Genomic DNA, 55,923 nt, shown 5'->3' with positions numbered 1-55,923 from the left:
TTCGAGACCATGATCAGGACCCGCCGTTTGCTGCCGTGCCGCCGCAGGTCCCAGCGCATGCCGAATTTGTCGGCGACCGGAACGAAGGCTTCCCGAAGCGTGTCCAGGGTTGTTTGGTCCCCTGTCGAGGCGAAGTGGAGCCGCATGAAGAAATGGCCGTCCAGCTGTGAGTCGAACTGTTTGCTTTCCAGGATGTCGCAGCCCTGGTCCAGCAGGAAGCCGGAAACGGCGTGGACGATCCCGCGCGTTTCCGGGCAGTCCAGGGTCAGGATGTGCTCCACGGTTTCGGTGCTCTGGTTCTCGGCCATGGTCAGCACTCCACGACATTCACGGCGAGGCCTCCGCGGGAGGTTTCCTTGTACTTGGTTTTCATATCTGCTCCTGTTTCGCGCATGGTCTTAATGGCCTTGTCCAGCGAGACTTTATGGCTGCCGTCCCCGTGCAGGCACAGGCGGGCGGCGTTGATGGCTTTGACGCTGGCAATGGCGTTGCGTTCGATGCAGGGGATCTGCACCAGCCCGCCGACGGGGTCGCAGGTCAGGCCGAGGTTGTGTTCGATCCCGACTTCGGCGGCGTTTTCCACCTGTTCCGGGGTGCCGCCCAGCACTTCGCAGAGCCCCGCCGCCGCCATGGAGCACGCCGATCCGACTTCACCCTGGCAGCCGACCTCTGCCCCGGAGATGGAGGCATTGATCTTGAACAGGATCCCGACGGCGGCCGCGGCCAGCAGGAAGCGGACCACGCCGTCGTCGTTGGCGCCGGGGACGAACTTGACGTAATAGTGCAGCACGGCCGGCACAATGCCGGCGGCACCGTTGGTGGGCGCCGTGACGATCCGGCCCCCCGCGGCGTTTTCCTCGTTGACGGCCAGCGCGAAGAGGTTCACCCATTCCATGGCGAGCAGCGGGTCGGCAGGGACCTGGACCGGCGATGGGTTCCGGGCGTCCGCCTCGGCGCTGACGGCGGATGCTGCCAGCGTCCGAAACAACGACGGGGCGCGCCGTTTGACGTTCAGCCCGCCGGGCAGGATTCCCTCGGCAGCGCAGCCGTTTTCCACGCACTGGCGCATGACCGCCCACAGGGCCAAGAGCTTCTCCCGGAGGTCGGCTTCGGTGCGCCAGACGAGTTCGTTGGCCAGCATGACGTCGGAGACGGACATATTCTCTCGATGGCATATTTTGAGGAGTTCGTCAGCTGTTGTGAACGGGTAGGGCAGCACCGTGTCGTCGGCCACCACGTGGTCGGCGCCTTGTGCATTGCCATCGACGACGAAGCCGCCCCCAACCGAATAGAAGCTCCGTTCGCTGAGGACGTCGCCGGCGTGGTCGAGGGCCCGGAAGGTCATGCCGTTCGGATGGGCGGGCAGCGACTTGCGGCGGTGCAGAACCACGTCCTCATCCCAGTTGAAATCCACCCGGTGATGGCCGGCGAGCTGCAGTTCCGCATCCAGGGCAGCGGCTGCCACCTGGTCATCCGCCGTAGCGGTGTCCACTGTCTCGGGGTCCTGGCCCTGGAGGCCCAGGACGACGGCCTTGTCCGAACCGTGGCCCCGGCCGGTGGCGCCGAGGGAACCGAACAGCTCGGCCTGCACCCTCGCCGTGGAACTCAGCTGCCCGTCGCTCTTGAGCCCGTCGGCGAACCGCTTGGCCGCCCGCATCGGGCCGACCGTGTGGGAGGAGGACGGCCCGATGCCAACAGAAAACAGGTCGAGGACGCTGAGCGCCATCAGGGGACCTCGGTGGAGGCATATTCGCGCATGGCGTCGAGGAGCCAGCGGCCGAGGAACTCCGCGAAGGATGCCCGCGGGAAGATCCGGTAGGTCTCGTCCCCGGTCTTCCACAGAACGACGGGGATGCCGCCGATTTCCGTGGACAGGGCCGTTCCGGGCTGGAAGACGCGGGGGTGCAGGTCCAGGGCGCAGCCCTTCTCCAGCACAGCACTGGCCCGGGGTCCGGAGAGCTCGAGCGTGGTGCGGTTGGCGGAGAGATCCACCACCTGGCCCTGGCCGTCGCCCAGTGCTGCGATGAGCGCCCGGGGGAGCTCACCGCCCAGGCTTTCGTGGGATTCGGCGGGGGCCACGAGCAGGAATTCTGCCGGGCCCAGCCACAGCACTGCGGTGTCGCCGCTGCCGCGGACTTCCCCGGAAGCGGAGGGCAGGCCACCTGTGAGGGCGCCCAGCCGCTTCCCTGCGTCGCCGGCAGGATCGACCCGGAGCCCTGCCATGGTCAGAAACGGCACCTCGCGCAGCTCCACGGTGCCCGCAACGGATCCCGCTTCAAAAGCCGTTCTCAGGAGTGACGCCGGACTCTTCCTGAGGGTCTGGATCTTCTTGGAATTTTCGAGTGCTGCGGTGTCAGCCATCTTTGCGGGCCCCTTCAGAGTCAAATAGTACGGTTTCTGCGACGATTACGTCCACGAGTTGGTCGCCGGCGGCGGCCACCAGGGTCTCGCCAATGCGGTTGCGGCCGTTCTTGATCAGGGCCAGGGCAAACGACCTGCCCAGCGCCGCACTGTGGTAGCTCGAGGTCACGAATCCCTGCATGGGCACGGGGCCGTAGGCGGGGTTGACGGTGATGCCCTGTTCCACCAGTTGGGTGCCTTCGGGGAGCCGGATGGTGCCGTCCACGGGGAGGACGCTGACCAGGTGTTTCCGGTCGGTGCGGCCGGCGTCCTTGCGGGTGTAGGAGCGTTTGCCGATGAAGTCCTTGACCTTGGACACGACCCATTCCATGCCGGCGTCCTGCGGTGTCACGGTCCCGTCAGTGTCCTGGCCGACGATCGGATACCCCTTCTCCGCACGCAGCACGTGCATGGTCTCGGTACCGTACGGGGTGATGTTGAACTCCGCGCCGGCCGCCGCCACGGCTTCCCAGGTGCTCAGCCCGTACCAGGACGGGATGTTGATTTCGTAGGCCAGTTCGCCGGAGAACGAGATCCGGCAGACCCGGGCCTGGACACCGGATGCCAGGGTGGTTTCCTTGAACGTCATGAACGGGAAGGCCTCGGCGTCCAGGCCGCCGTCGGCTGCCAGTTCCGGAGCCACTTTGGCGAGAACGGCGCGGGATTTCGGACCGACGACGGCGATGGTGGACCACTGCTCCGTGACGGAGGTGCAGTGCACATCCAGTTCCGGCCATTCGGTCTGCAGCCATTCCTCCAGCCAGTCCAGCACCTTGGCCGCGCCGCCGGTGGTGGTGGTCATGAAGAACCGGTCCTCGTCCAGGCGCAGGGTGACGCCGTCGTCGAAGATCATTCCGTCCGGGGTGCACATGACGCCGTAGCGGGCCGAACCCGGAGCGAGTTTCTTGAACGCGTTGGTGTAGATGCGGTTCAGGAACTCGCCGGCGTCCTTGCCGCGGATCTCGATCTTGCCCAGGGTGGTGGCGTCCATGAAGCCCACGGATTCCCGGACGGCGGCGCATTCACGGAGCACCGCAGTGTCCATGTCCTCGCCGTCCTGCGGGTAGTACCAGGGGCGCTTCCACTGGCCGACGTCTTCGAAGAGGGCTCCCTGGACGACATGCCAGGGGTGGATGGAAGTGAGGCGTGCGGGGTCGAAGAGTTCGCCGCGCTGGCGTCCGGCCAGGGCGGCAAACGCCACGGGCGTGAAGGGGGCGCGGTAGGTGGTGGTGCCAATGTCGCCGATCCCGCGGGACGCTTCGCCGGCTGTCCGGAGCGCGGCGGCGATGACGCCGATCGCATTCACCCCGGAGGTCTTGCCCTGGTCGTTGGCGGTGCTGATCGAGGTGTAGCGCTTGATGTGCTCCACGGACCGCATGCCGGCACCGGTGGAGCGGAGGACATCGGCCACGGACTGGTCGCGCTGGAAATCCACGAAGTGGTGGTGCCAGTCATCCGGGCCGCCGTCCTGCCCGGGTACCAGCCAGAGCTGGCGGGTGGGGGCGGCGGCGCGCGGCGGCGTCGGCGCAGACGGTTCAGCATCGGACTCAAAGCCCGCGGCGATGACCGCCGCGGCCCCGGCGGAGATGCCTTCGGCCACGCAGTCGTCGAGGTCGAAGCTGCCGCGTCCGGAGCCGGCCACCTGCTGGTTGGGGACCACGCTGTTGGGGACGAAGGCGGCGAGGTCTTCGTCCCAGCGGAGCCTGCCCTGGCGCTGGGAGTGCAGGTGCACCACCGGTGACCAGCCGCCGGAGACGGCCAGCAGGTCGCAGGCGAGGTGTTCGATGCCCGAGGTGAGTTCGCCGGCGTCGTTGATGCTCCGGACGGTAACGCCGAGGAGCCGGCCGTCGCCGGACACAGCAGCGGTGGTGTTGGCGACGGCGCTGCCGATCAGCACCCGCGTTCCCGCGGCCGCAGCTGCCGCGGCGGTTTCGCTCAGCTGTGGGCGGGCGTCCACGACGGCCTCGACCTTGATGCCGGCGGCGCGGAGGTCGGCGGCCAGGGCGTAGGCGCTGTCGTTGGTGGTGCTGATGACCACCCGGGAACCGGCGGCGACGGCGTAGCGGTTGAGGTAGCTGCGCACCGCGGAGGCCAGCATGATGCCGGGGCGGTCGTTGTTTTCGAAAACGAGCGGGCGTTCGTGGGCGCCCGGGGCCAGGATGACCTGGGCGGCGCGGATGTGCCAGATCCGCTGGCGGGACACGCCGGGCGCGGCCGGGGTGAGGAGGTGGTCCGTCCGGTTCTGGGCCGCGATGATGTAGTTGGAGTCGTAGGAGCCGAAGGCCGTGGTGCGGTTCAGTACCGTGCACTCGGCCGCGGAGATCAGTTCGGCTTCAACATTGGCCACCCATTCCAGGGCGGGCTGCCCTTCGATGCTCTCGACGAGGGCCGGATCCGTGGAGCCGGACAACAGCGAGCCGCCCAGTTCGGGCTGGTCGTCGATAAGGATGACCCGGGCGCCGGAGCGGACGGCCTCGCGGGCCGCGGCCAGGCCTGCCGGGCCGCCACCGACCACCAGGACGTCGGTGTGGACATACTTCTTGTCGTATTCGGCGTGGTCCTCGGCCGGGTCCAGCTTGCCCAGTCCGCTGAGCAGTTCAGCGCTGAGGCCGTCCACGAGGGACACCGTGGTGGCCGGGAGCATGGATTCGGCCACGTGGCCCGGGAACCGGGCCGCGATCTTGACCAGGGCGTTGGATTCCTCGACGCCAGCGGACATGATGCCGCGGGGCCGTCCCTCATACAGGGAGTCGCCTGCGCGGAGCCGGCCGTTGGCCAGCAGGGCGGAGGCGAGGGTGTCGCCGGGGTGGCCAGTGTACTCACGGCCGTCCAGGGTGAAGCGCCACGTGACGCTGCGGTCGATGCGTCCGCCGGTGCTAAGACGCGCGGGCTGCGGCTGAGCGGTCATTTGACTGCTCCTTCCGGGGAGACGGGGCTGGTGACGGTGGGGGCTGTGGGGCCCGTGGCTGCGTTTTCCTTGTCAGGGCGAAGCTGGCCCATCGGATATACGGCCTGGATGTCGTAGGTGACGGTGTCGCGGAGCATGTTGAACCATTGCCGGCAGCCGGTGCTGTGCAGCCAGCGTTCGGCGAAGGCGCCCTTGGTGTTGTCGCGGTAGAACAGGTACTCGGCCCATTCGCGGTCCGTGAGCTCTGCCGGGTTTTCGGGGTAGGCCACGTGGGCCTGTCCGCCGTAGTGGAATTCGGTCTCGTCGCGGGGACCGCAGTTGGGGCAGGGAATCAGGAGCATGTCCTTACCTCTCTTCTAATGGGCCACGGCGGCGGCGCCGTGTTCGTCGATCAGGGCGCCGGTTTCGAAGCGCTCGAGTGCAAAGGGCTTGTTGAGTTTGTGCGGTTCTCCGGTGGCGATCGTGTGGGCGAACGTCAGCCCGGCCGCCGGTGTGCCCTTGAATCCGCCGGTGCCCCAGCCGCAGTTGACGAACATGTTTTCCACCGGGGTGGTGCCTACGATCGGGGAGGCGTCCAGGGTGGTGTCCACGATCCCGCCCCACGTCCGGAGCACGTGGGCCCTGGCGAAGATCGGGAAGAGTTCGACGGCGGCTGCCATCTGGTGCTCGATCACGTGGAAGGATCCGCGCTGGCCGTAGCCGTTGTAGGAGTCCACGCCGGCGCCCATGACCAGTTCGCCCTTGTGCGCCTGGGAGACGTAGACGTGGACGTGGTTGGACATGACGACGGTGGGGTGGACGGGCTCGTGGAGCTCGGACACCAGTGCCTGGAGGGGGTGGGACTGGATGGGGAGCCGGAATCCGGCCATTTCGGCAAGCACCGAGCTGTGCCCGGCGGCGCAGAGTCCGACCTTTTCGGTGTTGATGGTGCCGCGGGTGGTCTTGACCCCGGTGACGCGGTTGCCGTCCTTGATGAAGCCGGTGACCTCGCAGTTCTGGATGATGTCCACGCCGAGCTCGTCGCATTTGCGGGCGAACGCCCAGGCGACGTGGTCGTGCTTGGCGATGCCGGCGCGCGGCTGGTAGGTGGCGCCCATGACCGGGTAGCGGATGTTGTCGTTGATGTTCAGGATGGGGCAGAGTTCCTTGACCTGCTGCGGGTCCAGCCACTCGGCGTCGACGCCGTTGAGTTTGTTGGCCCCGACGCGGCGGACGCTTTCGCGGACGTCACCCAGGGTGTGGGCCAGGTTCATGACCCCGCGCTGGCTGAACAGGAAGTCGTATTCGAGTTCCTCCGGCAGGATCTCCCAGAGTTTCAGGGCGTGCTCGTAGATCGCCGCACTCTCGTCCCAGAGGTAGTTGGAGCGGATGATGGTAGTGTTCCGGGCCATGTTCCCGCCGGCCAGCCAGCCTTTTTCCAGGATGGCGATGTTGGTCATCCCGTGGTTCTTGGCCAGGTAATACGCCGTCGCCAGTCCATGTCCGCCGCCGCCCACAATCACGGCGTCGTAGGAGGATTTGGGGTCCGGGTTGCGCCAGAGGAAGTCCGGGTGCTCCGGCAGGTGTTCGGTGGTCATTGTGCTGCTCCAATCAGTTCTGCCTCAAGCCCGGTCGCCGTCGTGCCGGTGCCGAGATGCGGGTAAAGGGGGAACCGGTCCGCGAGGGCGCTGACGCGTCCACGCAGTTCAGCGGCGGTTTGGTCGCTGAGTTCGTCCCCGGGCGCCTGCGAGATGAGGGCGGAGGCGATGATGTCCGCCACCTCGGTGAACTCCGCGGCACCGAAGCCGCGGGTGGCCAGGGCGGGGGTGCCGATCCGCAGCCCGGAGGACACCATGGGCGGGCGGGGATCGAACGGGACGGCGTTGCGGTTGACGGTGATGCCGATCCGGTGGAGCCGGTCTTCGGCCTGCTGCCCGTCCAGTTCCGAGTCCCGCAGGTCCACCAGGACCAGGTGCACATCGGTGCCGCCGTTGACCACGGAGATCCCGGCCGCCGCGACGTCGTCCTTAAGGAGCCGGGACGCGAGGATCCCGGCGCCTTCGAGCGTGCGCTCCTGGCGTTCCTTGAACTCCGGTGACGCCGCGATCTTGAAGGCCACGGCCTTGGCCGCGATCACGTGTTCCAGCGGGCCGCCCTGCTGGCCGGGGAACACGGCGCTGTTGATCTTGCGTGCGTACTCCTCCTTGGCCAGGATCACGCCTCCGCGCGGTCCGCCGAGGGTCTTGTGCGTGGTGGTGGTGACGACGTCGGCGTAGGGGACCGGGTTCGGGTGAAGCCCGGCGGCCACGAGGCCGGCGAAGTGTGCCATGTCCACCATGAGGTAGGCGCCCACGAGGTCGGCGATGCGCCGGAACTCGGCGAAGTCCAGCTGCCGGGAGTAGGCGGACCAGCCGGCCACGATCATCTTGGGCCGGTGTTCAAGGGCCAGGGCCTCCACTTCGGCCATGTCCACCAGGTGGTTGTGCTCGCTCACGTGGTACGGGACCACGTTGTAGAGCTTGCCGGAGAAATTGATTTTCATCCCGTGGGTGAGGTGGCCGCCGTGGGCCAGGGCCAGTCCCATGATGGTGTCGCCCGGTTCCAGGAGGGCGAACATGGCGGCGGCGTTGGCCTGCGCGCCGGAGTGCGGCTGGACGTTGGCGTACTCGGCGCCGAACAGGGCCTTGACCCGGTCGATCGCGAGCTGTTCGATCACGTCAACGTGCTCGCAGCCGCCGTAGTAGCGCTTGCCCGGGTAGCCCTCGGCGTACTTGTTGGTCAGCACCGAACCCTGTGCCTCCATGACCCCGGCGGGGGCGAAGTTCTCGGACGCAATCATTTCCAGGGTGGACTGCTGGCGCTTCAGTTCGCGCGCCACGGCCTCTTCGACCTCGGGATCGACTACGGAAAGTCGCTCGTTCAACTGCTCAACCACGGTTGCTCCTTTGAAATACCACTATTGCTATGACTGATATATCAGTGTGAGAACAATGGTATGATTGAGATCACACCAGAGTCAATAGCCGGAAGCCAAGTGGAACCAGGCTTCCGGTTGAAATCCAGGAACGTTGAAATCCAGAAACGGAGCCGAGCTGTGAATGCACTCACCGTCCTGCCGCCCGCAGAGGACGAAGCCATCTCCCAGGCGGAGGCCGCGTACAGGCAGTTGCGCGACAAGCTGATCATGCTCGAAATCCGGCCGGGCGAACCCATCAATGACGGGCAGCTCGCCGCCGAGCTCGGGTTCGGCCGTACTCCCGTGCGCGAGGCGATCAAGCGGCTGGAAGTGGACCACCTGGTGGTTTCATACCCGCGAAGGGGGACCTTTGCCACCACCGTGGACTTCACGGAACTGGCCGACGTCTCGGAAATCCGGGAACTGCTGGAACCTCTGGCGGCGCGGCGGGCGGCAACGCGGGCCAACGCCGCCACGCGCCGCGAACTGCTGGATGTCGCCAAGACCATTGCAGAGCTGGCCCCGAGCCCAGCAGAGTCCCGGGAACTGATGCGCTACGACCTGACGGTGCACCGCCTGATCTACCGGGCCGCGGCCAACCCTCATCTGGAAGACACGCTGATCCGCTACGACAACCTGGCCACGCGCATCTGGTGCCTGGTCCTGGACAAGGTCCCCTCGGTCAGCGGCCACATCACCGAGCACGTGGAGCTGCTCAAGGCGGTGGCCGACGGCGACGCGGACAGGGCCGGCGAGCTCGCCCTGCACCACGTCACCAGCTTCGAGGAGACCATCCGCAAGGTCCTCTAGCCGCGGCGACCCTCCCGCCGGGGTCGCGGGAAGCGTGCGGGCTCGCCTTAAGCTTCCGGCGAGCCCGCACGTGACCGGCGACTTCGACCACGACGGGCGCCCGAGTCACCGCCGCAGTGGATTAGAGTTCCGGAACTTCAGCCGTTTTTCTTCCAGCGCTTCGGCCACTTCACGTTCATCAGAAGCAGCCCCAGCAGGAGCGAGTCGACGGTCATGATTCCGGCCATGAGATAGGCCCACCCGGCCATCATGGCTCGTCCGCCGTCCGGCGGCCGGAAGTGCGCGTGCGTACCAGAATGCCCAAGACGATCTCCTGACCTGGCCCCCCAGTCGCTCGATAGTTCACCAAGTCTCGCACCGCGGCGCCCCGGAGGGAACCGCGCCGCCGCCCGGCCCAAGCTTTTCACAAGGCAGCAGGTCAGAGGCGCATCTGTCGCAACCCCGTCTCGTTGAACGCAACCTTGAGTTCCAAGGTGGGCCGCTCCCAGGGCTGGCGCGCCCGGGCATCTTCATTGACTTAATCCACAAGCCTGAAACAAAAAGGCATTGACTGTGTCATGCGTCACGCCTATTATGGTGCAACAGCGTTGCACTGATTGCAACTCCAAAACACTTTGGTGGACACATGAGTAACGAAACTTCCTCCCCCGCCACTCTTGCGGGGCAGACCAGCCCGGAGTCGAATAGCGGGCATGGCAGTACGTCCTCGGGACAGACCACGTTGAGCGGCCATGCGGCCCCTGGCGGCCACGATCCCGCAGTCAGTAAGGAAACCCGACGGCGGGTCGTCGCCGCCAGCTTCATCGGAAACTTCGTCGAATGGTTCGACTACGCCGTCTACGGCTACCTGGCCGCAACAATCGCCGCGGTCTTCTTCCCCGAGTCCAATCCCCAGACGGCGCTTCTACTGACTTTCGCCCTCTTCGCCATCTCGTTCCTGGTGCGGCCGCTTGGCGGCTTCGTCTGGGGCCACATCGGTGACCGGGTGGGGCGCCGGACTGCCCTTTCCCTGTCTATCCTGATCATGTCCGGAGCGACCTTCTGCATCGCACTGATCCCGGGGTACAACTCCATCGGCATCTGGGCCCCGATCCTGCTCCTGGTGGTGCGCGTCGTCCAGGGCTTCTCCGCCTCCGGCGAATACGCCGGCGCGTCCGCCTTCCTGGTCGAGTACGCCCCGGCCAACAAACGCGGCCTGTACGCGGCGGTGGTTCCGGCCAGCACGGCCGCGGGCCTGCTGCTCGGCTCCCTGCTCGCGGGCCTGCTGACCGTCCTGCTCAGCGCCGAGGCGATGCAGAGTTGGGGATGGCGCCTGCCGTTCCTGCTCGCAGCACCGATGGGCCTGATCGGACGCTACATCCGCACCAAGCTCGAAGACACGCCGGTGTTCCGCGAACTGGCAGAGGAGGACCAGGCCATCAAGGCCCCGGTATCCAGCCTCTTCCGGAAGCACTGGCGGTTGCTGCTGAAGGCCGTCGGAGCCGTGCTGCTCAACGCCGTCGGGTTCTACGTGATCCTGAGCTACATGCCCACATATCTGTCCTCGGAGCTCGGTCTCGGCGCGGCCGAATCCTTCCTGGCCACCACCATCGCCCTGGTGACGTACATCGGGTTCATCTTCCTGACCGGTATGCTCTCGGACCGCTACGGCCGCAAAAAGGTGCTGATCGCCGCATCCTTGAGCTTCATCCTGCTGACCGTGCCGGCCTTCGCCCTGCTGGGCACCGGGAACTTCCTGGTGATCGTCCTGGTCCAGATCCTGCTGGGCGGCATGCTGACGCTCAACGACGGTACGCTCCCGAGCTTCCTGGCGGAGATGTTCCCCACCCGCGTCCGCTACAGCGGCTTCGCCGTCAGCTTCAATCTCTCCAACGCGCTCTTCGGCGGCACGGCGCCGTTCGTGGCGACCCTCCTGATCGCCGCGACGGCCAATGCCCTGGCTCCTGCCTGGTACCTCGCCGGCGCCGCGGTCATCTCCTTGATCGCCGTCGTCCTCTCTCGTGAAACCAGCAAGGAACCGCTGCGCCACGAGTAGCCCGCGCCGGCGCCCCCAAATTTTCCCCTCCAAAGAACAGCAATGCAGAAAGGCACCACCACCATGACCATCGCAACGTCCAACAACGCTTCGTCCATCGCCGAACTGGAGCGACTGAAAGTCCTGCACAACGGGCAGAAGGAAAAGCTGACTTTTTCCAACGCCGAATTTGAGCGCCGGCTCGGCGGACTGCGCCGCATCATGGCCGAAAAAGACCTGGACGCCGTCGTCCTGACCAGCTACCACTCCATCAAGTACTACTCGGACTTCCTCTTTACCTACTTCGGCCGGTCCTACGCCATGGTGGTCACGAAGGACGAGACCGTGACCGTCACGGCCAACATCGACGCCGGCATGCCGTGGCGGCGCAGCTATGGCGACAACGTGGTGTACACGGACTGGCGCCGGGACAACTACATCTTCGCCATCCAGGAGGCGCTGCGCACCCGCGGCATCAACCCCCGCCGGCTCGGCGTCGAAGACGATTCGCTCCCGCTGGACAACCGCAACAAGATCCAGGCGGCCTTTGCAGGGGCCACCCTGGTGGACGTCGCCCAGGCCGCGATGCGCCAGCGGATGATCAAGTCGGCCGAAGAGATCGAGGTGATCAAGCACGGGGCCCGCATCGGTGACCTGGGCGGCGAAGCCATCCGCAACGCCATCACCGCCGGCATCACCGAATATGAGGTCGCCCTGATCGGCACCGAAGCCATGGTCCACGAAATCGCGCGGACGTTCCCGGACTCGGAAATCCGTGACACCTGGGTCTGGTTCCAGTCCGGCATCAACACCGACGGCGCCCACAACTGGGCCACCACGCGCAAGATCCAGGAACACGACATCCTGTCCCTGAACTGCTTCCCCATGACCTCCGGCTACTACACGGCACTGGAGCGCACCCTGTTCTACGGCGAACCCGACGCCCGCTCCCTCGAACTGTGGAACATCAACGTCGAGGTCCACAAGCGCGGCCTCGAGCTCATCAAGCCGGGGGCTGTCTGCAAGGACATCGCCGCCGAGCTGAACGAGATCTACGTCAGCCACGGACTTCTCGCCAACCGGACGTTCGGCTACGGACACTCCTTCGGCGTCCTGAGCCACTACTACGGCCGCGAAGCCGGACTGGAACTCCGCGAGGACATCGACACCGTGCTCGAGCCCGGCATGGTGGTCTCCATGGAACCCATGATCACCGTCCTGGACGGCCAGCCCGGCGCAGGCGGCTACCGTGAGCACGACATCCTGGTGGTCGGCGAGGACGGAGCCGAGAACATCACCAAGTTCCCGTTCGGCCCCGAATACAACATCATCGGAGCCTGAGGCGCCCAGACCCCCTGAAGGCAGGACCCAGAAGCGGCGCCACGTCCACCGTGGCGCCGCTTTTGGGCCCTCATGCGGAATGATGGTAGACACCATGACCCCAGCAGAATCTCCCGGGACCACCGGAAACGGCGACACCAAGGGCACCTCCGTCATCGTCAACGCCATCGCCGTGCTGCGAACCTTCACGGCGGACGAACCGTTGCTCGGGGTCACCGAGATCGCGAACCGGGTGGGCCTGCACAAGAGCACGGTTTCCCGGATCCTGGCCACGTTCGAACAGGAACACCTGGTGGAACGCGATCCGGAAACCCGCCGCTTCCGGCTGGGGCTGGGACTGATCGCCGTCGCCGGGCCGTTGCTGGCCGAACTGGAAGAACGGCGGGTGGCGTATCCCGTCCTGCGTGAACTTACCGAACAGACCGGCGAAACCAGCGCCCTCATGGTGTGGAACGGCGCAGAGTCAATGTGCGTGGAGCAGATCGCCAGCCACCACCAGATCAAGCACACCACCCCGCTGGGAGCCCGGTACACCGACGCCATGAGCGCCTCCGTGCAGGTCTTCCTGGCCGCAGCGCCCGTCGAACGCGTCCGTGTGCTCCTGCGCAGCGGGGCGATCAGCTACCCGGGGCTCGATGATGCGGGCCTGGATGGCTACCAGATCAAGCTCAAGGACGTGACGGCCCGGGGCTGGGCCATCAACTACGGCGAATCCTCCATCGATGAAGTGGGCGTGGCCGCTCCCGTCCACGACCACCGCGGCGATATCGTGGCGGCCGTCCTGATCTCGGCGCCGCGGTTCCGCGTCTCACGCGAAGGGCTGCAGGGCCTGGGCGAAGCGTGCGCCGCTGCGGCCGATAAAATCACCAGCCGGCTGGGCGGGCGCGCGTCCAGCAACGGCTAGCGCGGCCCGCGCCCGGACTAAGGCGCCGAGCGCACGTCAGCTGAGCCGGGCCAGCCGCGCGGCCAAATGCAACGCTGCGAGCCGGCCCGTCCGCCGGGGGTCGCCGCCGCACAGCTCGAAGATCCGCTGCAGCCGTTGATGCATCGATTGCCGCTCCACGTGCAGTTCCCTCGCCGCCTGGGCCGTGTTGCAGCCGGAATCCAGCCACATGGCCAGGGTGCCAAGCAGCCGGGAATTGCGTTGCGCATCATAATCCAAGAGAGCCCCCAGCTGCTGGCGCACGAAGTTCCGCCGTTGGCCAGGGTCCAGGCTTCCCACGGCAAGGCGTTCGACGGCGAATGCCTCGCAATCGATCACGGGACTGTGCGGACCTTGGGTTCCCGTATGTGGTTGCCCCAGCGCGCCCGCCAATTCCAGGGTCAGCCTGGCCTCCGACAAGGACCATGGGGCTTCCGAAATCCCGACGGCCACCGGGCCGACGGCAACCAGCGTGTCTGATGGGGCCGGTAGCGCCCGCAGGCCAGCCAGAAGTGCGTCCCTGCTGTCCAGCGGACTATCGCCCGGGAGGACCACCACCGCCAGCAGCTCGGCATTATCGACATAGGTTGCGCTGGGCTGCGCCCGCCGGGCCAAGAGCTGCTCCACAGAAGCGCGGAGGTGTTGGAGCATGCCGGAGCGGACCATGATGGCCACGATTGTGGCACCCGGCGGAATCCCGGCCGCGGAAGCTAATTGCTGGAGCCGCCACGCCTGACTGCCGGAATCAATCGCGCGAAGCAGGGCCGCTCCGGCGACTTCCTTGAGCCCGGGGGACATCCGCTGCAGCAACGCCAGGGCAAGGATGTCCACAGAACGATTTCCGGCCGTCCGGGCCAGGTTCTGGTCCTCGTCCGCCGGGACCCGCAGCAACAGTTGAGCCGCAAGGATGCCGCGGATAGGCACGTCGATGTGAATCAGGCGTGCCTGCTCCTGCGGCCCAACGGTGGAGGCATCGACGTCGGCGGCCTCGGCCCGCCCCGGGTTTGCGCTGGCCAGGGTCGCGCCGGCTATGGATGTCAGTGTCACCTCGGCATTGATGATGCCGGCCAGCACGGCGAGGATCCGGTCCAGGCCACCGCCGTGCGCCAGTTCGACGGCCATCGCGTGACTGGCCTCATCGGCCCGCCGCAACTGCGATACCGAGTCGCTGACCAGCATCGAATTGATGGCCTGCGTGATTCCGACGAACGGCACCACCCCGCGAAGTTCAATCAGGGGCAGTCCGGCCGCCTCGGCGGCCGCCACCATAGACGATGGCAGGGACGGAAGGGCGGCCCCGGTTTCGATAGCTACGGCGGCAACGCCCCGCTCCGCCAGTTGGCGGATGTAGTTGACCTGCCGCTCCTCCGAGGCGAGGGCCAGGGCTTCTCCGCCCGTTAGCAGAAGTTCCCCGCCGGCCAGCAGGGGCGCGATATCAATGATTTCACTGGAGTGGATCCACCGGAGCTGCGCCCGGGCGGCGGCCCTGGCCGCGGCGCGGACAATGGGGTCGGCGGCCGCCATGGTCGGGTGGTTCAGGACGTCTTGAAGAAGGATGGACATTACACTCCGTCGCGTTGCTCTGGGTATATTTAGACACATTGTATATAGTCGTATGTGGCCTGCGACACATAATCTTGAGGAATCCCACACATCCTCGGAGGCTCCACATGCGTCAAAAATCCCCAGCGGCCCCTGCCGGCACCGCGCCGGAAGCGAGCGTAGACCACGAAGCGTGGCTCCAGCCCATCCCCGAATCACAACGGACCCGCAAGGTCTCGGGCCAGTTCTGGATCTGGGCCGGCGCCAATCTCGCCCCGATCAACTGGGTGCTCGGAGCGCTCGGCATCCAGCTTGGCCTGGGATTCGCGGACACCGTCACGGTTCTTGTCCTCGGAAACCTCATCGGGATGCTGCTCTTCGGTTGCTTCGTCCTGCTGGGCCAGAAGACCGGGGCGACCGGCATGGTGCTGGCCCGCGCCGCCTTCGGCCGGCGCGGCAACTACCTGCCCGCCGGCATCCAGGCTCTCCTGGTGATCGGCTGGTGTGCGGTCAACACCTGGATCATCCTGGATCTGGTCATGGCCTTGTTCGGGACGCTCGGCTGGGTTGACCCGGAGGCCAAGAACTACGCCTGGAAGATTGGCATCGCCACCTTCATCATGGCTGTACAGGTAGCCATCGCCTGGTTCGGCTATAAAGCCATTGCTGCCTTCGAGAAGTGGACCGTTCCGCCCACCATCATCATCTTGACCGTGATGTCGGCAGTGGCCTGGTTCGGCATGAAGATCAACTGGACCTACGCCGGCCCGGCCGGCCATATCCTGGAAGGCTCGGAACGCATCGCCGCGATGAGCGCAGTCATGACGGCCATCGGCATCGGCTGGGGCATCACCTGGTTCACCTACGCCGCGGATTACTCCCGCTTTGTCAGCACCTCGGTGCCCAAGCGCAAGGTCTACCTCGCCTCGGTGCTGGGCCAGTTCATCCCGGTCGTCTGGCTGGGCATCCTGGGGGCCAGCCTGGCGACCAACACGGGTGAAATTGATCCCGGCAAACTCATCGTCCAGAACTTCGGCGCGCTGGCCCTCCCGGTGCTGCTCATGGTCCTGCACGGCCCGATCGCGACCAACATCTTGAACATTTACACCTTTTCCGTCGCCACGCAGGCCCTGGACATCTCCATCAGCCGGCGCAAGTTGAACCTGTTCGTCGGCGTCTTCTCCCTCGCGGCCGTGATCTTCTTCATCTTCCAGGAGGATTTCGCCTCCGTGCTGGATGCCTGGCTGATTGGGCTGGTCGCCTGGGTGGCTGCCTGGGGCGGAGTCATGCTGGTCCATTACTTCTGGATCGAGAAGCGCTGGCCCGGCGACCCGTCCCGGCTCTTTGACGCCGTCGGCACCAAACGCCTGCCGGGCGTGAATCCGGCCGGTGTCGCTTCCCTGCTCATCGGCATCTTCGCCACCTGGCTGTTCATGTACGGACTGGTGCCGGCCATGCAGGGGCCCATCGCCGTCGCCCTGGGCGGATGGGACCTGTCCTGGCTCGCCGGGGGACTGGCCAGTGCCGCGGCTTACGCCGTCCTCGGTCCGCGGTTCCACAGGAAGTTCCTGGATGTCCCCACCCCCAGCGAACAGACCGCAGATTCACCTGACGCTACCGGCCTTGCGGTCACATCAACCACGCCCGCCGCCCTCTAGCAGGAGATCAACCCCGTGAACTTCCCCGCTTTCGCCGACACCGCCCATCCCATTACCTGGCCCGAAGGTCATCGTGCCGCGGCGTCCTTCACCTTCGACGTCGACGCCGAATCCTGCACCATCGCCCATGACCCGCAGAGCACCAGGCGCATGTCCCTCATGACGCACCAGTCCTACGGGCCCAAGGTCGCCGTCCCGCGGATTCTGCAGATCCTCGAGCGCCAGCAGATCCAGGCGACGTTCTTCGTCCCGGGTTTCACCGCCGAATGCTACCCGGACGTGGTCCGCCGGATAGCCGACGGCGGCCACGAGATTGCACACCACGGGTACCTGCACGAACCCATGCAAGGCATCGACGCCGCCACGGAGGCGCGGTACCTGGACCGGGGCCTGGATGCCCTGGCCAAGGCCGCCGGCGTCCGGCCGACCGGCTACAGGGCACCGTGGTGGGAGCTCAACTGGCATTCCCCGGCCCTCCTTGCCGACCGCGGGTTCCTGTATGACTCAAGCCTGCTCGACGGCGACGCGCCGTACCGCTTCAGCGTTGCCGAGGCAGACCCCCGCGATCTCGTGGAAATCCCCGTCGACTGGGCCCTGGACGACTGGGAGCAGTATGCCTTCTACCCGGGCGTCACCGGAAGCGGCGTCATCGAAAGCCCGGCCAAGGTCCTCGAAATGTGGACGCTGGAGGCCGAGGCCCACCACGCTGCCGGGAGCTGCTTCGTCCTGACCAACCACCCCTTCATTTCCGGCCGGCCGTCCAAGGCCGTGGCCCTGGAGCAGCTGATGGACCGGGTCAAGTCGATGGACGGCATGTGGGTCACCACCATGGAGAAGATCGCGCAGCACACGCGCGACTCCGTCGAGGAGATCCACACCCACGCGCGCATTGCCGTGCCCGGATTCCCGGACACCGGCGCACAGTTCACACCGGCCGGCGTGCGGCAGCCCCAAGGAGCCACGGCGCGGCGCGGGGCCGGAATCTAGGGCACAAATTCGGCCCTGGCAAGCACAGGTCCCCGGCACGGCCCCTCGTCAGAAGGTGGCTGGGCCGGGGACCTTCCTGCGGGGCGGCCCGGAGCCGGCGGCGAAGCTGGTGTTTAGCCGGTCTTGGCCATCGCGTAGGCCACGGTGCCGTAGGCCAGGGCGCCGGACATTTCGGTGAGCAGTTCCGGATTGGTGTTGGCGATCGTGTCGCAGGCCTCGTGGTAGCAGGGATCCAGGTCCTTGCCCGCCACCCCGCCATAGGCCTGCGCCTGGGCCTGGGTCTTCCTCTTCTCATCCCCGGTGAACAGCCCGCCGCCGGGAATGCCGGCCGAGAGGAAGGCGTCGTAGTCCGAGCCCCCGTCAAAGGGCGTGGTCTCGGCCGGCAGCGCGTTCTCCTGGAAGTACCGGAAGAAGACGTTCTCGATCGCCTTGGACCCGGCCGGGCCGGCGTGGCCAAAGTCCGTGCCGTCCCCGTCATGGACCGAGCGGACCCCGTTGGGCGAGGCCACCATGTCCACGTTCAGGTTCGCCGCGGTCTGGCCGATCTCGGCCGCACTCAGTTCGTCGACGTAGTGCTGGGACCCGTACAGCCCGTCCTCCTCGCCGCCCCAGAACGCGAACCGGACCCGGTTGGCCGGGGTGATCCCGGCCTCCTTCATCCACCGCGCGGTCTCCAGGACGGCCGCGACCCCGCTGCCGTTGTCATCAATGCCCGGTCCCTCCTGCACGGAGTCCAGGTGCGCGCCCACCACCACGGTGTGCCCGGCGCTGCCCCCGGTGTCGGCGAGGATGTTGAAGGACTCCACCGTCTTGCCGCGGCGGCCGTCCTCTTTGAACGTGAAGCTCTGCCGCACCGGTTCATACCCGGCCGCGCGCAGCTGTTCCTCGACGTAGCGGGCCGACTCCTCATACCCCGAGGTGCCCGAGGCCCGGTTCCCGCCGTTGGCATCGGCCACCCGCTGCAGCGCCTGCAGGTGCCCCACCATGTCCCGGGACTTGAACGCCGCCAGCACCGTGCGCGCATCCACCGTGCTCGCCGGGGTTAGCTGCGGGACCGCAGCACTCGGGCTGGCGGACTCGGAGGGTGCGGCGGATTGGCTCGTCCCGCCGCCGGATTTGCTCGGTGTGCCACCTGAGGGTGTGCCAGATGGTGTGCCACCGGACGGAACGCCGGCCGACGGGATGCCAGCCGCGACACCGGAGGTACAGGCCGACGTCGAGAGCAGGACCAGGGCGAGGAGCGAGGGAAGTACGTGCTTGCGGAGAGTGATCATGCCGGGAGCCCATCACTAGTCGGTACAAGTTCGCTTGCTCCGGCTCGATTGGTCAGGACGCTCGCCACTGACGCTCCAGTAAGTCGCGGCCACCATCGCCCGGCAAATACTCCTATCAGGTCGAACCATTGTCGGCCCCGCGGCTGTAACTTCAATAGCGCCTCGCTGTGAATCTGCTGTGCAATTGGGTTGCATCAACCAAGGACCACCAGACCGGTCCGGCGCTTAACCGGGAGGGGGCGCCGCAGACAGGCTCTGCGGCGCCCCCTCCCGTGGCGGCCCTAACTGGCGGGGGTGGCCGTTAAGCGAGCAGTCCCTCCACATCCGCCGCTTTCGGGTACGCCGTTTGCGTCCCCTTCCTGGTCGCTGCCAAGGCCGCGGCAACGGACGCGAAGGCGGCAGCGGCCGGAAGTGAATCGCCGGCGGCAAGGCGCGCAGCCACGGCCCCGGTGAATGCATCGCCTGCACCGGTGGTGTCCTTGGCGTCGACCCTGGTGGGTTCAATGCGGGTGATGCGGCCCTCGACGCCGGCTCCGGAGTCCAGGACGACGGAGCCGTTCGCCCCCAAAGTGACCACAACGCGGTGCAGTCCGCGATCGGCGAACTTGTCCCGGACCGGCGCCCACGCCGCGGTGTCAGCCCCGGCGTCGGGCACGGCGGCGCCGCCCAGGAACAGCGACGCCTCATGCGCGTTCACCAGCAGGATGTCGCAGAGTGCGGCCAAGCTCGCCGGGATCTCGGCGTAGGGCGACAGGTTGAGCAGAACTGTCGCCCCGGCGTCGTGGCCCAAGCGGGCCGCGGCCTCAACGGTGTCCAGACCGACCTCGAGGCACAGGCACATCACGGACGCGCCCTCGAACAATTCGGCGGAAGCGGCAACATCCCCGGGCGCCAGTGTGCCGTTGGCTCCGGCCGAGATGATGATGTTGTTCTCACCGTGGGCGTCGACGGAAATGACGGCGACGCCGGTCGCAGCATCAGGCGTGCGGCGGACGCGGGAAATGTCCACCCCGGCCCCGGCGGTGGAGGCCAGAAGCATGGTCCCGTTGGTGTCGTCGCCCACCGCACCGATCAGCGCGACCCGGCTTCCGAGTTTGGCCGCCGCGACCGCCTGGTTGGCGCTCTTGCCGCCGGGATTGACCGCAAAGCCATTCCCGTGCACCGTTTCGCCGGGGAGGGGGAGCCTGTCGCAGTAGATGGTCAGGTCCGCATTCAGTGAACCGACGACGACGATCCGGCCAGAGTCCGGGCGGGTCATTTCGCCTCAGCTTCCAAGGGCTTGGGAATCAGGAGTGAGGCGGCGAAAGCCGCCACGGTGATGATCAGGCCCACCGTGATCGCGGTCAAGTAGGATGCCTGGGCATCGCCCAGTGCAGAAGAGGCCACCAGCGCTGCCGGCAGGACCAGGAAGCTCAGGCCGGCGCCCAGGTTGAACGCGCCGGCGTTCATGCCGGGGAGAAAGCCGGGGTTGCCAGCTGGGGAGAGGACAACGCCAAGGCCGTTCAGCATGATGTTGACCGTACCCGCGTACATGATGCCCAGCAACGCTGTTCCGGCAATCATCATGGGCAGGCTGCTGAGGCCGAAGAAGGCGATGATCGCCAGGGCCACGACGCTGCCGGCCATGCCGATCCGCAAAACTTTGGTGTAGCCGAAAACCGGGGCCAAACGGCCGCTGATGGGTCCGACAACCCAGCCCAGGAGGGCGTAGGGAGTCAGGATGATGAGTGACATTTCGGTCGGTCCCACGCCGAAGCCGGGAGCCGTGGCCTGCACGTAGGCGGGAACGATCCCGTTGATGACCGCGAAGACGCCGGTCATGGTCAGGATTGTGGTCAGCAACGGCGCCCAAGTGGAGCGCTGGCGCAGGTGGGCGGTCTCCACCATGGGCTGCCGGGAGCGCTTTTCCACCGTCCAGAACCCGAAGAAGGCGATCACTGCAACGGCGATGAGGGCAGTCGCCAGTGCGAGGGTGCCGGGGGAGAATCCGCTGACCAGTTTGGAGGCCTCGTTGAGGGCTGTGAGCAGGGCGCCGACCGCGATCACGATGAAGAAGACGCCGGGCCAGTCCATCTTGGTGCCCACCGCCGGCTTGCTCTCACCGGCCAGAACGGCGACCAGGCCCGCCGCCACGACGGCCAGCACCACCATGAGCCAGAAGATGCTGCGGAATCCGTAATGCTCGGCGAAGTAACCGCCGACAAAGGAGTCGACGCCGGCAACCCCGCCGTTGACGGCGGTGATGAGGCCCATGAGGGCACCGTACTTCCGCGGGTCACTGACGGCGGAGCGCAGCATGATCAGGCACAGCGGGACCGTGGGGCCGCTGACGCCCTGGATGATGCGTCCGACGAAGAGCCAGGTGATATCGGGAGCCATGGCCGCGATCACCGAGCCGACAGCCATCATCAACATCATGCCCAGCAGGATCTTCTTGCGCCCCACAATGTCGCTCAGGCGCGGCAGGAAGAGGGAAAACAGTGCTGCCGCGGTGAAGAACCAGGTCTGGGACAGGCCGATCACGGCCTGATCGGTGTGGAGTTCGTTGCCCATCGTGACCAGGGCGGGGCTGAGCATCGATGCGTTGAGCTGGAAGGCAATGCAGGCCGTCAACAGGGCCGCCGTGAGTGCAGCGACGCTTCGTCCCGTTGTCTTGGATTCGTAAGTCAGAGTGCTCATGAGTTGGCTCCGTTTCCTGCGCCGATGCTGACGGCGGCGGACGGGTCCACGTCGCCGATGCGCACCAGGGCGTCTGTGACGAGGTTCCAGAACTTCGCGTGATCGAGGTCCACAGCAACAGACGTGTGGCAGTCCTCCGGTGCCGGGGCGCGGAAATCGGCGACGGTCATGCCGAGCGTCAGTTGGCCCTGCAGTTCGATGTTCACGGGGACTTTGCGGGTGGTCATCACCGTGGGATCGATGACGTAGGCCACCGCGCAGGGGTCGTGGACGGGCGGGTAATCGAAGCCCTGGGCGTCCTTGTACGTCTTGGTGAAGAACTCCATCAGCTCCAGCACGAACTGGGCGGGCTTGGTACCCACGGCGGCGATTTTTTCCACGACTTCGGGGGTCGCGAGGGCCTGGTGCGTGAGGTCCAAGCCCACCATGACCACCGGCCACGGCTCGTTGAACACAATATGTGCGGCCTCGGGGTCGATGATGATGTTGAATTCGGAAACGGCGCTCCAGTTGCCTACGTGGTACCCGCCGCCCATGAGCACAACTTCTTTCACGCGCTCCACGATGCGCGGCTCCTTGCGGGCCGCCATGGCAATGTTGGTCAGTCCTGCCGTGGGCACCAGCGTCACAGTGCCAGGCTCGTGCGCCATAACAGTGTCGATGATGAGGTCGACGGCGTGGCGCGGGTCCAGTTCGATGCTGGATTCGGGCTGGGCGGGGCCGTCCATGCCGCTCTCACCGTGGATGTCGGGGGCGGTTTCGATGCTGCGGACCAAGGGCCGATCGCAGCCGGCGGCGAAGGGGACGCCGGTGATGCCGGCAATCGTGCCCACCGACAGGGCGTTGCGGGTGACCCTTTCGAGGGTCTGGTTGCCGACGACCGTTGTGACCGCGAGCAGCTCAATGTACGGATTGCCGTGAGCCAGCAGCATGGCCACGGCGTCGTCATGGCCTGGGTCGCAGTCCAGGATGATCTTCCTGGGTTCCGGTTTCAGGGTGATGGGATCCACGTAAATATCTCCACGTCGTTGGGGGTCCGCCGGGGCGGTGCGATAAAGCGTTCAGAGTGAGTTTGGCACTGTCAAGCGTCAAGCGTCAAGCGCTTAACGTAAGTGACGTCAAGCGCTTGATGTCTTGCGGCAGGTGCGATGCGTCACTCCCGGCTACGATCGAGGTATGGAATCCGGCGAACAAGTACACGAGCTTCGGGGGCGCACCCCGCGCGTCACTGCGGCGATGGTGGCTGCGCGGGCCGGGGTCTCCACCGCAACGGTCTCCCTTGTGGCCAACGGAAAGACCCAGGGGCGGGTCTCGGAGGACAACATTTCGCGGGTCCGGGAAGCCATTGCGGAACTCGGCTATGTGGTGGACAGTATTGGCAGTTCGCTAGCCAAGGGCATCAGTTCGATCGTCATTCTCGTGGCGCCGGACATCTCCAACCCTTTCTTCGCCAACGTCATTGCAGGTGTCCGCGGCGCGCTCGGCGCCGAATACCAGCTGCTGCTCTCCGTCACGGACGCCGGGGAGTTCCCGCGCGTCGACGACGTCCGCAGGCTCCTGGCTTTGCGGCCGGCCGGGCTGCTCGTAGATGCGCCCAGCGCGGAGTTCCTGGAGGATCTTTCCGTCGCTGGGCCTCTCGTTCTGCTGGACGCCCCCGGCTTGGAGTCCTTCGCCCCCTCGGTGAATCTCGACGTCGGACACGGCGCCCGCCTGCTGGCCCGGCACCTGGCGGACGCCGGACACAAACAAGCGGCGTACATGGACAGTGTGACCGGCACGGCGACCTTCGATATCCGGCGGGCGGCATTCCTAGAGGAGTCCGCGGCGCTGGGCATCACCGTGGCCACGGACCATGTCATCGGCACCACCATTGACGTCGGCGCCGCCGCCGGCGCGTTCGCCGCGGCGTGGCCGGATTGGCAGCGGGACGGTGTCACCGCCGTCGTCTGCGCCACCGATACCCATGCCTACGGCGTGCTGCAGGAAGCCAGGGTGGCCGGCGTCCGCATTCCGCAGGAACTGGCCGTGGCAGGCTTCGATGACCTGCCCTATTCGGCCACGTCCAACCCGGGCCTGACCAGCGTCCACCTTCCGGGCGACGCCCTCGGGGCCAGGGCCGGCGAACAGCTCCGCAGGGTCATGGAGGGCAAGGGCTTGGAACAGCACCAGCTGATCCTCCAGGGTTCACTGATGGTCCGCGGTTCCACGGAACCGGCCAGCACCTAGAAAACCGGACCGAGCCCACCCACGAACATCTCACCCGAGGAGTTGTCAGCATGACCAACGCAGACGCCCTGACCATCCACAATGCCCGGATCTTTGACGGACATTCGCCCGAGCTGGCGAGCGGATCCATCCTGTTCCGGGACGGGATCATCCAGGAAACCGGCGACGTCATCCCCGAAGGTGAGGTGATCGACGCCGGCGGCCGCGTCGTGGTGCCAGGGCTCATCGATGCCCACTTTCACGCGTACGCCGTGGGCTTGGGCGGCCTTGAGGTTGAGCGCTCGCTCCTGAGCTACACCGCACTGGTGGGGGCGCGCCGCTTGGGCGCCGCCGTGCGGCGGGGATTCACGACCGTCCGCGATGTGGCCGGCGGGGACAGCGGGCTGGCCCGCGCCATCCGCAGCGGCCTGGTCACGGCTCCGAGATACTACTACACGGGTCCGGCCCTCAGCCAAACCGGTGGCCATGGCGATCCCCGGTCCGCGGATCTGGATGTCTGCTTCGATCACGGTCACATGTGCGCCGTGGTGGACGGGGTAGACAACCTGCGCCGGGCAGTTCGTGATCGGTTCCGCACGGGAAGCCACGCCATCAAGATCATGACTTCCGGAGGCGTGGTCTCCCTGACAGATCCCATCCGGCTGCCGCAGTATTCAGCGGAAGAAGTCCGGGCGGTGGTGGACGAGGCCACCCGGCGCAAGAGTTACGTGGCGGCCCATGCGTATTCACCCGAGGCAATCAGGCATTCCGTGGAAAACGGGGTACGTTCCATAGAACACGGGAACCTCTTGGACCGGGACACGGCGCAGATGATGGCCGAGCACGGGAGCTTCCTCGTGCCGACGCTTGCCGCCTACGACGCCATGAGCCGAAGGGGAGCTGCAATGGGCCTGAACCCCGTTTCCCAGGCCAAGAACGCCGAGGTGCTTGAGGCCGGCAAAATTGCTGTGGAACTGGCCCTGCAGGCCGGAGTCAAGGTGGGCTTCGGATCCGACCTGATGGGGGACCTTGAGGATGATCAGCTTGTCGGCATTCGGCTGCAGATCGAGGCGGCAGGCGTCTTGGAGACGCTGAGATCCCTTACCTCAGTAAACGCAGAGCTCCTTCAGGACCCAAGCATCGGGAGCATCGGCGCTGGAATGGCGGGCGATGCCGTGATTCTGGACGGCGACCCCTTTGTGGACCCGGCAGTTCTCTGGGACCACAACAGGTCGAGGACTGTTATCCACGACGGGCGCATCATTCGGTGACCCGGGAGATGCCCGGGCGGGCTCAGGAGGGCCGGCGTTAGGGGAGCTCGCGGGGCAGAAATCTCGTTGTTTCTTAAAGCAATACAACTGTTGACTAGTGAGCAACTTCACAGTTACAGTTGCGAAACCGAAAAGCCGCCGGAAGGCGGACTCGAGATCTCCAGCTGGAATGGATGGCGCGCGCGAACCGCAGCTGTCACTTCTCCTTCTCTCTTCACTTCTTCTCGCTTCACTGCGTCACACGCAATCACACGCACCGCACCCCGCCACGCCCGCAATCCTGCACGCCCTCTTTTGGCGTGCCCGCGTCCATGAGAGGCACTTCCCCCATGACAGCATTCCGTTCCACTCCCTTTGACCGCAGGCAGCTCCTCAAGGCGGCAGCGCTGACGCCATTTGCGGGTCTGGCGCTCTCCGGCTGCGCGGCGAAGCCCGCCGAAAGTGCCGCTGCCAACAAGACGGTGACCGTCACGTCCTATGGTGGCTCGTACAACGACCAGCTGACCCAGACAATCCTGGACCCGTTCTCCAAGCAGTCGGGGATCCAGACGACGCTGCTGGCCAACACCTCCCTGGCCGCGCTCAAGGCCCAGGTCCAGTCCGGCGACGTGCAGTGGGACCTCGTGGAAATCACGGCGCCGGAGTATGAGGTGGCCGTGGCCGAGGGGCTGCTGGAGAAGTTCGACTACGACATCATCAGCGACAGGGGCCTGCCCGGATACGCGAAGGCTGAATACGGCATCAAGTACCTGAGCTTCCTGTTTGTCATGGCCTGGGACCAGAAGGTCATTTCCGACGCGCAGGCCCCGAAAGACTGGGCCCAATTCTTCGACCAGGGCAAGTACAACACCAAGCGCTCGGTGTACAACCAGCTCTCCGACAGCTCCGTCCTGGAAGCCGCGCTGCTGGCCGACGGTGTCCCCTTCGACAAGATCTACCCGCTCGACGTCGACCGGGCCCTTAGGGTCCTGGGCCAGCACCCGGGCAAGGACCGGCTTCTGTACCACGCCGCCAACCAGGAGCCCATCCAGCAGCTCACCTCCGGCGAGGTCTCGCTCTCCACCAGCTTCAACAACCGCATTAACGCAGCCCGCAACGACGGCGCGAAACTGAACTTCTCCGCCGAAAACGCCGTCCTCGCCGGCGACTACTTCGTGGTTCCGAAGGGCGCCAAGAACAAGGAAGCGGCCTTCAAACTGATGAACTTCATGTCCAACGACGCCGAGGCCGGCGCGGCGTTCGACAAGGTCACCAACCTGACCCTGGCCAACACCCCGGCGCTGTCCAAGCTGCCGAAGGAAATCGCCGACACGCTTCCCACCAGCCCCCGGCTCGCGGACAAGATCCTGGTCCGAGACGACAAGTGGTGGTCGCAGAACCTGAAGAAGACCGAGCAGCAGTTCAAGCTCTGGCAGGCCAGCTGACATGAGCAACGCAACCCTCGAACGGCCCCGGCCGCGGGGCCGCGGCGCGCCTGCCTCCGCCGAGGCAGCACCCCGACGGCGGCGCAGCGGCTGGTGGCTGCTGCTGGCTCCGATCCTTGCCTTCGACGTCGTGCTGTTCCTGACGCCGCTGGGCAAACTGGTCGGCGCAAGCTTCGCCGACAACGCCTACCAGCGGGTCCTCGAGGACCCGCTAGTGATGCGCGCCCTGGTCAACACCCTGACCATCAGCCTGGCCAGCACCATTGTCACCGTGGTGCTGGGCTACATCATCGCCATGGTCCTGTGGCGGGCCGGCAACGTCACCCGGGTGATCCTGTTCGCCGTCGTACTCCTGCCGTTCTGGACCGGCATCCTGGTGAAGAACTTCGCCTGGGCGGTCCTGCTCCAGGACAACGGCATTGTGAACGCATTCCTGCAGGGAATCGGGCTGACCGGTGCGCCGATCCCGTTGCTGCACAACCGGTTCGCCGTGATCGTCGGCATGGTGCACTGCCTCCTGCCGTACGCGGTGTTCCCGATCTTCTCCTCGCTGACATCGATCGATGACCGGCTCGGACTCGCGGCCCGCTCCCTTGGCGCGCGGGAAGGATCCGTCTTCCGCAGGATCACGCTGCCGCTGAGCATGCCCGGCATTTCCGCGGCCGGGCTGCTGGTCTTCATCATCAGCACAGGCTTCTTCATCACCCCGGTGGTGATGGGCGGGCCCGGCGACATGATGATCGCCAACCAGATCGACTACTACGCCCGACAGCTCACGGACTTCTCCGGGGCCGCTGCGCTGGCCGTCATCCTGACGGTCATGGTCAGCATCCTCGTGGCCGTCTACCAGCGCGTCCTCAAGGCAGGAGGCCAACATGAAGACAACTAATCCACAGCACCGGCTGCTGGCGCTTCTTTCCATCCCGGCCTTCCTGTTCCTCGTCATTCCGACGGCGATTGTGGTGCCGGTCGCGCTGAACGACAGCCGCTACATCACCTTCCCGCCGGAGGGAATCTCCTTCGCCGCCGTGGCCGGATTCTTCGCCGACCGGGCCTGGACCTCCGCCCTGACGGCCAGCCTGCAGTCGGCGGCGATCGCCGTCGTGATCGGCGTGCTGCTGGGCGCCACCGCGGCGATCGGCCTGCACGGGCGCAAGTTTCCCGGCCAGCCCGCCGTGGTGAGTCTGATCCTCGCGCCGATGATCGTGCCGACCGTGGTGCTGGCGCTGGCGTTCTACCAGTTCTTCATCTCGATCGGCATGGTGGGCAGCATCGTCCCCATCGGCCTTGCGCACGCCGTGATCGCGACCCCCTATGCGTACCTGACCACCCGCGCCAGCCTCGCCGGGCTCAACCCGGCCCTGGTCCGGTCGGCGCAGAGCCTCGGGGCCGGACCGCTCTCCGTCCTGCGGCACGTGTATCTGCCCATCATCCTGCCCGGCCTGATCTCCGGGGCGCTCTTCGCGTTCTCGGTCTCCATCGATGAGACGGTGATGTCCCTGTTCATGCAGTCCCCGGGGGCCACCACGTTGCCGGTGAAGATGTTCACGGATATCCAGTTCAACCTGACCCCGAAGATCGCGGTGTCCTCCGCCCTGCTGGTCAGCGTCGCCACCATCGGGCTGCTGCTCCAGGTCTTGTTTGTCCTCAAGCGCCGCTCTTCAACCCGGATGCTGCCGCTGGCCGTGTCCGCACAAACGTAAGGAAAGTCGATGACCGCATCAGTGATTTCCGCGGGGCCCATTCCCGGCACGGGCAGGGCCGCCCAGGGCGCCATTGAGCTCCGCCAGGTCAGCAAGCACTACGGCGACGTCGTTGCCGTGGACGAACTGGACCTGACAGTCCAGCCGGGGGAGTTCGTGACCCTCCTGGGCCCAAGCGGCTCCGGCAAGACGACCACCATGATGATGGTGGCGGGGTTTGAAGAACACACCGCCGGAGCCATCCTCATTGACGGCAAACCCGTGGACATGCTGCCGCCCCGGGACCGCAATCTCGGTATCGTGTTTCAGAACTACGCCCTGTTCCCGCACATGAGCGCGCTGGAAAACGTGGAGTTTGCGCTGCGCATGAGGAAGGTGCCGCGCGCGGAACGCCGCCAGCGCGCCGAGGAAGCTCTCGACCGTGTGGGACTGGGCAAGATGGGCGGGCGCAAGCCGCGCCAGCTCTCCGGCGGACAGCAGCAGCGGGTGGCGCTGGCCCGGGCACTGGTCTTCAACCCGGCGGCCCTGCTGCTGGATGAGCCGATGGCAGCCCTGGACAAGCGCCTTCGCGAGCAGATGCAGGAGGAGATCAAGACCCTGCAGAAGGGCCTGGGCATCTCCGTGCTGTTCGTGACACACGACCAGGACGAGGCCATGGCCATGTCGGACCGGATCGTGGTGATGCGGGACGGGCAGATCGTGCAGTCCGGCCCGCCGGAGGAGGTGTACAACCACCCCATGACCGACTGGGTGGCCAGCTTCCTGGGCGACACCAACCTCATCCCGTGCACCATCGTGGAGCGCAACGGCGAGGAAGCCGTGGTGGACCTCGGCGGGCTGGGGATGGCAAAGGTCCGGGACCGCGGGGCAAGCGGTGAGAACTACGCCGTCTCCATCCGCCCGGAGCACCTCAAATTCAGGACACGGGCCGCGGCGGGCAACGGATGCGCCGCGACCCTGGTGTCCTCCACGAATCTTGGCGCCACGGTCCGCCACCGCCTCACGGCCGGCGGCCACGACCTCCAGCTCCGTGAGCTGAGCTCCGACAGTGTCGCCGGGATCCGGCCGGATGAGGAGCTGTGGGTGGGCTGGGACGCGGACAAGGCCCAGCTGCTGGTCCTGGAGTCCTGACCGCGGGATGCTGTGACGGCCGGGCAGCTTCCGGCATCCCCTCCGCGGGACATGCCCTCCTCGGGCGCCCGGGGATGGACATATGCCCACTATGTCCATCCCTGAGCCGCGCCGGGGGACGTGTCCATTCCTGAGGGGGGGACATGTCCACTGCTGAGCGCCGGCAGGGGGCATGCCCTCGGCCGGACACGTTAACTCTGGCCGGCAGTACTCAGCCGAACTCTTTGATGAAGTCCAGGGCGGTTTGGGCGACTTCAGGCCAGCCGTGATCGATCGTGAGAGAGTGGCCGCGGTCCGGCAGCTCCTTGATTGCCGTGTGCGCCGAATTTCTTTTTTGACGCTTGTAGGACGCATTGGCGATGGCCCACGGCACTGTGTGGTCTTTCTCCCCGGAGATGATCAGCAACGGCCCCCGATCCGGATTCTTCGTGTCGACCTTGGCCTCGGTGAACGGGTTGAGGTTTGCGGTTGCAGCCTGGAACAGAGGCACGCCAGAGGCCGCGACATGAAAGGTGTCAAACAATTGACGGGCTTCGTCCTCGTCCAGGGCATTGGCCCAGCCGAAACGGAATTCGTCAAAAGTCAAAGACACTGCACGCTTTGCGTTGGCAGGATTCGCGATCACAGGCGCTGCTGACTTTAAGGCGGAGGCCGGCAGCGGCAGGACTCCCCGGAACGGTGCGGGATCGATCGCCACCGTGACTGCGGCGGCTCCGGTTCCGGCGATCCTCTGGGCGATGAGTCCGCCGAAGGAATGCCCCACGACAGCGGGCTTGATGGTGAGCTGGCCAATCGCGTCGAGGTAGTGGTCCGTGACTTGCCTGACCATCTTCTTGGCAAAGACCTCCGGGTCGCGTCTGGCCTCATCGACGCTTTCGGGATCATCGGGCCACGTGGGGGCGAGCGTGGTGTAGCCGTTCTCCTCATACAGGGCCCGCCACCGGTCCCAACTGCTGGACAGGAGCCACAGTCCGTGGACGAAGACGACGGGTTTGAGGCCGGAAGCGTTCGCCCGGTCCACCTGCTGTTGCTCGAGGTTCGTCATATCAGCCATGGCGCTCATCCGTTCGCGTGTGCATCGCGGGTCGTCGGTGGGGGACGCGGGGACGTCCTCCCGCAGGCACGAGTATGCCTGCGGGGCATGGCGAAGGCAATGCCTTTGCTGAATACCGGCACGGGCTGCGGGCCACGTGGCACCCGGGGTACGCCTTGCCGGTCAGCGACGCGGAGTGCAGCCATGGTTTGCGGTCCGCCACGCGCACCGGGCCCCAAACCCGTGGCTTGTCAGGACCGGCCCTACAATGGTCTCGATGATGCCAGGACATATAGCAGCTGCTGACGGAAAGAACGTGCTGAGCATCAGTGCGGGCATCATCACATCCGTCTGGCAGCCGGGCACGTTTGTTGATGTCGACGATGCCAGGGACGCGATGCTGGCCGTAGCGCAGATCAGCGGCGGAATACCGATGCCGATGCTCTCCGAAATGACGGACGTGGAGATCAGCGCGGCCGCCAGGTACGAGTTCGCGCAGACAACAGGGGTTCTGGCGATTGCCGTGCTTGGATCGAGCACAGTGGATCGTGTGATCGCGGCGGCCATGAGCCGGCACACCCGCTACCCCCACGAATTCTTCACGTCCCGGGACGAGGCCATGGCCTGGCTGAACAACTTCACCTCCAGCGGCCAGTCCGGTGGATACACGGACGGCATATCCGCCCTGGCGTGACAGTGCCGGCCTGCCCCGGTTAGGCCTTGTCCACCGTAAAAGCCGCCCCGGCCTCCTTGACTTGCTGGTTGGTCGCGGCCCAGCTGGCCAGCAGCCGCAGCGCATCTTCCGACGCGGAGCCGGGCTCGGCGTTGTAGACCAGCAGGGACAGCCCGGCGTCGGCGGAGACGTCCATTGCCTCGTACATCAGGTGGAGATCCCCGACCACCGGGTGGTGCAAGTGCTTGAGCCCGGTGTAGTGCTGGCGCACGTTATGCGCCGCCCACAAGGTGCGGAATTCCTCGCTCCGCGTCGATAGTTCCCCGACCAGGTCGGTCAGCCCGCGGTCGTAGGGGTCCCGGCCGGCCTCGGTGCGCAGGATCGCGACGGTGTCGCTCGCCGCACGGCCCCAGTCCGGGTAGAAGCTGCGCGATCGTGCGTCCAGGAAGATGAACCGGGCATGGTTGGCCGGGCGGGCCGGACCCGCGTACATGTCCGAATACAGGGCATGGCCCAGCGGGTTGGCCGCAAGGATGTCCATGCGTCCGTTCCGCACAAAGGCGGGCGCGTTGGCGATGGCGTTCAGCGTCAGCTGAACGCTGCGCCGGACGGACTCCGCGGGACGGGGACGACGGCGGGTCCGGCTGCCCGGGGCCGCTGCCCGGGCCAGATCGAAGAGGTGGGCCCGTTCGGCGTCGTCGAGTTGCAGGGCCCTGGCCACAGCGTCCAGCACCCCCTCCGAAACGCCGGACAGGTTTCCCCGCTCCAGCCTCGTGTAGTACTCGACGCTGACGCCGGCCAGCATGGCGACTTCCCCGCGGCGGAGTCCGGGGACCCGGCGTTTCGCGCCGTAGATCGGCAATCCCGACTCTTCGGGGGTGATCTTGGCCCGGCGCGAGGCAAGGAACTCGCGGGTCGCCTCTCGATTATCCATGCCATCAACGTTAGGCCTTTGGGCTCTCTGAGGGAGGCCCTGCCAGTACCCCTATCAGCAGGGACTCCCTCACGGCTGCGTTACCGGGTTTGATGGATGGTGTTCCGTTGAACAACCCCCAACGATCAACAAGCAGGAGATTCATTGCCTACCGTCAACGCTTACGCATCACCGTCCGCGACCGAGCCGCTCGCCCTCACCACCATCGAGCGCCGCGACGTTGGACCGCACGATGTCCTGATCGAGATCAAGTACGCCGGGATCTGCCATTCCGATATCCACACTGTCCGCGGCGACTGGGGCCCGCAGACCTATCCGCTGGTTCCCGGCCATGAAATTGCCGGCATTGTCACCGAGGTGGGCACGGCCGTGACCAAGCACGCCGTCGGTGACCGGGTCGGCGTCGGCTGCATGGTCAACTCCTGCGGCGAGTGCGTCAACTGCCAGGCCGGCGAGGAGCAATACTGCCTCGCCGGGAACACCGGCACCTATGGCGCCGTCGACCGTGACGGCACCATCACCCAGGGCGGCTACTCCACCCACGTCGTTGTGACCGAAGATTTCGTGGTCACCATTCCCGAGGGCATCGAGCTCGACGTCGCCGCGCCGCTGCTGTGCGCCGGCATCACCACCTACTCGCCGCTGAACCACTGGGGCGCGGGTCCCGGCAAGAAGGTCGCGATCGTCGGACTCGGCGGACTCGGCCACATGGCGGTCAAGATCGCCCACGCCATGGGCGCCGAGGTCACGGTCCTGTCGCAGTCGCTGAAGAAGCAGGAAGACGGGCTGAAGCTGGGCGCGGACCATTACTACGCCACGAGCGACGAGAACACTTTCACGGACCTTGCCGGCACTTTTGACCTGATCATCAACACGGTCAGTGCCGCGATCGACATCAGCTCCTACCTGCAGCTGCTGACCCTCGACGGCGCACTGGTCAACGTCGGCGCCCCCGCGGAACCGCTCCCGGTGAACGCGTTCGCCCTGATCATGGGCCGCCGTTCCTTCGCCGGCTCGATGATCGGCGGCATCCGGGAAACCCAGGAAATGCTCAACTTCTGCGCCGAGCACGGCCTGGGCGCCGAAATCGAGGTCATCCCGGCCGCGAAGATCAACGACGCCTACGAGCGCGTCCTGGCCTCCGACGTCCGCTACCGCTTCGTGATCGACACCGCGACCCTGAACTAGGACGCAGCAGCGCACGAAGAACCCCGGGAGTGGGCGGACGCGGCCTCCGGTCGCGCCCGCCACCCGACAAAAACACCCTGTGAGGAAATGACAGTGGAAATCCAAGCCAGGAAGCCAAGCGTCAAGGGACCGGCGCAGATGTTCACCGGCGACGTCTGGTTTGACGTCGTCGCGGCCCCGCAGCCCGAACCGTCCCGCATGCGCGTCAACGCGGTGCACTTTGCCCCGTGCGCCCGCACGGCCTGGCACTCGCACGCCGTCGGACAGACCCTGCACGTCACCGAAGGTGTCGGCCTGGTCCAGGCCCGCGGCGGCGAAGTGACCGAAATCCGCCCCGGCGACACGATCTACACGCCGCCGGGCGAATGGCACTGGCACGGGGCCGCGCCGGACCATTTCATGACCCACCTCGCGATGTGGGAAGCGCCAGCAGAGGGCGCGGAGTCCGAGTGGGGTGACCTCGTGACCGACGAGGAATACAACGGTGCCAAGTAGCACGACCGCCAGGCAGTTAGCGCGGCTGCGCTAAAACATCCGGCACGCCGGGCACCGTGTGGGCTATTGCCCGGGGGCCCGGTACGACGGCGTCTTCTTGGCTGCCGCGTCGAGATCCTCTGCTGACATGAGCGGTTTCATGTGCAGGTTCACGGCGCCGGTGGAATTGATCATCAGTGACAGGGCGACGGCGTCGGCCTGGTCGGGGATATCGAAGACTCCGACAACGTCGGTCTCCCCGAAAGCGTAGTAGAAGCTTTCCAGCGAGCCGTCCACCGATTTGAGGGCTTCGACAACGGCATCACGCCGTTTGGTGCCGCCCTCACGCATGAGTCCCTTGATTCCGTCGCCGACGTAGTTCGCTTCGAACAGATATTTGCTCATCGTTTTTCCTATCCTGTGTTCGCCCGGGACATCGGCATCCGAACGTGTGCCCGCTCCCAACGATGGAAGGTCCGAGGCTGGCCCCAGAGTGGGGGTCTGCCCACATGCTAGGCCTTCCACTTCACCCTTACAACGGTTCATTTGCGGCCACAACCGGGCTCCGGGCGGTCCGGCACTACCGCCGGCCGGAGGACAGGAACATAATCGGCGTATCAACCCGTACGGACAATGGAGGCGATCGACGTGTCTGTTTATACGCTCGGAATCTGGCTGGTGCATCCCGGCCGCGAGAACGATTTTGTGCAGGCCTGGCGGGATCTGGCCAGGAAGACGAAGGAAGACTTTCCCAACGCCAAAGCCGTGCTGATGCACGATCGCGACGTCAAGAACAGATTCATCAGCACCGGCCCGTGGGAGTCCCTGGAACAGATTGAACAGTGGCGGGATTCTGCCCTGTTCAAGCAGGGCCTCGAGGCAATGAAGGACATGCTGGAGCATTTCGAGGCGCGCACCCTGGACGAGGCCGCGAGCATCGGGTGGGATGCGACCGATATGTGAATTTACCGGGAACCGGGTCGCCGCCGGCAGCGCGGCGCGCGTTCCCGCCGGCTAAGCGGCCTGCAGCGCCTCGAGTACGGCGGCCAACAGGACATCGTTCCGGCCCCAGACGGGGTCGAAGATTTCCACGTACCAGGCATCCGCCAGGACCAGGGCCAAGGTCTCATTGGTCTCGGCTGCCCAGTCCCTGAGCTGGTCCTCCCCAACGGGCCCCTCGCTGCTGCCGAGCAAGGTCGCGACGTCGTCGTCCTGTACGGTCACCGGGATGGAGACGCTGCTCGCCTCGCCGGGGTCGTGGACGACCGTCACCAGGCCGGTCCGTGCGGACAGGGCCAGGAGTGCCGTCGCCGCCTCCGGGCCGCAGAAGGCCGTCACGTAGGCGCGCTGCGCGAGGCCCCCGGCCTGAACGCCCGGCTGCGATTCCTTGGTGAAGAGCCCGTTGCGGTTCAGCCGGGCGAGCTCTCCGGCGATGGCCGCGGTCTCCTCGTCGAACCCGGGCGCGAAGACTCCCGGCTGGTATTGGCTGTTGCCCTCCAGCCAACGGGCGGTCAGTTCGCCGGCCGCCGGGATCGTGGAGGCCTGCCGCCAGACTTCGCGGTCCGCGAGAAGCCGGCCGAAGCTGTCCCGTTCCGTCGTGAACCTGGCCTCTGACATTTAGGCCTCCTGTGCTGTGGGGTGCGGGGTGGACTGCGCCGTGAGATGTGGGGTGGGGTGCGTCTGCGGGGCGTGGTGCTGCAGGAGGACGGACAACCGTTCGCAGCTGATCCGCAACGCCTCCAGTTCACGCCGGCTGTAGTCCTCGATGATCGCACGGATCCGCTCGGTGAGGTGCTCGTCGTCGACCTCGAACTCATGGTTCAGCGTGACCACGGAGAGCCCGTCCGCCGGCAGGATCGCCCAGTCGCCGCCGAGCTCCCGGAACGGGGGCTCGAGGTCCAGCTGGTGGAACTGGGCGCGGTGGCTGGCGGTGTCAAAGACGCGCCAGCAGTGGCTTGAACTGAGTGAGCCGTTGGACACCACGGACGTGCGCAGCTCGTGGCCGGCGTCGTCGCCGCTGACGCGCTCCGAGTACACCGTCAGGCCCTCGAGGTAGGGCCAGTGTGAGGCGTCGCGCAGCATGCTGAAGACAAGGTCCGCCGGGGCGTTGATGCCGAGCCGGTGCGTGGTCCGGTGCGTTTGCTGGTGCGTGCTCACTGACAAGTTCACCCCTCCTGTGTCGTGCTGTCACCTTGCAGGTCTTCTATGCAGGCTAGGCCAGTTGCGGCCTGCCGTGAACAATTCCGTCCCGTCGCGTCACGCAGGGCAATCTTCGGTAACACAGGGCGTCCGCAGGCAGCGTCCGCGGACGCCGGATGAACGGGTATTAACGCCTGTATCCCTTGGTTTCACCCGGTTTCACGGCGCTTTGACCGGCTCTCCCGGGCCCCGGATAGTTGCTGGCACCAGCACCATTTCAGTCCACTCTCAAGGGGAGAACATGTCCAGTCTTTCGCTTAAATCAGGCGCCGCGGTCGCGTTGGCGGCCACCACTGTCCTGGGTCTGGCGGCCTGCTCCGATCCCGGCGCCGCCGCTGCCGGCGGCCCGTCGGCAGCGGCGTCGTCGTCCACCGGGGTGAAGCAGTTCAACCTCTCGCCGCAGCAGGACCGCGTCAAGGCCACGGTGGATGCCGCGGCCGCCGCGCTCGTCCCGGAAGCCATTAAGAAGGACGGGAAGCTGACCGTGGCGGTGAGCCCGTTTGCGGCGCCGCTGGCCGTTTACGCCACCGACAACAAGACCCCGGTGGGCAACGAGGTGGATATCGCCGTCGCTCTGGCCGAGTCCCTGGGCCTGGAGGCAGACATTGTCCCGACGGCCTGGGCCGACTGGCCGCTCGGCGTCGATTCCGGCAAGTACGAGGCTGTGCTCTCCAATGTCACCGTCACGGAGGAGCGCAAGCTCAAGTTCGACTTCGCCAGCTACCGTGAGGACAAGCTCGGCTTCTACGCCAAGGCGGACAGCAGCGTCACCAAGGTCGAATCGGCCCCGGACGTCGCCGGCAAGCGCGTGATCGTCGGTTCCGGCACCAACCAGGAGGCAATCCTGCTGCGCTGGGATGAGGAGAACAAGAAAAACGGCCTCAAGCCCGTGGAGTTCCAGTATTACGACGACGACTCCGCCTCCCAGCTCGCCATCCAGTCCGGACGGGCGGACCTCACGTTCGGCCCCAACGCCACGGCGGCCTACAAGGCGGCCTCCGACGCCAAGACAAAGCTCGTCGGCCTGGTCGACGGCGGCTGGCCGCTGAAGGCCAGCATCGCCGTCACCACCAAGAAGGACAACGGGTTTGCCGCAGCGGCCCAGGCCGGACTGAACCATCTGATCCAGGACGGAAGCTACGCCAAGATCCTGGACCGCTGGGGGTTGTCCGCGGAAGCCGTCGCGAAGTCGGAGCTGAATCCGGCGGGCTTGCCGAAGAAGTAGCCCGCCCTAAATCCAACGCGGGGTCACATCGCGCCCATCCCGGAGAGGATTATGGGCGCGATGTGACCCCGCGTTGGTTGTCTGAACGGTGCCGAAAGCCAACGAATCCCCGCCGGGAACGTCTCCGGCGGGGATTCGTTGTGCCTGCGTGGTGACCCAGCGGAGATCGTCTAGGCCTGTGCCGTGACCGAACCTGAATCGATGCCGGCCTCGACGCTGGCACCTGTGCGCACCGGCACGGCCAGGCCGATGTTCTCCCGCAGCGTGCTGCCCGCGTACTCCGTGGGGTACACGCCGCGCTCCTGCAGTTCCGGCACGAGGTGGTTGACGATGTCGTCGAGGCCGGACGGGATCAGCCACGGCGAGATGTTGAAGCCGTCGACGGCACCGGTCCGGGCATACTCGCTGAGCCGGTCCGCGACCTCGGTGTACGAGCCGGTGAAGGTGGAGTCGCCCCGGCTGGTCTTGGCCGAGACGAATTGGCGGATGGACAGGCCCTTCTCCGTGGCCTCGGCCCGCCACTGGTCGGCCAACTGGCGTGCCTTGGCGCCGTGGAATCCGCTGCCGCGCGTTTCGGAGGTTTCTTCGACCACGGGGTCGATGTCCGGCAGCGGGCCGTCGGGATCGTAGCCCTGCAGCTCCCGGCCCCAGAACTGTTCGAGGTACGCGATGGCCTGCTGCGGGCCGATCTGCAGACTGCGGACCCAGGCCTTCTTTTCGAGGGCCTCCCGCGGCGTGGCGGCGAGGATGAACTCGCTGGCAGGCATGATCTTCACGTCTTGGGCGCCGCGGCCGGCCCGGAGGGTGCGCTCCACGATGTCGCGGCGGAACTCCAGGGCGTCATCCAGCTGCGGGTGCGCGGAAAAGATGACGTCCGCCTGCCGGGCGGCGAAGTCCCTGCCCGCGGGCGAATCCCCGGCCTGAAACAGCACCGGCCGGTACTGGGCGCTGCGCGGCAGCCGCGGGGTGACGTCGACGGTGTAGTGCCGGCCGGTGTGGCGCACCCGCCGGACCGCGCCCTCCGCCGACCACCGCTCGGCGGAGGCTGAGCCCGCGACGGCGCCGTCGTCCCACGCGTCCCAGATCCGCTTGGCGGTTTCCACGAAGGCCTCGGCGTGGGTGTACCGGTCGGCGTGGTCCAGGTAGCCGCCGCGGCGGAAGTTGGCGCCGGTCCAGGCGTTGTCCGTGGTGACGATGTTCCAGGCGGCGCGGCCGCCGGACAGCAGGTCCAGCGTGGAGAGCCGGTGCGCCAGGTCTGCGGGGTCGTTGTACGTGGTGTTCTGGGTTGCGACCAGCCCGATGTTGGTGGTCACCGCGGCCAAGGCGGCGAGGGCGGTCTGCGCGTCGGGACGGCCGGCGACGTCGAGCGCGTGCGGGCGGCCAAGATGCTCGCGCAGCCGCAGGCCTTCGCCGAGGAAGAACGCCGCGAACAGGCCGCGCTCGGCGGTTTGGGCGATGCGCCGGAACGATTCGAAGTCGGTCTGGGAGCCGGACTCGGCCGCCTTCCAGACGGTTCCGGAGTTGACGCCCTGGAAGAACACGCCCAGCTGGAGCTGACCAGAGGGGATGAACCCGGACGCGGTGAATTCAGCGGCGGGGTGGGTGCTGTGGCTCATGGTGGGCTCCTTAGTTTTCCGCGCCGGGGGCGCTGGATGCAGCGGCGTAGCGGCTGGCTGGCCGCGCCAGCCCCAGCTGATCGCGGAATGTGGCGTCCGGGCTGGTGGGGGCGAGGACCCCGCGCCGGCGCAGTTCGGGCAGCACCAGCCGCGTCAGTTCCTCAAGATCCGTGTCCAGCACGGCGGGGTGCAGGCGGACCCCTTCGGCCCAGGCCAGCACCTCGGTGAGCAGATCGGTAAGCCCGGCCGCCGAGCCGATGAACTGTGCGCGCGGGCTCTGCCACGGGGTGTGGCCGTTCAGCCCGGCCAGCCGCTGGGCGGCGGCCTGGCCGCGGGAGTCCAGCACGACGTCGAGCTCGGCGATCAGCGCAGGACCGTTGCCGCCGGCGGCGAGTCCTGCGCGCGTCGCCGCGAGCTCGGCGGCCAGGAGTCCGGGCGTCGGGGCCGAGACCAGGAGCGCGTCGGCTGCCCCGGCCGCGACGGCCTCCGGGGCGAGGAGCCCGGCCGGGGCCAGGACGGGCAGCTGGCCCTGGGGCGGCCGCGGAATGATCGACGGACCCTTGACGGAATAGTTGCCGTTTTCGACGTCGATGTAGTGCAGCTTGTCGACGTCGAGGTAGCGCCCGGTGGGGACGTCGCGGATCACGGAGTTGTCCTCCCAAGAGTCCCAGAGCCTGCGGCTGACCTCGATCGCATCGGCGGCCTCGCGGGAGAGCCGGTCCCCGCGCAGGGTGTCGCGTCCGACGGCGGCGGCATCGGCCGCGCTTGATGAAGCGGCTACCAGCCAGCCGGCCCGTCCGCCGGAGACGTAGTCGAGGCTGGCGAGCTGGGTAGAGATGTGGAACGGCTCGGTGTAGGCGGTGTCCACTTCCGGGATCAGGGCGAGGGAGCGGGTCACGGGGCCGGCGAACGCGGCGCGCTGCAGGGCGTTGAGCCGCGCCGCGGCGTCCGGGTGCCCGGGGTCCGGCAGGCCGGGGTCGGAAAACGTCGCCGCGTGGAATCCGGCGGACTCGGCGGCGAGCACGGCGCCGCGGAGGTGTTCCGGGCCCAGCACGGACGCGGGTGCTGTGCGGGAAACCCGCCACGCGGCCGGGTGGCTGCCGGCGCCGTCGAGCTCCAGCAGGAGCAGGCCGAGTCCGCGGGGCCCGTCCTGGGCGGGATGGGTGCTCATGATGCGTCCTGTCGTTCGTAGGGGATCTGTTCGCCGGCCTCGATGCCCACCGGCAGGCGCTTCTCGGCCGGCGGCAGCGGGCACGTGGCGAGGTCTGTGTAGGCGCACGGCAGGTTCACCGCCCGGTTGAAGTCGAGCCAGACCGTGCCGTGGGCGCCCGGAGCCGCCACGGTGAGCGAGCGGTTGGCCGCGTAGGTGCTTTTGCCCGAGGTCGCGTCCGTGAAAAGGACAGACAGCGTGCCCGGAGTGTGGCCGTTGAATGCGGTGAGGCTCAGGTCCTTGCCGCGGAGCCGGAAGTGGATTTCCCCCGGGGCCTCGTAGTCGTGGTGGATTCCTTCGACCGCCGCGCCCACGGTGGTGGGCCGTGGTTCGGCGAACGGGACGAATATTCCTGAAATGGCATATTCAGGGGTGGGGGCGTAGGCGGGCGTCCCGCGGTAGCCGGTGAGCAGGGGGTTCAGGGGATGCCGCGGCCGCACGACATAGCGGCCGCCGCGTTTGGCGAGCTCGATCACGGTATGGCCGGCGCCGGCATCCTCCACCCGCAGATTCAGGCCGTCGCGCTCGGGGATGGGGCCGAGGAACACTGTGGCTCCGGTCCCGTCGGCGTTCAGTTCCCGCCCGTCGCGAAGGACGCGTTCGCCGGCCCCCAAAGCCAGGCGGACTGCGCCGTCCTCGACGCTCCAGGTGCCCGGCGCGCCGTCCAGCCGGGCGGGCGCGGCATCGAGCCAATGCAGGTGCGTAACGGCGAGGAAGCCGTGGGGGTCGGCGCGGTGGCGTTCGTGCGCGGCATGCCAGTCCGCCCAGGCGGCTTGGAATTCATTGTCGGGACGGCGGTCGGGACGAATGTCAGGACTGCCGTCGGTGTCAGTGGGCGTGGACATGAGAGCTCCTGTGGTGGGTGTGGTCGGCCGTGACGCGGGCGGCGGCGTCGGTCTCAGTAGTGCCGGCGAATGCAGGCCGGCCGGCGTGCGGGTCGCCGTCGGCCCAGAGCGTGGTGGGCGCGGCGGCGCGGACGGCCGGAATGATTTCGAGGGCGAAGCGCTCGAGGATTTCCAGCTGCTGGGCGAAGGGCAGTGTGGTGGGCAGCGAGATGGACTGCAGGTCGTGGCCGTAGAGCGCGTGGTAGCTGAGGATCTTGTCGATCACCTGCTCCGCGCTGCCCACCAGGGCCGGACCGTCGGCGACGGCGTGGTCGATGTCCCGGTAGGGGGAGTTGTTGCCGGGAACGTTCCGGCCGGTCGTGAGGGCCTCGTAGACCGGGCCGAATTGCCGCTTGGCCTCCTGCGTGGTGTCCGCGATGAACACCCCGCCCGCGCCCGATCCGGAGCCCAGGTACTGGTGCCGGGGATCGTGGCCGTGGCGTGCGTATTCCTCGCGGTAGTGGTCAATGAGCACCTTGTAGTTTTCCCGCGGCTGGATCGCGTTGGCCGTGAACAGCGGATCGCCCCACTGCGCCGCCAGCGCCGCCGAGGCCAGACTGGTGGCGGAGCCGTGCCAGACCCGCGGCGCCCCTGCGAAGGGCCGCGGCGTCGTGGTGGTGGGCTCCGTCAGCGCGGCGCGGAACCTCCCGGACCACGTGACGTTTTCCTCGGTCCACAGCTGGCGGAGCAGGGCATATTTCTCCGCGAGGAGCTCCCACTGGTCCGCCAGGTCCAGGCCGAACAGCGGGTACTGCAGCACCTCATTGCCCTTGCCGATCACCAGTTCCAGCCGGCCGCGGCTGAGCTGGTCGATCGTGGCGTAGTCCTCGGCGACCCGCACCGGGTCCAGCACGGACAGCACCGTCACGCCGCTTTGCAGCCGGATCCTGGTGGTGACGGCGGCGATGGCGGCGAGCACGGTGGTGGGGGAGGAGGAGATGAACTCACCCGCGTGGCGTTCCCCGACGGAGAAGCTGTCGTAGCCGAGGCCCTCCGCCCGGCGCGCGGTCTCCACCACCTGGTTGAGCCGGTCCGCGGTGGAGACGATCTCCCCGGTGACCGGGTTCTTCAGGTGCGGGATGATGTCGAGGACCTGGAACCTCACTGTGTTTTCCCTGTCTGGGCTGTCCCGAAGTTGGCCTCAGTGACGGTCGTGGACTCGGGAAGGGCTTCCTCGGAGAGTCCCCAGCGGTCCAGGACCTTGGCGTAGGAGCCGTCCTTGATGGCGGAGTTCAGGGCGTCCGTGATGGCCGGGGCCAGGCCGTTGCCCTTGAGCGTGGTGGCCGCGACCAGGGTCTCGGACGGCCAGCCGGCGTTGACCTTGCCCACCACCTTGAGGTCGTCGCGGGTGTTTTCCCGGTACGTGACGGACGGGTAGGGCGCGAGGTTCAGGTCGGTGCGGCCGGAGGACAGCGCCAGGATGGTGTCGGCGTCGGAGGAGTAGTACTGCAGCACCGCGGGCGCCTTGCCCTTGGCCTCGAGCTCCTTGTTCCAGGCGATCAGGATCTTCTCCTGGTTGGTGCCCGAGCCCACCGAGATCTTCAGCCCGGAGATGTCGTCCGAGCCCTTGATGTTGTAACCGGAGCTCTTCTTCGCCTCGAAGCCCATGTACGCGGCGCGGTAGCTGGAGAAGTCGAAGAGCTTCACGCGGGCGGCATTGATGCCCACATTGGAGAACACGGCCTCGAAGTCGCCGGACTGGGTCTTCAACGGCCAGTTCTCCCAGGAGGTCACCTGGACGTCCAGGTCCAGGCCCAGCTTGTCCGCGACCAGCTGGGCCAGGTCCACCTCCACGCCGATCGGGGTCTTGTCGTCCGTGGCGTGGAAGGACAGCGGAATCGCGCCCGCCGTCGTCGCGACGGTCAGCTTGCCGTCCTTGCCGATCAGCGCGGGGACCTTCGCGGCCAGGGATGCGTCCTTCTCGGCCCGGATCCGCTGCTGGTCCGGCGAGGTGTTGTAGACGACGCCGTTGCGCGCCGCCGTCGTCGCCGGCTGCCCGCCGGATGCGGCAGACGCGCCGGGATCCGCGCAGCCACTCAGGGCCACGGTGCCGGACAGGGTGCCGATGAGGACGACGGCGGGAAGCGCCGCACGCGTCCGCCGGGGACCAGTACTCGCGCGGGTGGTGCGGAGGGCGGAGCTCATTGCCATGGGGTTCCTTAGATGTTGAAAGCGGGTTCGATGACTTTGGAGAAGAAGCTCCGGGTGCGAACTTCGCGCGGGTTGGTGAAAATTTCCTGGGGTGTGCCTTGCTCGACGATCTGGCCCTGGTCCATGAACACCACCGTGTCGGCGACGTCGCGGGCGAAGCCCATCTCATGCGTGACGATGATCAGCGTGGTGCCGGACTTGGCCAGCCCGCGGATGACGTCCAGGACCTCGTTGACCAGTTCCGGGTCCAGAGCCGACGTGGGCTCGTCGAAGAGCAGGATCTTCGGGTCCAGGGCAAGCGCCCGGGCGATCGCGACGCGCTGCTGCTGGCCGCCGGACAGCTGGCGCGGGTAGGCGCCGGCACGGTCCTTCAGGCCCACGCGGTCCAGCAGTTCCAGCCCGCGGTCGCGGGCCTCGGCCTTGGAGAGCCGGGGTTTTCCGGCCCGCGGCGCGACGATCGGTGCCTCGGTGACGTTTTCCAGCGCGGTCAGGTGCGGGAAGAGGTTGAAGTTCTGGAACACCATGCCGATCTCGGTGCGCTGCTTCAGGATGTCCTTTTCGCGCAACTCGTGGAGCCGGCGCCCGCGGACCTCGTAGCCCACCAGCGTGCCGTCGATCGCGATGAACCCGGCGTCGACCTTTTCGAGGTGGTTGATGGTGCGCAGGAGGGTGGATTTGCCGGATCCGGACGGTCCGACGATCACGGCGACACCCCCGGGCTCGACCGTCAGCGTGATGCCCTTGAGGACTTCCGCGGCGCCGAAGGACTTGCGGACCTTCGTGATCTCGACGAGGCCGCGGGTGGTTACGGCGTCCGTGGCAGCGGCCGCGGACGGGGTCTGGGTGGTCGTACGGAGTGCGGTGCTCATCGGGTGCCCCTTTCCTGGTTCGATTCCCGGGCGGCGGGCGTATGGATGGCGAGGAATTTGCGGGCCTTCTGCAGCGGGGTCAGGGGCAGCGTGCGGACCGCGCCCTTGGAGTAGTGCCGCTCGATGTAGTACTGGAAGACGCTCAGGACCGAGGTGATGACGATGTACCAGAGCGTGGCCACGAGCAGCAGCGGCAGGACCTGCTGGGTGCGGTTGTAAATGACCTGGACGGTGTAGAACAGCTCGGAATAGGCCAGGACGTAGACGATCGAGGTGCCCTTGACGAGGCCGATCACCTCGTTGAAGGCGGTGGGCAGGATGGCCCGCATGGCCTGGGGCAGGACGATCCTGGTGGAACGCCGCCAGGCCGGGATGCCCAGGGCGGTTGCGGCCTCGAGCTGGCCCTGGTCCACGGACAGGATGCCGCCGCGGATGATCTCGGCGGAGTAGGCGGCCTGGTTCAGGGTCAGGCCGAGGACTGCCGCGGCGAACTGGCTGATCAGGGTGGTGGTCTGCGCCTCAAAGAAGCGCACGTCCGTGAAGGGGAGCCCCAGGCTGATTTTCTCGTAGAGGTAGCCCAGGTTGTACCAGAGCAGCATCTGCACCAGCAGCGGCGTGGAGCGGAAAATCCAGGAGAACGTCCAGGAGACGGAGACCAGCAGGGGCGACGCGGACAGCCGCATCAGCGCCAGGATGAACCCCAGGATGAAGCCGAGCGCCCCGGAGATCGCCGTCAGTTTCAGGGTCTCCAGCAGGCCGTTCACGATCGACTGCGCGGTGAACCACTGCGCCACCACGCCCCACTCCCAGCGCGGGTTGGTGGCCAGCGACCAGGCAATGCCGGCCACGCCCACGGCGACGACGGCGGTGCCCACCCAGCGCCACGGGTGGCGGGCCGGGACCAGCCGGTAGTCGGCGTAGTCGGTTGCGGCCTTGCGGCCCACTGAACCGGGGCCGACTGTTCCGGCCGGTGCGGTCTCGCCGGCGGGTACGGGTCCTGCGGGCCGGACCTCCGCGGTCTCGGGTGCGGATTCGATGCCGGCGGACGCCGGCTCCGGGGCGGACTGTGCCACCGGGGTTGCTGTTGAACTCATGCGCCACCTCGCTTCTTCCAGTTGCTGTGGGGGTAGTTGGCTGCCAATCTAGGGCCGTGCGAAAACGCGCGGCAAGGCGGCAGGTTGCATACGTTCACGCAGGTTCGCACGGCGTCACACGACGAATTCTTGCCTCGATTTACGCCGCGTTACGCGGGGTGAACGGCCGTGACCGGCGCCTCGACCGGCTCCATTTCGGGTGCCTAGCATGAGGGCTCCGCACCCGAGCCAGGAGACCGTCATGCCAGTGAATGCCCCATCCGTGGTCCTCATCGGCGGCGGCCCGCGCGCGGCCGGGCTGCTGGAACGCCTCGCCGCCAACCGGCCGGAGCTGCTCGACGGCGCCCTGCAGATCCACGTCGTGGAGCCGCACACCCCGGGTGCCGGCAGGATCTGGCGTTACGAGCAGCATCCCGGGCTGATGCTCAACTCCGCGGCGGCGGACGTCACGATGTTCACGGATGCCTCCGTCCAATGCGAGGGACCCGCGGTCGACGGCCCCGGCCTGGCAAAGTGGGCCGCCGGGGTCCTGGACGGGTCCATCGCGGATGTTCCGGAGCTGCCGGCGGAACTCCGGCGCCAGCTGGCCGCCCTCACCGGTGCCAGCTTCCCCACCCGGCAGCTGCAGAGTGTCTACCTGGAATGGTTCTTCCGCCGCTCCGTCGCCGCCCTCGGACCGGACACCACCGTCACCGTGCACCGGGACACGGCGTCCGCCGTCGAGCCGGTGCAGCATGAAGCCGACCAGGGTCCGGAACGCTACCGCGTCCGGCTGGCCGGCGGCGCGGTACTGCACGCCGACGTCGTGATCGCCTCGCTGGGGCACACGGATTCGCTGCCCAATGAGGAGTCTGCGGCGTGGGCCGGTTTTGCCGCCCGGCACGGCGCGTTCCACGCGGCGCCCAGCTACACCACCGACGTCGACTACTCACCCCTCGCCGCCGGCCAGGACGTGATTGTCTCCGGCATGGGCCTGGCCTTCGTGGACCTGCTGGTCCTGCTCATGGAGGGCCGCGGCGGCAGGTTCGAGGAGCTGCCAGGCGGCGGCCTGCGCTACGTGCCCTCCGGTGCCGAGCCGCGGCTGTGGGCCGGCTCCCGCCGCGGCGTGCCCTACCACTCCAAGATCACGTCCGCCCTGCGCGGCGACGCAGCGGGCGAGCCGGCGTTCTTCACGGCCGACGCCGTCACGGCGCTGCTGGGTGCGCCCGGCGAGCTGGACTTCCGCGCCCAGCTGTGGCCCCTGATCGCCAAGGACGCCGGTTACGCGTACTACCGCGAGCTGTTCACCGGCTACCCGGAACGGGTCCGGATCGGCTGGCGGGAATTCGCCGAACGGTTCGCCGCTGCGGACTGGTACAGCCAGGAGCGCCGGCGGCTCGTCGCCGGGTCCGTCCCGGACGCAGGGCTCCATCTGGACCTCGAACGGCTGGACCATCCCTTCGCCGGCCGCGTTTTCGCCGGCCACGCAGACTTCCAGTCGGCGGTGGCAGCGTACATTGGCCGCGACCTTGAGCTGCGCACCGGGCCGGACCATTCGGAAACCCTGGCCCTGTTCACTTCCTTGCTGAAGTCCTACATGGACCTGGGCCGGCTGGTGCCGTCCGAGCGGCTGAACGCGCGGTCGCAGCGGGAGGTCCAGGGCTGGTGGCACGGCTTCTTCAGCTTCGTCGATTCCGGGCCGCCGCCGCGCAGGCTGCGGGAGATGCTGGCGATCCGCCGGGCCGGGCTGCTGCAGTTCATTGGCCCGGGACTGGAGATCGAGGCCGCGGAGTACGCGGGCCGGTTCGTCGCCCGCTCGGCCCAGTCCGGGATCAGCGTGTCAGCGCCGGCCCTGATCGAGGCCCGGCTCCCGGCGCCGTCGGTGGCCCGCTCCGCGAACCCGCTGCTGCGCCAGCTGCACGCCTCCGGGCTCGGCACCGAACAGCAGCTCCTCACTGCCGACGGCACGCACGCGACCGGACGGCTCCTGGTGTCCGCCCACAACGAGCTCATCAGTCCGGTGGGGGAGCGGCGCGAGCGGCTGTTCGGCGTCGGGCCCGGTACTTCCGGCTGGGGCGCCGGCGCCTTCGCCCGGCCCGGCACCAACGCCGCGCCGTTTCGCGAAAACGATGCCCTGGCCCGGCGAGTCCTGAACCTGCTGGCGTACCCCAACAACGGCCCGGCCGACAGCGGCCTGGCGAACAACGATCAAACGGACGCCGGCCGGGCGGTGCCGCAGGCCGCCGCCGGCGGAAAGGACCCGTCATGACCCCGTCCCCACTACACACCCCGCCCGTGGACACCCCGCCCGTGGACACCCCGCCCGTGGACACCGCCGCGCTGACGGTCCTCAATCTCCCCATGAGCGATCCCAGGGTCCGTCCGCTCCTGGACGAGCTCGCGCTCGAATACGACACCCGCTACGGCAGCCTCTTTGGCCGCGGGGCCGCCGCGGAGGAACTCAACCGTTACCCGGCCGAGGAATTCGCCGCGCCGGGCGGGGCCCTGCTGATTGTGCGCGAGAACGGCGAATCCGTGGCCGGCGGCGCGTTCCGCCGGCACGGCCCGCAGACCGCCGAGTTCAAGCGGATCTGGACGCATTCAGCGCACCGCCGCCGCGGACTGGCCCGGTTTGTCCTTGCCGAGCTGGAGGCGCTGGCCGGCCGTCGCGGCTACCGGAAGGTCTACCTGACAACCGGCCCGCGCCAGCCGGAGGCGAAACACCTCTACCTGAGCACCGGTTACGAGGCACAGTTCGATCTCTCCGCCGACCCGGAAACCATCGGGCCGCTGGCATTCACCAAGGACCTGCCCGCCGCAAACCCCGCCGCGAACCCCGCCGCGCTGCTTGGTCGGTGTGGGCCGGGAACCGGCGCTTCGGGCTAGAGTTCACACAGGGGGTCTGCCCTAAAACAACGTTTTCACGAGCCGCCGCGGACCCGGCGGAGAAACAGCCGGGAGTCATCAGTGCGGCCTGGATCCAAGCCCACCATCCGCGATGTCGCGCAGACGGCCGGGGTCTCCCTGACCACCGTCTCCTATGTGCTCTCCGGCCGCTCCGGCGGTACCACCCGGATCAGCGAAGCCACCCAGGACCGGGTGCACGCCGCGGTCCGCGAACTTGGCTATGTGGCCAACAGTGCCGCCCGGGGAATGCGCCGGGGCCGGACGGAGCTGGTGGCCGTGGCCGTCCCGGACCTCGAGCAGCCCCGGGACAGGGCCATCGCCACGGTGCTGGCCAGGATCCTGCCGGAGCACGGCTACCAGCCGGTCATCCTGCTGGGCGGGAACTGGCGGCAGTTCATGCTCTCCGGCGGAGCCGACGGCGTGATCCACACCAGCGCGCCGAAGACGGACGACGATTCCGGCGCCATGGCAGAGCCCGCTGGCCGCGGCACGCCCCACGTGTTCATCACGGACGACGCCGGGCCCGGCAGCCTTGCTGTCCAGGGCGGACACGAGGTAGTCCCCGCCGGCACGGACACCCCCGAGATCCTGGCCGGGCGCGCCGTCATTCTGCTGCTGGCACAGTTGCGGGGTTAGGAACCTTAGGCTTTCAGCGCGGCCTCCGGTGCCGTGTTCTGGGTTGCGGCCTCCGGTGCGGCTTCCGGGGTTGCGGCCTCCCGGAGGGGACGCCGGGCCAGCCACGCGGCCACGATCGCGCCGGAGACGTTGTGCCACAGGGAGAAGACCGCAGACGGCAGCGCCGCCAGCGCGCCGAAGTGCGCGGTGGCGAGGGTGGCAGCCAGGCCGGAATTCTGCATCCCGACCTCGAAGGCGAGGGCCCTGCGCGCCTTGTCATCCAGGCGCCCCAGCTTGCCGGCCAGGTAGCCCAGACCCAGGCCGAAGCCGTTGTGCAGCACCACGGCGAGGAACACGATGCCGCCCGCGGCGACGATCTTGCTGGCGCTGCCGGCCACGACAATCGCGACGATCAGGGAAATCACGACGGCCGAGGCCCACGGCAGCGCGGGCAGGACCTTGGCCACGAGCTTCTTGAGGAAGAGGCGGGCCAGCAGTCCGGCGATGACCGGCAGGAGGACGGTCTTGACGATGTCCTGGACCATGCCCCCGGCGTCGATGTTCAGGTACGAGCCGGCCAGGAACAGCACCAGCAGCGGCGTCACGATCGGCGCGATCAGGGTGGACACGGAGGCGACGGCCACGGACAGGGCGACGTCGCCCTTGGCGAGGAACGCCATCACGTTGGAGGCGGTGCCCGACGGCGCGCAGCCCACCAGGATCAGGCCCACCGCAAGCTCCGGCTCGAGGTGGAGGCCGACGGCGATCAGCCAGCCGGCCCCCGGCATGATGACGTAGTGCGCCACAATTCCCAGGGCCACGGCCCAGGGCCGCTTGGCCACCGACGCGAAATCGGGCGGCGTCAGCGTCAGGCCCATGCAGAACATGATGATGCCCAGCAGGAAGGGCACGCTGGGGGCGAGGGGTTTGAACGCGCCGGGGAGCAGGAAGCCGGCGAGTCCGGCCACCACCACAAGGACCGGGAAGACCGTCACCGCGATGCGGGCAATCTTTGCCTCGGCGGCGAGGGCGGGATTGGCCGGGACGTCGGCGGCAGTGCCCGCGTCCCGGGCGGTATTCGAAGTTTTAGTTGCCTCAAGCATCCAAGAATGGTGCCACCGGCGTCCACGGGGTGGCCACTTCGTGACCACCCGTCGGACAAATATGTCAGATTTTTATGCCGCCGTGCGGCCGTGCGGGCGGGAATCCGACGGGTAGGGTTCATTGCGTGGGTGAGCCCGAAAAGGCGAACTCCCCACCCCGGCGCGACGCAGCGCCCCACCTTCCCTGATTTCTGCACATTCTTTGACATCTGGAGGCCGTTCGGCCTCCTTGACCACGAACGGAGCCAGCGATGGCCACCAGTATCGACGCGCAGGCCCCGGCCGCCACGCCCGCGCAACTGCAATCGGTCCGAGGCGCCTTGACGTCCCCGCGACGGCTCAAGACAGAGGTTTTGGGCGGCCTCGTGGTGGCACTGGCGCTGATTCCTGAGGCGATCGCCTTCTCGATCATCGCCGGCGTGGACCCGAGGATCGGGCTGTTCGCGTCCTTCACGATGGCAGTGACCATCGCCTTCGTCGGCGGCCGTCCGGCGATGATTTCTGCGGCCACCGGCGCCGTCGCCCTGGTGATCGCCCCACTGGTGAAGTCCCACGGACTGGATTACCTTGTGGCGGCGGTGATTCTGGCCGGCATTTTCCAGATCGTGCTGGGCCTCTCCGGCGTGGCGAAACTGATGCGGTTCATCCCCCGCCCGGTCATGGTGGGGTTTGTGAACGCCCTGGCCATCCTGATCTTTCTGTCGCAGGTGCCCGAGCTGATCGGAGTGCCCTGGCTGGTCTACCCGCTCACCGCGCTGGGCCTGCTGATCGTCTTCGGCCTGCCCAGGCTCACCAAAGCCGTCCCCGCACCCCTCGTGGCCATTGTGGCCCTGACGCTCATCACGGTGACGGCCGCCGTCGTCGTTCCCACTGTGGGGGACAAGGGTGCACTGCCGGACTCGCTGCCCTCTTTGTCACTGCCCAACGTGCCGAACACGTTCGAAACGTTGCAGGTCATCTTCCCGTTCGCGCTGGCCATGGCCTTCGTGGGCCTGCTTGAATCCCTCATGACCGCGAAGCTCGTGGATGACATCACGGACACGCGTTCAGCCAAGACCCGCGAGGCCTGGGGGCAGGGCGTCGCGAACATTGTCACCGGCATTTTCGGCGGCATGGGCGGTTGCGCAATGATCGGCCAGACCATGATCAACGTCAAAGCCTCCGGCGCCCGGACCCGGATCTCCACCCTTCTGGCCGGCGTCTTCCTGCTCATCCTCGTGGTGGCACTCGGAGACATTGTGTCCCTCATCCCGATGGCCGCGCTCGTGGCCGTCATGATTTTCGTATCAGTTGCCACCTTTGACTGGCACAGCATCCGGCCCGCCACCCTCAAGGCCCTGCCCAAGAGCGAAACCGCCGTCATGGCGGCGACGGTGGTGGTCACCGTTGCCACGCACAACCTGGCAATCGGCGTCGGCGTGGGCGTACTCGTCGCGATGGTCCTGTTCGCCAGGCGGGTGGCCCACTTCGTCACAGTCGAGCGCACCGTGACGGAACACGACGGCGGCCGGGCCACGTATCGTGTGGACGGCGAGCTGTTCTTCGCCTCCGCGAATGACCTCTACACACAGTTCGAGTACGCACTGGACCCCGAACGCGTCGTCATCGACATGCGCGACTCCCACCTGTGGGACACCTCCACGATCGCCGCTTTGGATGCCATCACGGAGAAGTACCGGCAGCACGGCAAGAGCGTCGACGTCGTGGGCCTGAACCAGGCCAGCGCCCTGATGCGCGAACGCCTGGCCGGCAAGCTCGGCGCGGGGAACTGACGGGGCGGCGCGACCGGTCGGGCCGGTATTAGGTCACACGTTTGGGTCTTTTTGTTTGCCTTGGTGCGGCCTAGCGTGGATTTACGGCGCCGCCCGTCCGGGTGGCCGGAGCATGGAGGAAATCCAATGACGACGCACGTAGCCGACTGCAGCGTGAGCAATTGCTCCTTCAATGACCACTCCCACTGCAACGCGGCCGCCATTACCGTCGGCGGCGCCGCAGATCATGCCTCCTGCGCGACCTTCATAGACATCGGGGTGCACGGCGGGCTCCCCAAGGTGCTGGCCGACGTCGGCGCCTGCCAGCGTTCCGAGTGCACCCACAACGACCATCTGATGTGCAAGGCGCCCGAAGTTCATGTGGGCCCGGGCGTCGACAACGCCGACTGCCTCACCTACGCCCACACGTAGCCGCACCCGCCGTCCGCGTCCATCGACCATCCGCCCCGCTGGCGCTGAAATTCCCCACCTTTGGTCGCCGCACCCGGCGTGTCGGGCCGAACCGCCGGTGAGGACCGGCGTCGCTGGTTCAAAGGTGGGGAGAATCGGTGGTGGCAGAGGGCATCCGCTGAGGCAGGCGCGCTAGCCCTGGGTGAGCCGGTACCGTTCGATCTGCTTGAGCCGCCGCAGGAGGCTGTCGCGCCGGGGGTGCGGGACGGCGTCGGCCGGCTCGGCGGTGAGCTCGATGTGTTCGGTGCCGTACTGCCACAGCAGCAGGTCATCGAGCAGCCGGTCCGGCCCGGGGGAGTAGCGGTGGTCCAGGGCCTTGCGGACCTCGGTGATCCGGTTGGCGCTAAGCAGCCCGGCGAGCTGCATGGTCTGGTTGAGGCCGTGGGCGGCCATGAGCTCCGCGGCCCAGCCCCAGTCGTCGTCGACCTTCCGGTCCACGTGCGGCAGCAGGGTCCGCCAGACGTCGCGGATCCGGTTGGGCGTCAGCTGCGCGGCACCCTCACCGTCCATGTCCCAGTAGCCGCGGACCTCCTCGTAGCGTTCGTGCAGGTCCGAGAACGCGCTCTCCACGGTCTCCAGCATGGCGGCCGTCGCGGTGAACTGGCGGTCGAAGTGCGGGGTCCAGGCCCGCGGGTCCTCGGCCTTGAACCGGATGTCGTGCTCGATCTCGCTCCAGGCGTGGGCGAAGACGGTGCGGATCTGGCACTCGAAGAAGTAGCTGCCGTTCGGCGGGACGTCCGGGTTGAAGGCCAGCTGGTAGTCCTTGACGGCCTCGTTCTGGATGGTCCGCAGGATCAGGTGCCGGCTGGAGTAGCCGTATGTGCCGGACTCGATCGAGCCGATGTCCTTTTCCCGGTCCCCCCGGCAGTCAAAGAGCTGGCGCTGGCGCTTGATCAGATTCGCCACCACCGCGTTTTCCGCCGGCAGCTTCGTGATCACACGGATTCCCACCATGTCATTCAGGGTCCGGAACGGGTCCGGGAACTTCAGCACGGGTGGCCCGCCCGGCTCCAGTGGTTCCTCAATGCGGGAAATCTTCTCGCGGAAGGATTCAACGGTCTTGGTGCGTCCGGTGACGAACAACGGCGTGACTTCGGTGTCCTTGAGCATGGTCCGCAGCGTGAGCAGGACCTCCCGGGTGACCAGCTTCAGGGCAGGCCGGACCCGCTCGTACAACTCCACGTTCTCCTGCACGGAATCGCGCAGGCTCACGTCCAAACGGTCCCAGTTGCTCGCCATGGATCCAGCTTACGGCGCACCAACGACACCGGCCCGCAGGCTGGCAACGCCGGGCACGCCCGCAGGCAAGGGCAGCGCAGCCGCGATCGGCCAGCGGACACCGGCCGCAGGCAAGGGCAGCGCAGCCGGCATGCGAGGGGTCCGGCCTGCGCTGGGCCGCTTGGTGCCCAAGGTAGGCTCAGCATATGGCTGAAATGCGGCGGCGGACTATGATCGCGGCCGCAGCGGCGGTGACTCTGGGGGCAGTCTCCGCCGCCTGTTCACCGGGCCCCAAGGAGGACGCTGTGAAGAGGCACAAGTACCAATATGGCGAGGACCCCAGCCAGTGGGGTGAGCTCTTCCTCCCGGATGTTGCCGCGCCCAAGGGCGTGGTGGTGGTGATCCATGGCGGGTACTGGCGTTCGCAGTACGGCGCAGAACTGGGGGAGCCCCTTGCCAAGGACCTCGCCGCGCACGGCATGGCGGCCTGGAACCTGGAGTACCGGCGGGCCGGCAACGGCGGAGGCTGGCCCAACACGTTCGCCGACGTCCTGGCCGGCATCGACAAGCTCGGTGAACTGGCTGACGAGCACGGGCTGGGACTGGACCGCGTGGTGGCCCTGGGCCACTCGGCAGGCGGCCACCTCGCCGTCTGGGCGGCGGGACGGCGCCGGCTCGCGGGGCTTGGTGCCCCGGACGCGGACCGCCAGCTGACGCGTCGGGGCGACGACGACGGCGCGGTGCAGCTCACCGGCGTCGTCAGCCAGTCGGGGGTACTTAACCTCGCGGCCGCCGAGCGGCTCAACCTCAGCAACGGCGCCGTCAGCAACTTCCTGGGCGGCTCATCGGAGAAATATCCCAAACGGCATAAATTTGCCGACCCCATGAGTGCGGTGCCGCTGGGCGTGCCCGTATATGCCGTTCACGGCACGGAGGACGATACCGTGCCGGTGAGCCAGTCCGAGACCTACGCCGGCGCAGCCAAGGCCGCCGGCGCGCCGGTCCAGCTGCTCAAGGTCCCGGGCGACCACTTCGCGCTCATCGACCCAAAGGCACCCGCATACCGGAAATGCCGTGAACTCGTGCAGCAGCTGCTGGTCTGAAGTCCGCCCGGCGGCCGGGATGGGGGGCCCCGGTGTCCCCGATGGCATCCCCTGGCCGGCGAAAGCGAATAGACTGGAGCGCAGGTGCGCCGGGAAGTCTGGTCGGCATAGTTCCGTCGACCCCATTTTGAGGACCCCATGAGCGCCCTGCCCCCTTCGCCGACACCCTCTTCACCAACACCGCCTCCTCCTTCGCCGCCCCGCCTCACCATTTTCGGCCGGGGCAGCTATGCCGAGGCCCTGCGGATCGGCGAGATCCTCCGCAAGGAAACCGTGGGCGGCGCCCTGCTGGTCGCCGCGGCGATGGTGGCCCTTATCTGGGCCAACTCACCGGCCTCGGAGAGTTACTTCGCACTGCGCGACTTCACCATCGGCTACGCGCCCTGGCATCTGGACCTGAGCCTGGGCGCCTGGGCCGCCGACGGACTGCTGGCCATCTTCTTCTTCCTGGTGGGGCTCGAACTCAAGCGCGAGTTCGTCGCCGGCGACCTGCGCGAGCCGAGCAAATCCGTGGTTCCGGTGGCCGCCGCCGTTGGCGGTGTGGCCGTTCCGGCACTCATCTACGCGGCCATCAACCTCTCCGGTCCCGAAACGCTGCACGGCTGGGCCATTCCCACCGCCACCGACATCGCCTTCGCCGTCGCGGTGCTGGCGCTCATCGGTTCCCACCTGCCCAGTGCGCTGCGGATCTTCCTGCTGACCCTCGCCGTCGTCGACGACCTCCTGGCCATCGCCATCATCGCGATCTTCTACACCAGCGATCTCCACCCCGAGCCGTTCCTGCTGGCCCTGCTCCCGCTGGGCCTCTACACGTTCCTGGCGCACAAATACCGGCGGTTCTTCGGCACGCACGCAGCCGCAGCCTGGGTGATCCTGCTGCCGCTCGGCTTCGCGACGTGGGCCCTCGTGCACGCATCAGGCATCCACGCCACCGTGGCCGGGGTCCTGCTCGGATTTGCCATTCCCGTCAAACGTTCGAAGGCCAGCGGCGGCCCTGAAGCCGGCCCGGGCCTGGCGGAGATTTTCGAACACCGGTTCCGCCCCATCTCGGCCGGGATCGCCGTCCCGGTCTTCGCGTTCTTTTCCGCCGGGGTGGCCATAGGCGGCTGGCAGGGCCTCGGCGCCGCCCTGACGGACCCCGTGGCGGTGGGCATCATCGTGGCGCTGGTTGCCGGAAAGCCGGCGGGCATCCTCGGCACCACATGGCTCATCACCAAAGTCACGCGGGCCCGCCTGGACGGGTCCTTCAAGTGGATTGACGTCTTCGGCCTCGCCATCCTCGCCGGCATCGGTTTCACCGTCTCGCTGCTGCTTGCCGAGTTGAGCTTCGGCCAGGGCACTGCGCATGAAGACCACGCGAAGGTAGGGATCCTCGCGGCCTCACTGCTCGCCGCGCTCCTTGCCACCACGGTGCTCCGGACACGCAACCACCAGTACCGGCGTGCGGAGGAGGCGGAACAGGTCGACTCGGACCACGACGGCATCCCGGACGTCTACCAGCAGGACCGCCCCGCAGGCTAGGTTGGCAGGCCAGGCCGACGGGCTATATTTAGGGGTGTGGCGGGAGGGGCCGTCCGGAGGGTCAATGATACCCCAAGGGGTATCATGATTGAGCTGGAATACGCGCGCCGGGCCATCTGGCGCCCGCGAAAGGAACAGGCATGAAGAGCATTTCCGTCAAGGACCTGGCCGCCCTGGGCGATGCCACCGAAATCGTCGATGTCCGCGAGGAAGACGAATACGTCGCCGTCCGCGTTCCCGGCGCCCGGAGCATCCCGCTCTCACGGTTCGTCCAGTCCCTCGCCGAGGTCCCGGCCAGCGGCACCGTCTACGTCATGTGCGCCGCCGGGGGCCGCAGTGCCCAGGCCGCCACCTACCTGGAGGACCAGGGATACGACGCCGTCAACGTCACCGGCGGGATCATGAAGTGGCAGGACGAGGGACACCCCGTCAACCGGGGCTGACCTTCAAGGGCTGACCGCACCGGAGGGACCATGGAAGTCATCGTCATCGAGACCCCGC

General features: G+C 67.2%; 52 protein-coding genes (2 of these 52 running past the window's edge). 26 read left to right on the top strand and 26 right to left on the bottom strand.

The genetic code is table 11. The annotated features are described in order from the left end of the window. The 7 genes in view from purU to glyA are tightly spaced (at most 15 nt apart) and all read right to left on the bottom strand, a layout consistent with a single transcriptional unit that may run on beyond the window. Positions 1 to 308 carry the start of a formyltetrahydrofolate deformylase gene (gene purU, locus AC1DKN_RS01310; protein WP_243178245.1) on the bottom strand. 568 nt of this gene lie to the left of the window's left edge, so only the first 308 of its 876 coding nucleotides appear in the window; it begins with the start codon at positions 306 to 308; the stop codon falls past the left edge of the window. A 2-nt stretch (positions 309 to 310) separates the two neighbouring features. Continuing rightward, positions 311 to 1,726, bottom strand: coding sequence for an L-serine ammonia-lyase (locus AC1DKN_RS01305; RefSeq protein ID WP_476870249.1), 1,416 nt, complete (start codon positions 1,724 to 1,726; stop codon positions 311 to 313). After that, a complete protein-coding gene (locus AC1DKN_RS01300) occupies positions 1,726 to 2,361 on the bottom strand; it encodes a sarcosine oxidase subunit gamma (protein ID WP_476870248.1) in 636 nt (211 codons plus the stop codon). The genes AC1DKN_RS01305 and AC1DKN_RS01300 overlap by 1 nt, the downstream gene beginning before the upstream one ends. After that, complete coding sequence (locus AC1DKN_RS01295; protein WP_476870247.1) at positions 2,354 to 5,308, bottom strand: 2Fe-2S iron-sulfur cluster-binding protein; 2,955 nt, start codon at positions 5,306 to 5,308, stop codon at positions 2,354 to 2,356. The genes AC1DKN_RS01300 and AC1DKN_RS01295 overlap by 8 nt, the downstream gene beginning before the upstream one ends. After that, positions 5,305 to 5,649: a sarcosine oxidase subunit delta gene (locus AC1DKN_RS01290; protein ID WP_476870246.1), complete on the bottom strand. Its 345-nt coding sequence runs from the start codon at positions 5,647 to 5,649 to the stop codon at positions 5,305 to 5,307. The genes AC1DKN_RS01295 and AC1DKN_RS01290 overlap by 4 nt, the downstream gene beginning before the upstream one ends. 15 nt (positions 5,650 to 5,664) lie before the next feature. Beyond that, positions 5,665 to 6,885 carry a sarcosine oxidase subunit beta family protein gene (locus AC1DKN_RS01285; protein WP_026539064.1) on the bottom strand — a complete coding sequence of 407 codons (1,221 nt, stop codon included), beginning with the start codon at positions 6,883 to 6,885 and terminating at the stop codon, positions 5,665 to 5,667. Next, complete coding sequence (glyA, locus tag AC1DKN_RS01280; RefSeq protein ID WP_476856067.1) at positions 6,882 to 8,222, bottom strand: serine hydroxymethyltransferase; 1,341 nt, start codon at positions 8,220 to 8,222, stop codon at positions 6,882 to 6,884. Before glyA ends, AC1DKN_RS01285 begins: the two co-directional genes overlap by 4 nt. A 159-nt stretch (positions 8,223 to 8,381) precedes the next feature. Here glyA and AC1DKN_RS01275 point away from each other — a divergent pair, with 159 nt between their 5' ends. From AC1DKN_RS01275 to AC1DKN_RS01260, 4 genes are all read left to right on the top strand, one after another. Next, positions 8,382 to 9,053, top strand: a complete 672-nt coding sequence (locus AC1DKN_RS01275; protein ID WP_476870245.1) for a GntR family transcriptional regulator — start codon at positions 8,382 to 8,384, stop codon at positions 9,051 to 9,053. Positions 9,054 to 9,678: 625 nt separating this feature from the next. Continuing rightward, on the top strand, positions 9,679 to 11,088 hold the full coding sequence (locus AC1DKN_RS01270; protein WP_476870244.1) for an MFS transporter: 1,410 nt from the start codon (positions 9,679 to 9,681) through the stop codon (positions 11,086 to 11,088). A 63-nt stretch (positions 11,089 to 11,151) separates the two neighbouring features. Further along, the gene (locus AC1DKN_RS01265; protein WP_476870342.1) at positions 11,152 to 12,408 is read left to right on the top strand and encodes an aminopeptidase P family protein; all 1,257 of its coding nucleotides are present in this window, start codon (positions 11,152 to 11,154) and stop codon (positions 12,406 to 12,408) included. 94 nt (positions 12,409 to 12,502) lie between these two features. Further along, entirely contained in the window at positions 12,503 to 13,312 is an 810-nt protein-coding gene (locus tag AC1DKN_RS01260) for an IclR family transcriptional regulator (RefSeq protein WP_476856070.1), read from the top strand. 36 nt (positions 13,313 to 13,348) lie between these two features. Here AC1DKN_RS01260 and AC1DKN_RS01255 read toward each other — a convergent pair whose 3' ends face one another. Next, entirely contained in the window at positions 13,349 to 14,893 is a 1,545-nt protein-coding gene (locus AC1DKN_RS01255) for a PucR family transcriptional regulator (protein ID WP_476870243.1), read from the bottom strand. 107 nt (positions 14,894 to 15,000) lie between these two features. Between AC1DKN_RS01255 and AC1DKN_RS01250 the strand changes: the two genes are divergently transcribed. Together AC1DKN_RS01250 and AC1DKN_RS01245 are read left to right on the top strand one after the other, a co-directional pair. Continuing rightward, on the top strand, positions 15,001 to 16,530 hold the full coding sequence (locus tag AC1DKN_RS01250) for a purine-cytosine permease family protein (protein ID WP_476849969.1): 1,530 nt from the start codon (positions 15,001 to 15,003) through the stop codon (positions 16,528 to 16,530). 15 nt (positions 16,531 to 16,545) lie between these two features. Beyond that, positions 16,546 to 17,517, top strand: coding sequence for a polysaccharide deacetylase family protein (locus AC1DKN_RS01245; RefSeq protein WP_476856072.1), 972 nt, complete (start codon positions 16,546 to 16,548; stop codon positions 17,515 to 17,517). A 113-nt stretch (positions 17,518 to 17,630) separates the two neighbouring features. Here AC1DKN_RS01245 and AC1DKN_RS01240 read toward each other — a convergent pair whose 3' ends face one another. From AC1DKN_RS01240 to uriH, 4 genes are all read right to left on the bottom strand, one after another. Then, entirely contained in the window at positions 17,631 to 18,791 is a 1,161-nt protein-coding gene (locus AC1DKN_RS01240) for a M20/M25/M40 family metallo-hydrolase (RefSeq protein WP_476870242.1), read from the bottom strand. 301 nt (positions 18,792 to 19,092) lie between these two features. Further along, positions 19,093 to 20,049: a ribokinase gene (locus AC1DKN_RS01235; RefSeq protein WP_476870241.1), complete on the bottom strand. Its 957-nt coding sequence runs from the start codon at positions 20,047 to 20,049 to the stop codon at positions 19,093 to 19,095. Beyond that, complete coding sequence (gene uriT / locus AC1DKN_RS01230; protein WP_243178258.1) at positions 20,046 to 21,470, bottom strand: uridine transporter UriT; 1,425 nt, start codon at positions 21,468 to 21,470, stop codon at positions 20,046 to 20,048. Before uriT ends, AC1DKN_RS01235 begins: the two co-directional genes overlap by 4 nt. After that, complete coding sequence (gene uriH / locus AC1DKN_RS01225) at positions 21,467 to 22,480, bottom strand: uridine-preferring nucleoside hydrolase UriH (RefSeq protein WP_476870240.1); 1,014 nt, start codon at positions 22,478 to 22,480, stop codon at positions 21,467 to 21,469. The genes uriT and uriH overlap by 4 nt, the downstream gene beginning before the upstream one ends. A gap of 166 nt (positions 22,481 to 22,646) precedes the next feature. Here uriH and AC1DKN_RS01220 point away from each other — a divergent pair, with 166 nt between their 5' ends. From AC1DKN_RS01220 to AC1DKN_RS01195, 6 genes are all read left to right on the top strand, one after another. Beyond that, positions 22,647 to 23,696 (top strand): LacI family DNA-binding transcriptional regulator, encoded by a 1,050-nt coding sequence (locus AC1DKN_RS01220; RefSeq protein WP_243178260.1) that lies wholly within the window; start codon positions 22,647 to 22,649, stop codon positions 23,694 to 23,696. Between the two features lie 50 nt (positions 23,697 to 23,746). Next, positions 23,747 to 24,946, top strand: a complete 1,200-nt coding sequence (locus tag AC1DKN_RS01215; RefSeq protein WP_476870239.1) for a metal-dependent hydrolase family protein — start codon at positions 23,747 to 23,749, stop codon at positions 24,944 to 24,946. A 329-nt stretch (positions 24,947 to 25,275) separates the two neighbouring features. Next, on the top strand, positions 25,276 to 26,370 hold the full coding sequence (locus AC1DKN_RS01210; protein ID WP_476859553.1) for an extracellular solute-binding protein: 1,095 nt from the start codon (positions 25,276 to 25,278) through the stop codon (positions 26,368 to 26,370). A 1-nt stretch (position 26,371) separates the two neighbouring features. Continuing rightward, a complete protein-coding gene (locus tag AC1DKN_RS01205; protein WP_476856077.1) occupies positions 26,372 to 27,259 on the top strand; it encodes an ABC transporter permease in 888 nt (295 codons plus the stop codon). After that, a complete protein-coding gene (locus AC1DKN_RS01200) occupies positions 27,246 to 28,073 on the top strand; it encodes an ABC transporter permease (protein WP_476870238.1) in 828 nt (275 codons plus the stop codon). Before AC1DKN_RS01205 ends, AC1DKN_RS01200 begins: the two co-directional genes overlap by 14 nt. A 9-nt stretch (positions 28,074 to 28,082) precedes the next feature. Continuing rightward, positions 28,083 to 29,204 carry an ABC transporter ATP-binding protein gene (locus tag AC1DKN_RS01195; protein ID WP_476870237.1) on the top strand — a complete coding sequence of 374 codons (1,122 nt, stop codon included), beginning with the start codon at positions 28,083 to 28,085 and terminating at the stop codon, positions 29,202 to 29,204. Between the two features lie 211 nt (positions 29,205 to 29,415). On the opposite strand, the gene AC1DKN_RS01190 is transcribed toward AC1DKN_RS01195, so the two are convergent. Beyond that, positions 29,416 to 30,258 carry an alpha/beta hydrolase gene (locus AC1DKN_RS01190; protein WP_476849961.1) on the bottom strand — a complete coding sequence of 281 codons (843 nt, stop codon included), beginning with the start codon at positions 30,256 to 30,258 and terminating at the stop codon, positions 29,416 to 29,418. Between the two features lie 256 nt (positions 30,259 to 30,514). On the opposite strand from AC1DKN_RS01190, the gene AC1DKN_RS01185 reads away from it, so the two are divergent. Then, a complete protein-coding gene (locus AC1DKN_RS01185; protein ID WP_476849960.1) occupies positions 30,515 to 30,931 on the top strand; it encodes a DUF7793 family protein in 417 nt (138 codons plus the stop codon). A gap of 19 nt (positions 30,932 to 30,950) precedes the next feature. Here the strand turns inward: AC1DKN_RS01185 and AC1DKN_RS01180 are convergent, their stop codons facing one another. Further along, positions 30,951 to 31,844 carry a helix-turn-helix transcriptional regulator gene (locus tag AC1DKN_RS01180; protein WP_476849959.1) on the bottom strand — a complete coding sequence of 298 codons (894 nt, stop codon included), beginning with the start codon at positions 31,842 to 31,844 and terminating at the stop codon, positions 30,951 to 30,953. A 144-nt stretch (positions 31,845 to 31,988) separates the two neighbouring features. On the opposite strand from AC1DKN_RS01180, the gene AC1DKN_RS01175 reads away from it, so the two are divergent. Together AC1DKN_RS01175 and AC1DKN_RS01170 are read left to right on the top strand one after the other, a co-directional pair. Continuing rightward, entirely contained in the window at positions 31,989 to 33,032 is a 1,044-nt protein-coding gene (locus tag AC1DKN_RS01175; RefSeq protein WP_476849958.1) for an NAD(P)-dependent alcohol dehydrogenase, read from the top strand. Between the two features lie 87 nt (positions 33,033 to 33,119). Further along, positions 33,120 to 33,527 (top strand): (R)-mandelonitrile lyase, encoded by a 408-nt coding sequence (locus AC1DKN_RS01170; protein ID WP_476856078.1) that lies wholly within the window; start codon positions 33,120 to 33,122, stop codon positions 33,525 to 33,527. Between the two features lie 63 nt (positions 33,528 to 33,590). Here the strand turns inward: AC1DKN_RS01170 and AC1DKN_RS01165 are convergent, their stop codons facing one another. Beyond that, positions 33,591 to 33,911, bottom strand: a complete 321-nt coding sequence (locus AC1DKN_RS01165; protein ID WP_028275942.1) for a GYD domain-containing protein — start codon at positions 33,909 to 33,911, stop codon at positions 33,591 to 33,593. A gap of 228 nt (positions 33,912 to 34,139) precedes the next feature. Here AC1DKN_RS01165 and AC1DKN_RS01160 point away from each other — a divergent pair, with 228 nt between their 5' ends. Beyond that, complete coding sequence (locus tag AC1DKN_RS01160; protein WP_028275943.1) at positions 34,140 to 34,469, top strand: antibiotic biosynthesis monooxygenase family protein; 330 nt, start codon at positions 34,140 to 34,142, stop codon at positions 34,467 to 34,469. 51 nt (positions 34,470 to 34,520) lie between these two features. Here AC1DKN_RS01160 and AC1DKN_RS01155 read toward each other — a convergent pair whose 3' ends face one another. Together AC1DKN_RS01155 and AC1DKN_RS01150 are read right to left on the bottom strand one after the other, a co-directional pair. Continuing rightward, complete coding sequence (locus tag AC1DKN_RS01155) at positions 34,521 to 35,123, bottom strand: DUF6919 domain-containing protein (protein WP_223914749.1); 603 nt, start codon at positions 35,121 to 35,123, stop codon at positions 34,521 to 34,523. Beyond that, positions 35,124 to 35,663: an SRPBCC family protein gene (locus tag AC1DKN_RS01150; RefSeq protein ID WP_476849954.1), complete on the bottom strand. Its 540-nt coding sequence runs from the start codon at positions 35,661 to 35,663 to the stop codon at positions 35,124 to 35,126. Between the two features lie 283 nt (positions 35,664 to 35,946). Here AC1DKN_RS01150 and AC1DKN_RS01145 point away from each other — a divergent pair, with 283 nt between their 5' ends. Beyond that, positions 35,947 to 36,930, top strand: a complete 984-nt coding sequence (locus AC1DKN_RS01145; RefSeq protein WP_476870236.1) for an ABC transporter substrate-binding protein — start codon at positions 35,947 to 35,949, stop codon at positions 36,928 to 36,930. A gap of 170 nt (positions 36,931 to 37,100) precedes the next feature. Here the strand turns inward: AC1DKN_RS01145 and AC1DKN_RS01140 are convergent, their stop codons facing one another. Genes AC1DKN_RS01140 through AC1DKN_RS01110 form a run of 7 tightly spaced genes read right to left on the bottom strand, consistent with a single transcriptional unit; the run spans position 37,101 to position 44,754 of the window. Further along, the gene (locus tag AC1DKN_RS01140; protein ID WP_476870235.1) at positions 37,101 to 38,546 is read right to left on the bottom strand and encodes an NtaA/DmoA family FMN-dependent monooxygenase; all 1,446 of its coding nucleotides are present in this window, start codon (positions 38,544 to 38,546) and stop codon (positions 37,101 to 37,103) included. A 10-nt stretch (positions 38,547 to 38,556) separates the two neighbouring features. Next, on the bottom strand, positions 38,557 to 39,717 hold the full coding sequence (locus AC1DKN_RS01135) for an LLM class flavin-dependent oxidoreductase (protein WP_476870234.1): 1,161 nt from the start codon (positions 39,715 to 39,717) through the stop codon (positions 38,557 to 38,559). Continuing rightward, positions 39,714 to 40,601 (bottom strand): DUF1684 domain-containing protein, encoded by an 888-nt coding sequence (locus AC1DKN_RS01130; protein ID WP_476870233.1) that lies wholly within the window; start codon positions 40,599 to 40,601, stop codon positions 39,714 to 39,716. The genes AC1DKN_RS01135 and AC1DKN_RS01130 overlap by 4 nt, the downstream gene beginning before the upstream one ends. Further along, positions 40,585 to 41,745, bottom strand: a complete 1,161-nt coding sequence (locus AC1DKN_RS01125; protein WP_476870232.1) for an LLM class flavin-dependent oxidoreductase — start codon at positions 41,743 to 41,745, stop codon at positions 40,585 to 40,587. Before AC1DKN_RS01125 ends, AC1DKN_RS01130 begins: the two co-directional genes overlap by 17 nt. Beyond that, positions 41,742 to 42,791, bottom strand: coding sequence for an ABC transporter substrate-binding protein (locus tag AC1DKN_RS01120; RefSeq protein ID WP_476870231.1), 1,050 nt, complete (start codon positions 42,789 to 42,791; stop codon positions 41,742 to 41,744). The genes AC1DKN_RS01125 and AC1DKN_RS01120 overlap by 4 nt, the downstream gene beginning before the upstream one ends. Before the next feature lie 8 nt (positions 42,792 to 42,799). Beyond that, positions 42,800 to 43,660 carry an amino acid ABC transporter ATP-binding protein gene (locus tag AC1DKN_RS01115; protein WP_476849947.1) on the bottom strand — a complete coding sequence of 287 codons (861 nt, stop codon included), beginning with the start codon at positions 43,658 to 43,660 and terminating at the stop codon, positions 42,800 to 42,802. Continuing rightward, a complete protein-coding gene (locus tag AC1DKN_RS01110; protein WP_476870230.1) occupies positions 43,657 to 44,754 on the bottom strand; it encodes an amino acid ABC transporter permease in 1,098 nt (365 codons plus the stop codon). The genes AC1DKN_RS01115 and AC1DKN_RS01110 overlap by 4 nt, the downstream gene beginning before the upstream one ends. Before the next feature lie 241 nt (positions 44,755 to 44,995). On the opposite strand from AC1DKN_RS01110, the gene AC1DKN_RS01105 reads away from it, so the two are divergent. The 3 genes from AC1DKN_RS01105 to AC1DKN_RS01095 all read left to right on the top strand — a co-directional run bounded on the left by AC1DKN_RS01105 (position 44,996) and on the right by AC1DKN_RS01095 (position 48,276). Further along, positions 44,996 to 47,002, top strand: coding sequence for an FAD/NAD(P)-binding protein (locus AC1DKN_RS01105; RefSeq protein ID WP_476870229.1), 2,007 nt, complete (start codon positions 44,996 to 44,998; stop codon positions 47,000 to 47,002). Further along, complete coding sequence (locus tag AC1DKN_RS01100; protein WP_476870228.1) at positions 46,999 to 47,619, top strand: GNAT family N-acetyltransferase; 621 nt, start codon at positions 46,999 to 47,001, stop codon at positions 47,617 to 47,619. The genes AC1DKN_RS01105 and AC1DKN_RS01100 overlap by 4 nt, the downstream gene beginning before the upstream one ends. A gap of 81 nt (positions 47,620 to 47,700) precedes the next feature. Beyond that, positions 47,701 to 48,276 carry a LacI family DNA-binding transcriptional regulator gene (locus AC1DKN_RS01095; RefSeq protein ID WP_476870227.1) on the top strand — a complete coding sequence of 192 codons (576 nt, stop codon included), beginning with the start codon at positions 47,701 to 47,703 and terminating at the stop codon, positions 48,274 to 48,276. A 5-nt stretch (positions 48,277 to 48,281) separates the two neighbouring features. Here the strand turns inward: AC1DKN_RS01095 and AC1DKN_RS01090 are convergent, their stop codons facing one another. Beyond that, the gene (locus tag AC1DKN_RS01090; RefSeq protein WP_476859537.1) at positions 48,282 to 49,358 is read right to left on the bottom strand and encodes a bile acid:sodium symporter family protein; all 1,077 of its coding nucleotides are present in this window, start codon (positions 49,356 to 49,358) and stop codon (positions 48,282 to 48,284) included. 251 nt (positions 49,359 to 49,609) lie between these two features. On the opposite strand from AC1DKN_RS01090, the gene AC1DKN_RS01085 reads away from it, so the two are divergent. After that, a complete protein-coding gene (locus tag AC1DKN_RS01085) occupies positions 49,610 to 51,130 on the top strand; it encodes a SulP family inorganic anion transporter (RefSeq protein WP_476870226.1) in 1,521 nt (506 codons plus the stop codon). 126 nt (positions 51,131 to 51,256) lie between these two features. Then, positions 51,257 to 51,541 (top strand): DUF1540 domain-containing protein, encoded by a 285-nt coding sequence (locus tag AC1DKN_RS01080; RefSeq protein ID WP_028275954.1) that lies wholly within the window; start codon positions 51,257 to 51,259, stop codon positions 51,539 to 51,541. A gap of 171 nt (positions 51,542 to 51,712) precedes the next feature. On the opposite strand, the gene AC1DKN_RS01075 is transcribed toward AC1DKN_RS01080, so the two are convergent. Then, positions 51,713 to 52,819, bottom strand: a complete 1,107-nt coding sequence (locus AC1DKN_RS01075; RefSeq protein ID WP_223914734.1) for a GTP pyrophosphokinase — start codon at positions 52,817 to 52,819, stop codon at positions 51,713 to 51,715. Between the two features lie 284 nt (positions 52,820 to 53,103). On the opposite strand from AC1DKN_RS01075, the gene AC1DKN_RS01070 reads away from it, so the two are divergent. The 4 genes from AC1DKN_RS01070 to AC1DKN_RS01055 form a co-directional block, all read left to right on the top strand. Next, positions 53,104 to 53,901 (top strand): alpha/beta hydrolase, encoded by a 798-nt coding sequence (locus AC1DKN_RS01070; protein ID WP_223914733.1) that lies wholly within the window; start codon positions 53,104 to 53,106, stop codon positions 53,899 to 53,901. 138 nt (positions 53,902 to 54,039) lie between these two features. Further along, positions 54,040 to 55,422: a Na+/H+ antiporter NhaA gene (gene nhaA / locus AC1DKN_RS01065; RefSeq protein WP_476859535.1), complete on the top strand. Its 1,383-nt coding sequence runs from the start codon at positions 54,040 to 54,042 to the stop codon at positions 55,420 to 55,422. A gap of 140 nt (positions 55,423 to 55,562) precedes the next feature. Beyond that, complete coding sequence (locus AC1DKN_RS01060) at positions 55,563 to 55,865, top strand: rhodanese-like domain-containing protein (RefSeq protein WP_028275958.1); 303 nt, start codon at positions 55,563 to 55,565, stop codon at positions 55,863 to 55,865. 30 nt (positions 55,866 to 55,895) lie between these two features. Beyond that, on the top strand, positions 55,896 to 55,923 hold the 5' portion of the coding sequence (locus tag AC1DKN_RS01055) for an MBL fold metallo-hydrolase (RefSeq protein ID WP_476870225.1). It continues 1,346 nt past the right edge of the window; the window shows 28 of its 1,374 coding nt (coding positions 1-28); the start codon lies at positions 55,896 to 55,898; its stop codon lies off the right edge, out of view.

The sequence above is a fragment of the Arthrobacter sp. 01N444 genome, from assembly GCF_056399305.1.
Note: the sequence above shows the minus strand (reverse complement) of the source record. Positions and strands in the feature narration are given on the sequence as shown.

Bases quoted from the DNA above. Each gene is read 5' to 3' on its own strand.
- AC1DKN_RS01105 (WP_476870229.1), top strand. From the start codon at position 44,996: ATGCCAGTGAATGCCCCATCCGTGGTCCTCATCGGCGGCGGCCCGCGC.
- AC1DKN_RS01090 (WP_476859537.1), bottom strand. From the start codon at position 49,358: ATGCTTGAGGCAACTAAAACTTCGAATACCGCCCGGGACGCGGGCACT.
- AC1DKN_RS01180 (WP_476849959.1), bottom strand. From the start codon at position 31,844: ATGGATAATCGAGAGGCGACCCGCGAGTTCCTTGCCTCGCGCCGGGCC.
- AC1DKN_RS01300 (WP_476870248.1), bottom strand. From the start codon at position 2,361: ATGGCTGACACCGCAGCACTCGAAAATTCCAAGAAGATCCAGACCCTC.
- AC1DKN_RS01190 (WP_476849961.1), bottom strand. From the start codon at position 30,258: ATGGCTGATATGACGAACCTCGAGCAACAGCAGGTGGACCGGGCGAAC.
- AC1DKN_RS01200 (WP_476870238.1), top strand. From the start codon at position 27,246: ATGAAGACAACTAATCCACAGCACCGGCTGCTGGCGCTTCTTTCCATC.
- AC1DKN_RS01255 (WP_476870243.1), bottom strand. From the start codon at position 14,893: ATGTCCATCCTTCTTCAAGACGTCCTGAACCACCCGACCATGGCGGCC.
- uriT (WP_243178258.1), bottom strand. From the start codon at position 21,470: ATGAGCACTCTGACTTACGAATCCAAGACAACGGGACGAAGCGTCGCT.
- AC1DKN_RS01295 (WP_476870247.1), bottom strand. From the start codon at position 5,308: ATGACCGCTCAGCCGCAGCCCGCGCGTCTTAGCACCGGCGGACGCATC.
- AC1DKN_RS01120 (WP_476870231.1), bottom strand. From the start codon at position 42,791: ATGGCAATGAGCTCCGCCCTCCGCACCACCCGCGCGAGTACTGGTCCC.
- AC1DKN_RS01100 (WP_476870228.1), top strand. From the start codon at position 46,999: ATGACCCCGTCCCCACTACACACCCCGCCCGTGGACACCCCGCCCGTG.
- AC1DKN_RS01160 (WP_028275943.1), top strand. From the start codon at position 34,140: ATGGAGGCGATCGACGTGTCTGTTTATACGCTCGGAATCTGGCTGGTG.
- AC1DKN_RS01260 (WP_476856070.1), top strand. From the start codon at position 12,503: ATGACCCCAGCAGAATCTCCCGGGACCACCGGAAACGGCGACACCAAG.
- AC1DKN_RS01170 (WP_476856078.1), top strand. From the start codon at position 33,120: ATGACAGTGGAAATCCAAGCCAGGAAGCCAAGCGTCAAGGGACCGGCG.
- AC1DKN_RS01060 (WP_028275958.1), top strand. From the start codon at position 55,563: ATGAAGAGCATTTCCGTCAAGGACCTGGCCGCCCTGGGCGATGCCACC.
- AC1DKN_RS01185 (WP_476849960.1), top strand. From the start codon at position 30,515: ATGATGCCAGGACATATAGCAGCTGCTGACGGAAAGAACGTGCTGAGC.
- AC1DKN_RS01210 (WP_476859553.1), top strand. From the start codon at position 25,276: ATGACAGCATTCCGTTCCACTCCCTTTGACCGCAGGCAGCTCCTCAAG.
- AC1DKN_RS01205 (WP_476856077.1), top strand. From the start codon at position 26,372: ATGAGCAACGCAACCCTCGAACGGCCCCGGCCGCGGGGCCGCGGCGCG.
- AC1DKN_RS01250 (WP_476849969.1), top strand. From the start codon at position 15,001: ATGCGTCAAAAATCCCCAGCGGCCCCTGCCGGCACCGCGCCGGAAGCG.
- AC1DKN_RS01220 (WP_243178260.1), top strand. From the start codon at position 22,647: ATGGAATCCGGCGAACAAGTACACGAGCTTCGGGGGCGCACCCCGCGC.
- AC1DKN_RS01270 (WP_476870244.1), top strand. From the start codon at position 9,679: ATGAGTAACGAAACTTCCTCCCCCGCCACTCTTGCGGGGCAGACCAGC.
- AC1DKN_RS01155 (WP_223914749.1), bottom strand. From the start codon at position 35,123: ATGTCAGAGGCCAGGTTCACGACGGAACGGGACAGCTTCGGCCGGCTT.
- AC1DKN_RS01240 (WP_476870242.1), bottom strand. From the start codon at position 18,791: ATGATCACTCTCCGCAAGCACGTACTTCCCTCGCTCCTCGCCCTGGTC.
- AC1DKN_RS01265 (WP_476870342.1), top strand. From the start codon at position 11,152: ATGACCATCGCAACGTCCAACAACGCTTCGTCCATCGCCGAACTGGAG.
- AC1DKN_RS01305 (WP_476870249.1), bottom strand. From the start codon at position 1,726: ATGGCGCTCAGCGTCCTCGACCTGTTTTCTGTTGGCATCGGGCCGTCC.
- AC1DKN_RS01140 (WP_476870235.1), bottom strand. From the start codon at position 38,546: ATGAGCCACAGCACCCACCCCGCCGCTGAATTCACCGCGTCCGGGTTC.
- AC1DKN_RS01285 (WP_026539064.1), bottom strand. From the start codon at position 6,885: ATGACCACCGAACACCTGCCGGAGCACCCGGACTTCCTCTGGCGCAAC.
- AC1DKN_RS01135 (WP_476870234.1), bottom strand. From the start codon at position 39,717: ATGAGCACCCATCCCGCCCAGGACGGGCCCCGCGGACTCGGCCTGCTC.
- AC1DKN_RS01235 (WP_476870241.1), bottom strand. From the start codon at position 20,049: ATGACCCGCCCGGACTCTGGCCGGATCGTCGTCGTCGGTTCACTGAAT.
- AC1DKN_RS01115 (WP_476849947.1), bottom strand. From the start codon at position 43,660: ATGAGCACCGCACTCCGTACGACCACCCAGACCCCGTCCGCGGCCGCT.
- AC1DKN_RS01075 (WP_223914734.1), bottom strand. From the start codon at position 52,819: ATGGCGAGCAACTGGGACCGTTTGGACGTGAGCCTGCGCGATTCCGTG.
- AC1DKN_RS01145 (WP_476870236.1), top strand. From the start codon at position 35,947: ATGTCCAGTCTTTCGCTTAAATCAGGCGCCGCGGTCGCGTTGGCGGCC.
- AC1DKN_RS01085 (WP_476870226.1), top strand. From the start codon at position 49,610: ATGGCCACCAGTATCGACGCGCAGGCCCCGGCCGCCACGCCCGCGCAA.
- AC1DKN_RS01165 (WP_028275942.1), bottom strand. From the start codon at position 33,911: ATGAGCAAATATCTGTTCGAAGCGAACTACGTCGGCGACGGAATCAAG.
- AC1DKN_RS01110 (WP_476870230.1), bottom strand. From the start codon at position 44,754: ATGAGTTCAACAGCAACCCCGGTGGCACAGTCCGCCCCGGAGCCGGCG.
- AC1DKN_RS01290 (WP_476870246.1), bottom strand. From the start codon at position 5,649: ATGCTCCTGATTCCCTGCCCCAACTGCGGTCCCCGCGACGAGACCGAA.
- nhaA (WP_476859535.1), top strand. From the start codon at position 54,040: ATGAGCGCCCTGCCCCCTTCGCCGACACCCTCTTCACCAACACCGCCT.
- AC1DKN_RS01215 (WP_476870239.1), top strand. From the start codon at position 23,747: ATGACCAACGCAGACGCCCTGACCATCCACAATGCCCGGATCTTTGAC.
- AC1DKN_RS01080 (WP_028275954.1), top strand. From the start codon at position 51,257: ATGACGACGCACGTAGCCGACTGCAGCGTGAGCAATTGCTCCTTCAAT.
- AC1DKN_RS01195 (WP_476870237.1), top strand. From the start codon at position 28,083: ATGACCGCATCAGTGATTTCCGCGGGGCCCATTCCCGGCACGGGCAGG.
- AC1DKN_RS01130 (WP_476870233.1), bottom strand. From the start codon at position 40,601: ATGTCCACGCCCACTGACACCGACGGCAGTCCTGACATTCGTCCCGAC.